Origin of the sequence: Pseudomonas sp. RIT288 (assembly GCF_000631985.1) — a bacterium.
Taxonomy (GTDB): domain Bacteria; phylum Pseudomonadota; class Gammaproteobacteria; order Pseudomonadales; family Pseudomonadaceae; genus Aquipseudomonas.
Genome location: NZ_JFYN01000004.1, coordinates 1 through 56717, shown reverse-complemented (window position 1 = coordinate 56717; position 56717 = coordinate 1). Strand labels below are relative to the sequence as shown.

General features: G+C 59.7%; 56 protein-coding genes (1 of these 56 running past the window's edge). 28 read left to right on the top strand and 28 right to left on the bottom strand.

The genetic code is table 11. The features are described from left to right. Positions 1–605, top strand: the 3' portion of a protein-coding gene (locus BW33_RS05780; RefSeq protein WP_047597684.1) for a PIN-like domain-containing protein. Its footprint begins 814 nt before the window's first position; only the last 605 of its 1419 coding nucleotides appear in the window; its start codon lies beyond the left edge, outside the window; it ends in the stop codon at positions 603–605. Between the two features lie 301 nt (positions 606–906). On the opposite strand, the gene BW33_RS05775 is transcribed toward BW33_RS05780, so the two are convergent. Then, positions 907–1761, bottom strand: coding sequence for an exonuclease domain-containing protein (locus BW33_RS05775; RefSeq protein ID WP_047597681.1), 855 nt, complete (start codon positions 1759–1761; stop codon positions 907–909). Between the two features lie 228 nt (positions 1762–1989). Between BW33_RS05775 and BW33_RS05770 the strand changes: the two genes are divergently transcribed. Further along, the gene (locus tag BW33_RS05770) at positions 1990–3150 is read left to right on the top strand and encodes an IS30 family transposase (protein WP_047597679.1); all 1161 of its coding nucleotides are present in this window, start codon (positions 1990–1992) and stop codon (positions 3148–3150) included. 152 nt (positions 3151–3302) lie between these two features. Further along, on the top strand, positions 3303–3743 hold the full coding sequence (locus BW33_RS05765) for a GNAT family N-acetyltransferase (RefSeq protein ID WP_047597678.1): 441 nt from the start codon (positions 3303–3305) through the stop codon (positions 3741–3743). A 168-nt stretch (positions 3744–3911) separates the two neighbouring features. Here BW33_RS05765 and BW33_RS28980 read toward each other — a convergent pair whose 3' ends face one another. Further along, on the bottom strand, positions 3912–4199 hold the full coding sequence (locus BW33_RS28980) for a hypothetical protein (protein ID WP_152546086.1): 288 nt from the start codon (positions 4197–4199) through the stop codon (positions 3912–3914). Positions 4200–4996: 797 nt separating this feature from the next. On the opposite strand from BW33_RS28980, the gene BW33_RS05760 reads away from it, so the two are divergent. Then, on the top strand, positions 4997–5374 hold the full coding sequence (locus BW33_RS05760) for a hypothetical protein (protein WP_047597675.1): 378 nt from the start codon (positions 4997–4999) through the stop codon (positions 5372–5374). Between the two features lie 158 nt (positions 5375–5532). Here the strand turns inward: BW33_RS05760 and BW33_RS05755 are convergent, their stop codons facing one another. The 4 genes from BW33_RS05755 to BW33_RS05740 form a co-directional block, all read right to left on the bottom strand. Continuing rightward, a complete protein-coding gene (locus BW33_RS05755; RefSeq protein WP_047597674.1) occupies positions 5533–6189 on the bottom strand; it encodes a DUF2931 family protein in 657 nt (218 codons plus the stop codon). Between the two features lie 11 nt (positions 6190–6200). Beyond that, positions 6201–6857 carry a DUF2931 family protein gene (locus BW33_RS05750; RefSeq protein ID WP_047597672.1) on the bottom strand — a complete coding sequence of 219 codons (657 nt, stop codon included), beginning with the start codon at positions 6855–6857 and terminating at the stop codon, positions 6201–6203. Further along, positions 6857–8398 (bottom strand): phospholipase effector Tle1 domain-containing protein, encoded by a 1542-nt coding sequence (locus BW33_RS05745; protein WP_047597670.1) that lies wholly within the window; start codon positions 8396–8398, stop codon positions 6857–6859. Before BW33_RS05745 ends, BW33_RS05750 begins: the two co-directional genes overlap by 1 nt. A gap of 139 nt (positions 8399–8537) precedes the next feature. After that, positions 8538–8900 (bottom strand): DUF6124 family protein, encoded by a 363-nt coding sequence (locus tag BW33_RS05740; RefSeq protein WP_047597667.1) that lies wholly within the window; start codon positions 8898–8900, stop codon positions 8538–8540. 502 nt (positions 8901–9402) lie between these two features. Here BW33_RS05740 and BW33_RS05735 point away from each other — a divergent pair. After that, positions 9403–9942 carry a thioesterase family protein gene (locus tag BW33_RS05735; RefSeq protein WP_047597664.1) on the top strand — a complete coding sequence of 180 codons (540 nt, stop codon included), beginning with the start codon at positions 9403–9405 and terminating at the stop codon, positions 9940–9942. 265 nt (positions 9943–10207) lie between these two features. After that, the gene (locus tag BW33_RS05730) at positions 10208–10600 is read left to right on the top strand and encodes a carbohydrate-binding module family 20 domain-containing protein (RefSeq protein ID WP_047597663.1); all 393 of its coding nucleotides are present in this window, start codon (positions 10208–10210) and stop codon (positions 10598–10600) included. Positions 10601–10620: 20 nt separating this feature from the next. On the opposite strand, the gene BW33_RS05725 is transcribed toward BW33_RS05730, so the two are convergent. From BW33_RS05725 to BW33_RS05715, 3 genes are all read right to left on the bottom strand, one after another. Next, positions 10621–11115: a GNAT family N-acetyltransferase gene (locus tag BW33_RS05725; protein WP_047597661.1), complete on the bottom strand. Its 495-nt coding sequence runs from the start codon at positions 11113–11115 to the stop codon at positions 10621–10623. A gap of 13 nt (positions 11116–11128) precedes the next feature. Further along, positions 11129–11344: a DUF4287 domain-containing protein gene (locus tag BW33_RS05720; RefSeq protein WP_047597659.1), complete on the bottom strand. Its 216-nt coding sequence runs from the start codon at positions 11342–11344 to the stop codon at positions 11129–11131. A 236-nt stretch (positions 11345–11580) separates the two neighbouring features. Beyond that, positions 11581–12129: a cytochrome b gene (locus tag BW33_RS05715; protein ID WP_047597658.1), complete on the bottom strand. Its 549-nt coding sequence runs from the start codon at positions 12127–12129 to the stop codon at positions 11581–11583. A gap of 207 nt (positions 12130–12336) precedes the next feature. On the opposite strand from BW33_RS05715, the gene BW33_RS05710 reads away from it, so the two are divergent. From BW33_RS05710 to BW33_RS05680, 7 genes are read left to right on the top strand one after another with little or no spacing between them, the layout of a single operon-like run. Continuing rightward, on the top strand, positions 12337–13014 hold the full coding sequence (locus tag BW33_RS05710) for a thermostable hemolysin (protein ID WP_047597657.1): 678 nt from the start codon (positions 12337–12339) through the stop codon (positions 13012–13014). Next, a complete protein-coding gene (locus BW33_RS05705) occupies positions 13004–14485 on the top strand; it encodes an AMP-binding protein (protein WP_047597656.1) in 1482 nt (493 codons plus the stop codon). The genes BW33_RS05710 and BW33_RS05705 overlap by 11 nt, the downstream gene beginning before the upstream one ends. Next, on the top strand, positions 14482–15156 hold the full coding sequence (locus BW33_RS05700; protein WP_047597654.1) for a TenA family transcriptional regulator: 675 nt from the start codon (positions 14482–14484) through the stop codon (positions 15154–15156). Before BW33_RS05705 ends, BW33_RS05700 begins: the two co-directional genes overlap by 4 nt. Continuing rightward, entirely contained in the window at positions 15143–15952 is an 810-nt protein-coding gene (locus tag BW33_RS05695; RefSeq protein WP_047597652.1) for an SDR family oxidoreductase, read from the top strand. Before BW33_RS05700 ends, BW33_RS05695 begins: the two co-directional genes overlap by 14 nt. Continuing rightward, positions 15949–16593, top strand: a complete 645-nt coding sequence (locus BW33_RS05690; protein WP_047597649.1) for a tetratricopeptide repeat protein — start codon at positions 15949–15951, stop codon at positions 16591–16593. Before BW33_RS05695 ends, BW33_RS05690 begins: the two co-directional genes overlap by 4 nt. An 11-nt stretch (positions 16594–16604) precedes the next feature. Beyond that, complete coding sequence (locus BW33_RS05685; RefSeq protein ID WP_047597647.1) at positions 16605–17267, top strand: response regulator; 663 nt, start codon at positions 16605–16607, stop codon at positions 17265–17267. After that, positions 17264–18658 carry a sensor histidine kinase gene (locus BW33_RS05680; protein WP_047597645.1) on the top strand — a complete coding sequence of 465 codons (1395 nt, stop codon included), beginning with the start codon at positions 17264–17266 and terminating at the stop codon, positions 18656–18658. The genes BW33_RS05685 and BW33_RS05680 overlap by 4 nt, the downstream gene beginning before the upstream one ends. Here the strand turns inward: BW33_RS05680 and BW33_RS05675 are convergent. From BW33_RS05675 to BW33_RS05650, 6 genes are all read right to left on the bottom strand, one after another. Next, the gene (locus BW33_RS05675; protein WP_047597642.1) at positions 18629–19207 is read right to left on the bottom strand and encodes a LysE family translocator; all 579 of its coding nucleotides are present in this window, start codon (positions 19205–19207) and stop codon (positions 18629–18631) included. The genes BW33_RS05680 and BW33_RS05675 overlap by 30 nt on opposite strands. Positions 19208–19275: 68 nt before the next feature. Next, on the bottom strand, positions 19276–20115 hold the full coding sequence (locus tag BW33_RS05670) for a helix-turn-helix domain-containing protein (protein WP_047597641.1): 840 nt from the start codon (positions 20113–20115) through the stop codon (positions 19276–19278). A gap of 72 nt (positions 20116–20187) precedes the next feature. Then, positions 20188–20886 (bottom strand): arsenical resistance protein ArsH, encoded by a 699-nt coding sequence (gene arsH, locus BW33_RS05665; RefSeq protein WP_047597639.1) that lies wholly within the window; start codon positions 20884–20886, stop codon positions 20188–20190. Positions 20887–20898: 12 nt separating this feature from the next. Beyond that, complete coding sequence (locus BW33_RS05660) at positions 20899–21369, bottom strand: arsenate reductase ArsC (protein WP_047597636.1); 471 nt, start codon at positions 21367–21369, stop codon at positions 20899–20901. 25 nt (positions 21370–21394) lie between these two features. Next, entirely contained in the window at positions 21395–21742 is a 348-nt protein-coding gene (locus BW33_RS05655) for a metalloregulator ArsR/SmtB family transcription factor (protein ID WP_047597635.1), read from the bottom strand. A 185-nt stretch (positions 21743–21927) separates the two neighbouring features. Further along, a complete protein-coding gene (locus BW33_RS05650; protein ID WP_047597633.1) occupies positions 21928–22812 on the bottom strand; it encodes a LysR family transcriptional regulator in 885 nt (294 codons plus the stop codon). A gap of 133 nt (positions 22813–22945) precedes the next feature. Here BW33_RS05650 and BW33_RS05645 point away from each other — a divergent pair, with 133 nt between their 5' ends. Beyond that, positions 22946–24592, top strand: a complete 1647-nt coding sequence (locus BW33_RS05645; RefSeq protein ID WP_047597631.1) for a GMC family oxidoreductase — start codon at positions 22946–22948, stop codon at positions 24590–24592. 267 nt (positions 24593–24859) lie between these two features. Further along, positions 24860–26482, top strand: coding sequence for an MFS transporter (locus BW33_RS05640; RefSeq protein ID WP_047597629.1), 1623 nt, complete (start codon positions 24860–24862; stop codon positions 26480–26482). A 90-nt stretch (positions 26483–26572) separates the two neighbouring features. Here the strand turns inward: BW33_RS05640 and BW33_RS05635 are convergent, their stop codons facing one another. Continuing rightward, a complete protein-coding gene (locus BW33_RS05635; RefSeq protein ID WP_047597627.1) occupies positions 26573–26941 on the bottom strand; it encodes a DUF427 domain-containing protein in 369 nt (122 codons plus the stop codon). A 224-nt stretch (positions 26942–27165) separates the two neighbouring features. Between BW33_RS05635 and BW33_RS05630 the strand changes: the two genes are divergently transcribed. Continuing rightward, positions 27166–28191: a hypothetical protein gene (locus BW33_RS05630; RefSeq protein ID WP_047597625.1), complete on the top strand. Its 1026-nt coding sequence runs from the start codon at positions 27166–27168 to the stop codon at positions 28189–28191. Further along, positions 28184–28522 carry a hypothetical protein gene (locus tag BW33_RS05625; protein ID WP_047597623.1) on the top strand — a complete coding sequence of 113 codons (339 nt, stop codon included), beginning with the start codon at positions 28184–28186 and terminating at the stop codon, positions 28520–28522. Before BW33_RS05630 ends, BW33_RS05625 begins: the two co-directional genes overlap by 8 nt. Before the next feature lie 111 nt (positions 28523–28633). Here the strand turns inward: BW33_RS05625 and BW33_RS05620 are convergent, their stop codons facing one another. After that, positions 28634–30040: a serralysin family metalloprotease gene (locus BW33_RS05620; RefSeq protein ID WP_047597621.1), complete on the bottom strand. Its 1407-nt coding sequence runs from the start codon at positions 30038–30040 to the stop codon at positions 28634–28636. Between the two features lie 277 nt (positions 30041–30317). On the opposite strand from BW33_RS05620, the gene BW33_RS05615 reads away from it, so the two are divergent. The 3 genes from BW33_RS05615 to BW33_RS05605 all read left to right on the top strand — a co-directional run bounded on the left by BW33_RS05615 (position 30318) and on the right by BW33_RS05605 (position 33783). Continuing rightward, positions 30318–32243 carry a DNA topoisomerase III gene (locus tag BW33_RS05615; protein WP_047597620.1) on the top strand — a complete coding sequence of 642 codons (1926 nt, stop codon included), beginning with the start codon at positions 30318–30320 and terminating at the stop codon, positions 32241–32243. A gap of 195 nt (positions 32244–32438) precedes the next feature. Beyond that, positions 32439–32942 (top strand): GNAT family N-acetyltransferase, encoded by a 504-nt coding sequence (locus BW33_RS05610; protein WP_047597618.1) that lies wholly within the window; start codon positions 32439–32441, stop codon positions 32940–32942. A gap of 511 nt (positions 32943–33453) precedes the next feature. Continuing rightward, entirely contained in the window at positions 33454–33783 is a 330-nt protein-coding gene (locus BW33_RS05605; RefSeq protein ID WP_007966852.1) for a hypothetical protein, read from the top strand. Positions 33784–33966: 183 nt separating this feature from the next. On the opposite strand, the gene cynR is transcribed toward BW33_RS05605, so the two are convergent. After that, positions 33967–34851 carry a transcriptional regulator CynR gene (gene cynR / locus BW33_RS05600; protein ID WP_047597617.1) on the bottom strand — a complete coding sequence of 295 codons (885 nt, stop codon included), beginning with the start codon at positions 34849–34851 and terminating at the stop codon, positions 33967–33969. A 120-nt stretch (positions 34852–34971) separates the two neighbouring features. Between cynR and cynS the strand changes: the two genes are divergently transcribed. The 3 genes from cynS to BW33_RS05585 all read left to right on the top strand — a co-directional run bounded on the left by cynS (position 34972) and on the right by BW33_RS05585 (position 36421). Then, on the top strand, positions 34972–35439 hold the full coding sequence (gene cynS, locus BW33_RS05595) for a cyanase (protein ID WP_047597616.1): 468 nt from the start codon (positions 34972–34974) through the stop codon (positions 35437–35439). An 82-nt stretch (positions 35440–35521) separates the two neighbouring features. After that, positions 35522–35758: a DUF2790 domain-containing protein gene (locus BW33_RS05590; RefSeq protein WP_047597614.1), complete on the top strand. Its 237-nt coding sequence runs from the start codon at positions 35522–35524 to the stop codon at positions 35756–35758. Positions 35759–35770: 12 nt separating this feature from the next. After that, the gene (locus tag BW33_RS05585; RefSeq protein ID WP_047597613.1) at positions 35771–36421 is read left to right on the top strand and encodes a carbonic anhydrase; all 651 of its coding nucleotides are present in this window, start codon (positions 35771–35773) and stop codon (positions 36419–36421) included. Between the two features lie 165 nt (positions 36422–36586). On the opposite strand, the gene BW33_RS05580 is transcribed toward BW33_RS05585, so the two are convergent. From BW33_RS05580 to BW33_RS05570, 3 genes are all read right to left on the bottom strand, one after another. Further along, the gene (locus BW33_RS05580; RefSeq protein WP_047597612.1) at positions 36587–38089 is read right to left on the bottom strand and encodes an aldehyde dehydrogenase family protein; all 1503 of its coding nucleotides are present in this window, start codon (positions 38087–38089) and stop codon (positions 36587–36589) included. 190 nt (positions 38090–38279) lie between these two features. After that, positions 38280–39188, bottom strand: a complete 909-nt coding sequence (gene glsB, locus BW33_RS05575) for a glutaminase B (RefSeq protein ID WP_027611723.1) — start codon at positions 39186–39188, stop codon at positions 38280–38282. A 178-nt stretch (positions 39189–39366) separates the two neighbouring features. After that, positions 39367–40983: a L,D-transpeptidase family protein gene (locus BW33_RS05570; protein ID WP_047597610.1), complete on the bottom strand. Its 1617-nt coding sequence runs from the start codon at positions 40981–40983 to the stop codon at positions 39367–39369. Between the two features lie 151 nt (positions 40984–41134). Here BW33_RS05570 and BW33_RS05565 point away from each other — a divergent pair, with 151 nt between their 5' ends. Then, on the top strand, positions 41135–41848 hold the full coding sequence (locus BW33_RS05565; RefSeq protein WP_047597607.1) for a murein L,D-transpeptidase catalytic domain family protein: 714 nt from the start codon (positions 41135–41137) through the stop codon (positions 41846–41848). A 73-nt stretch (positions 41849–41921) separates the two neighbouring features. Here the strand turns inward: BW33_RS05565 and BW33_RS05560 are convergent, their stop codons facing one another. Next, positions 41922–43331: an MFS transporter gene (locus BW33_RS05560; RefSeq protein ID WP_047597605.1), complete on the bottom strand. Its 1410-nt coding sequence runs from the start codon at positions 43329–43331 to the stop codon at positions 41922–41924. Positions 43332–43434: 103 nt separating this feature from the next. On the opposite strand from BW33_RS05560, the gene BW33_RS05555 reads away from it, so the two are divergent. Further along, entirely contained in the window at positions 43435–44322 is an 888-nt protein-coding gene (locus BW33_RS05555; RefSeq protein ID WP_047597603.1) for a LysR family transcriptional regulator, read from the top strand. Here the strand turns inward: BW33_RS05555 and BW33_RS05550 are convergent. Continuing rightward, positions 44319–44939 (bottom strand): cell wall hydrolase, encoded by a 621-nt coding sequence (locus tag BW33_RS05550; RefSeq protein ID WP_047597599.1) that lies wholly within the window; start codon positions 44937–44939, stop codon positions 44319–44321. The two genes, BW33_RS05555 and BW33_RS05550, sit on opposite strands and share 4 nt — an antisense overlap. 199 nt (positions 44940–45138) lie before the next feature. Here BW33_RS05550 and BW33_RS05545 point away from each other — a divergent pair, with 199 nt between their 5' ends. Further along, positions 45139–45990, top strand: coding sequence for a CAP domain-containing protein (locus BW33_RS05545; RefSeq protein WP_047597597.1), 852 nt, complete (start codon positions 45139–45141; stop codon positions 45988–45990). Positions 45991–46041: 51 nt separating this feature from the next. Here the strand turns inward: BW33_RS05545 and BW33_RS05540 are convergent, their stop codons facing one another. The 5 genes from BW33_RS05540 to BW33_RS05520 form a co-directional block, all read right to left on the bottom strand. Next, on the bottom strand, positions 46042–46374 hold the full coding sequence (locus BW33_RS05540; protein WP_047597594.1) for a DUF2790 domain-containing protein: 333 nt from the start codon (positions 46372–46374) through the stop codon (positions 46042–46044). 80 nt (positions 46375–46454) lie between these two features. Further along, positions 46455–46658 carry a co-regulatory protein PtrA N-terminal domain-containing protein gene (locus tag BW33_RS05535; protein WP_047597593.1) on the bottom strand — a complete coding sequence of 68 codons (204 nt, stop codon included), beginning with the start codon at positions 46656–46658 and terminating at the stop codon, positions 46455–46457. Positions 46659–46920: 262 nt separating this feature from the next. Beyond that, complete coding sequence (locus tag BW33_RS05530; protein ID WP_047597592.1) at positions 46921–50067, bottom strand: CusA/CzcA family heavy metal efflux RND transporter; 3147 nt, start codon at positions 50065–50067, stop codon at positions 46921–46923. Positions 50068–50082: 15 nt separating this feature from the next. Next, a complete protein-coding gene (locus BW33_RS05525) occupies positions 50083–51282 on the bottom strand; it encodes an efflux RND transporter periplasmic adaptor subunit (RefSeq protein ID WP_047597590.1) in 1200 nt (399 codons plus the stop codon). Positions 51283–51331: 49 nt separating this feature from the next. Beyond that, positions 51332–52579 (bottom strand): TolC family protein, encoded by a 1248-nt coding sequence (locus tag BW33_RS05520; protein WP_047597588.1) that lies wholly within the window; start codon positions 52577–52579, stop codon positions 51332–51334. A gap of 412 nt (positions 52580–52991) precedes the next feature. Here BW33_RS05520 and BW33_RS05515 point away from each other — a divergent pair, with 412 nt between their 5' ends. Both BW33_RS05515 and BW33_RS05510 read left to right on the top strand, forming a co-directional pair. Beyond that, positions 52992–53666 (top strand): heavy metal response regulator transcription factor, encoded by a 675-nt coding sequence (locus BW33_RS05515; RefSeq protein ID WP_003223767.1) that lies wholly within the window; start codon positions 52992–52994, stop codon positions 53664–53666. Then, positions 53663–55096 carry a heavy metal sensor histidine kinase gene (locus BW33_RS05510; protein ID WP_047597587.1) on the top strand — a complete coding sequence of 478 codons (1434 nt, stop codon included), beginning with the start codon at positions 53663–53665 and terminating at the stop codon, positions 55094–55096. Before BW33_RS05515 ends, BW33_RS05510 begins: the two co-directional genes overlap by 4 nt. Positions 55097–56717: the final 1621 nt, after the last annotated feature.

The following is a 56717-nucleotide window of genomic DNA, read 5'->3' as shown; positions in this document are numbered from 1 at the left end:
CTCGAAAAGAATTGCTAAATGAAATATACACCAACGCTCCGTCCTTAAAAGCATTTCATATGTATGATACTTCTAACTTCTTGAGGCGCATTGGGGAAAGATTTACTTTTAATGTAAGTGAGTCTACTATTTCTGAAACAGAAAATCTTCTAGCATTAGATCGTGATGGCGTGAAATCAGAAGAGCTCGTAGATATTTCAGAAATATTAGCGATAGTGACAATTGATATGGACGATTTTACTGTCGCCGAATCTGATGGCTTTACAAATTTGCCACTTGTAAAAGTCCCCCTCATGTCAATGTACAACGTCCTAAGTGAAATAATTCATAATGCAAAAAATCATTCGAGTACGAAAGCGGTTTATATAGATACACGCCTTGAAAGTCAATATCGCACTCTTCGTTTTAGCAATGCGGCTAATCCAAGCAAAACGACATCTTACGCGTCGCAGGATAATGCGGCTACAGGCTCACTGAGGGAAAGGGCTGTAGGGCTGGATATGGTTCGTAGCACATTAGCTCCCGAAGGAATTCATGTTGAGACCACGCTAGAGAATAATGTTTTTACTATAGAGATATTTATACCGATAACAAAATTTCAATGACATTTTTATGATAGCAGTGTCACGCCGTGTGATAGGCACTGTAAGAACCATTCGGATTGCAACAATCGTTGCAATCTGAATTCACTTAAGCCAGCTCTCATATCGTCGAAATGCCGGAGGTTTCGGGCCCTCAAACTGCTGGCCTGGTCGAATTCCTATGATTAAAACGACCGCTTTTGACCGCAAGCAGTTGCTGCGCACGTCTGCTTTTGGCCGATTTCTGCCTTTCATGAAAGACAAGGCACAAACAAAGAGAGCTGTTACTGCTATCTAACTCAGCAGTTGCGACTCACCACCAAATTTAAATTGGCTGTAGCAAGGCTTGAAAATCGCTCTCGCCCAAGATTCGAATTTTCTGCCCTTTTGCAATGAGCTCTTCAGCTTTTCTATGCTTAGAACTCCGCTCCATGCCTGCCAATCTGCTTATATCTTGGTCCCCCACAACGAGCAGAGTGGTGTGCTTGGTCACGCCTACGCCTACATCGCATCCAGCGGCTGCTGCTAGATCTGCGGCATGCTGCCGAGGAATGGAGAGAGCGCCGGTAAACACAACAACATTTCCCGAGAGTACGCCCTCAAGGCTCGCGACGCGCGCTACAGAAGATATTGAATCTGGGCTCAATGGCTGATTAACCAAAGAGCACCACTCAGTAATCGTTGAACCGGTGTCAGCAATTGCGCGGAGCAATATCTCCCCCGCTGCTCGAGCATCCTCAACAGCGTCGTGATGTTGAAAGGCAATCCCGAAATGGGATGCTAAGTTCTTGAGGCCGTAACCAGACTGGGAAAACTGACTCCAAGCCCTACGTGCAACACGAGAGGTGTCGAGCCAGGAACAATCAAAAATCGGAAGGCCAGCACTCTGATTAGCTCGGAAGGTGGCTGTTCGATCGAAGGGAGTATGGCTAACAACAATTTTTCCGGCGACGAATGGTAAAACTCGCTGGTAGACCTCAGCCCAGTATGGCGCTGCCGAAATCGTATTTTCGTCGATCCCATGAACAGCTATGTTCATGGGATGAAAATAATCATTTGGATTGACCAGTGAGCCCCATGATTCATGGAGCTTTCCGCCCCGAAAAACTGCGACACCTATCTGACAAATGCTCGCCAGGTTAGGGTTTGACGTCTCCACATCAATGACTGTGAAATCCATTTATCCTCCGAAAATGTTTTACGGACTTATCGATTCAGAACCCCTAGCGTCTATTAGCTGGTTTAAAAGGTACGCTACAACACAGCTGACGTTACCCATTTGCCATTACAACGTCCAGCGTCTGCTATTGGCCGGAAGGCGCTGCTCTCAAAGGTCCGCTTTTGGCTGTGGATTCAACGGGTCGATGCAACACAACTAAATTCTGTGTAAGCAGAAGGAGTGTTGCAGATGAAGCAGAGACCTCGGATCTATTACACCGAAAGCCAGAAAAAACTGATGTGGGATCACTGGCAGAAAGGCGACTCTCTCCAGCACATAGCCCAATTATTTGATCGAAACCACTCATCGATACAGCGCATCTTGGCGGAAACAGGCGGTATCAGACCCGCTGTACGCCGCAGGTCCAGATTGGCGCTGACGTTGGCTGAGCGTGAAGAGATTTCGCGTGCAGTGGTGGCAGGTAACTCGATCCGATCCATGGCTGCGCTGCTAGGGCGAGCAGCCTCTACGATCAGTCGTGAGATCAGACGCAACGGTGGCCAAGGATGCTACCGGGCTAATCAAGCTGATCAGGCTGCCTGGGATCGCGCGCATCGACCTAAGGTGTGCAAACTTGTTGAGAACCGAACGGTGGCGCAAATTGTTGCAAACAAGCTTCAATTGCAGTGGTCACCGGAACAAATTGCCGGCTGGCTGAAGCGATCCTACCCGGACGATACGAGCTATCAGGTGTCACACGAGACGATCTATCGCACCCTCTTCATACAGGCTCGCGGGGCTCTGAAGAAGGAGTTGCTTGAGCATTTACGGCGGACGCGAGCCATGCGTCGCTCGCGCCATCACACTCAGAAGAAAGAAAATCATGGTCGCATCACAGACGCGGTATCGATCCGTGAACGCCCGGCCACAGTTAAGGATCGAGCGGTGCCAGGTCACTGGGAAGGCGACCTGCTGTGCGGTAGCAGGAACAGCCAAATTGCCACTCTTGTGGAGCGTCAAACCCGCTTCGTAATGCTGGTGAAATTGGACGGAAAGGATAGCGAGACGGTAATCAGCGCGCTGATCGAAAACGCCCGTAACTTACCCCAAGAACTCTACAAATCGCTGACCTGGGATCGCGGCAAAGAGATGGCTGACCATAAACGCTTTACGGTGGCCACCGACATCAAGGTCTACTTCTGCGATCCTCATCGTCCATGGCAACGAGGATCAAATGAGAACACCAATGGGTTGTTAAGGCAGTACTTCCCGAAAGGAACCGACCTTGCGGAGCACTCGCAAGCCACGCTCAATGAAGTCGCAAGGCAGCTAAATAGCCGCCCTCGGAAAACACTAGGCTACGAAACACCGGCAGAACGATTTAGCCAATCTGTTGCATCGACCGGTTGAATCCACAGCCGGAAGCAGCCCCTCATGACGTACTGCTATAACCATTTGCCGTTTGTGACCTTCCGCAAGTGGTTATAGCAGCCAGCCCAGGGCGCTAGAAACGGCACTCGACTTGCATGTCACTCTGTTTCAACGCGACATAAGGGAATGAAATGAGGAAGGCGTGGCGTACAACCGGCAGCATTCACGAGAAGGATCTGCGTGCTGTATCTGATGGCGTCATACAACACGGGCAGAACTTGTCGCGCGGACATGGCGGAAATGCCGAGCCCATAGCCTGCACGCTGATGGATGATGAGACCTTAGTTGGCGGTGTCACAGGTCGAACTGAGTTTGGCCGTCTTTTTATCAGTTATCTATGGGTAGATGCTCCATGGCGTGGGAAAGGCATCGGAACCGAGCTATTGCACAGGCTTGAGGCACTTGCTCTGGAGCATCGATGCCATGAAGCGCTCATTGAGACCCTCGATGACAGCGTGGCGCACTGGTACAAGCGGTGCGGCTACCGACTTGTCGCACATCTTCCTCAGTACTGCGGACCTTGGAATCGCCATACGCTTTTGAAAGACTTGAAACCGGATCGCGATTACTGACTTTGGGCTTTCAAGATGTATGAGCCGTCTCAAGTCTGCTTTTGGCCGATCTCTGCCAGCTGCTCCCTTGTAGCGAAGGGCTGGAACCCACCATGACTATCATTCAGATAATTGACTGTTGAACCAGATGTACCAATGTTGATCCAGCCTTCGGCGAGCTATTAAGCGTTACAGCCATTGGTAGGAAGCGCCGTTGACAAGCTGCTTTCGTGCTTTGTTCGATAGCCATGGGAATCCCGAAGCAAGACGAGCGTCTGCAAGCGAGCAGCCATCGGCAAAGTCCTTGCTCGCAAGCCAACCTTCTCTCTCTATTGCAGTACCCCAGGCACGCCGCAGTTGTTCGAGGTCATTTGTGTCGAGTGATGGTGCAGATGATACCGACTCATAAAACTCCCATGGCTGCTCCCAGCGATCAAACGCCTCTATTGCTGAAATCAACTTGCGATACGACTTCATTGTGGTACCTAAAGGTTAGCGAAGTGGGCATACGTGGAATCCTCATTGAATGACCCGCTGGCGGCCATTTTCCGTCGGCCTTATCGCAAAAATTACTGTTTTGCCACTAGGCTGTGCAAGTACAGCTTTTGGCCGAAAACGGTAGGCCAGGTACGGCGGTTTCCGGCCACATAGCGGTCAGTCAGAAGTAGGAAGAATGCAGTTCAGAATCTGAAAATTCAGCTCGATAATCGCCTGCGTCAGTGCCACTCCCTAAAACAGTGCATGCATTGACGCGCACGCCAAGTCCTCAACTGCCCTCCGCAGAATGAGCATCGGGCAATTTTTTGCTCGCAAAGAGGCCTCATCCGATGGCGGAAATATTCCCAGACAACATTAGGATCAATATTTTCTCGGAGGACTATCTCATCTACTACCGCCTGATCACCCTTCTCGTGGAAAGCCCCGATGATCGCTAGCGTTTCAATTGATGGACAGTAACCAGTAATTGAATCGCCGCATCGATTACAAACACGTTGACCATAGTCAGTAGTCATAAATTCGTTTCAGTGCGTGGAACTGGAGATGACCTTTCTACTAGACGCCGGGTGCAGTGACAACGTCCGCTCTGGGTCGGAAAGCGACGGTCTGACTATTCGCCCCAGAGCGAAACTTGGTTTGCGGAACTGAGGGGGAATCACCAGGGCGTTAATATCGTGTATCGCGGTGATCGCTTATGTGGATGATCAGGAAGGGAATAATGATTCACAAACGAATGATAGGTAGGATGCATGGCGATGTCTGGCAAAGGAGACGGCATGCCACAGCTCACATGGGATCCCTTTGATCTGGTCGCCGTACTCGGCGTCCTTCCTTCCCACGATGAATTTGGTACGTCGCATCGGTATTTGATCGAACAAGGCTCCCTCAGGCTGGAACTGACAATCTGGCAATACGATTCTGATGTAGAAATTCAGATGTGGGAGACGTCATTATCCAAACCGATTATCAAGTACACGTTGCTCGGATGCCCTGGTATCCGGGTTGTTGACGATAAGCGCGGCACATTTGTGGAGTTCGCCGCATCGAATACCTTCACCGGACGCTATGACGGATATTCGGTAATTCCTTACGGCTTGAGGCTTTGGGTCGATCCACAGTTTTTTCTAGAGCCGTTTAGCTATGGGGCTGCTTAGCGTCATAGGTGGTCATCAACCACGAATGACCGCTTTGGCCAAAGCGGACCTTCGTTGAACACAGCATTGACGCGACAGCTACCGAAGATAATGACTCAACACAACGGCACTGAAGCGTTGCCTTCATCACAAATGTTCCATTCAGGTAAATGCCACGACTACCAACTTCCATATGGAATGCCAAATCTTTCGATATACCGCTTGGACTTTTCGCTGACGGGATACGCATAGCGCCCTTGGTTCTTACCTTGACTAGGCCCTAGCGGTTCAACCTCTGCCTTTGTTCTAGCGACTTTCACTGGCCGATGGCACTCGTCCCGAACGAAAACTTGTACAACGCCCCCTGGGGCCAATCCCGGATAAATAGAGGCGCTGTAGCTGGCCTGTTCCTCGGGTGTTTCCGGGCACCGCTGACTGACCGATTGCACCATCAGTTGCCTCGCCTCTTCAGGCACATCTACCCAAACCTTATAGGTCTGCGGCTCGACAATGGATTGCCAGCGCACGTAAATGCGTTTGGGCAAGCCAGCGCCAATCACTGGTTTCGCAGCTGCGCCTACCGCATGCCAACCGCGCGCGGACTCTTTGCCATTCTCTGGTTCACCACCAGCGGCTGTGCCTCCCCCCGTCCGCGTGAATAGCTTGCCGTTTATGTCTTCGACGGCACTGTCCTCAACCCAAACCTTCATGTAATAGGGTTCGGTGAACGCAAGCTCCCATGAATCGGCTTTCGGGTCGTTTTTTACGGAAAGCGGAGAGGCAGACTGGCAGCCGCTCAGTAACAACACGCATACCGCCACAAAGCATTGCTTCATTGGTTTACCGTTTACCAACTCCCGTAAGGGATGCCGAATTTTTCAATATACCGCTTAGACTCTTCACTGACTGGATAGGCATAGCGCCCGCCATGCTTCCCCTGCTCCGGGCCTAGCGGTTCAAGTTCGCCCTGGGCATGAGCGACTTGGATCGGTCGGTGGCATGAATCTCTGACCCATGCTTGAAGTACCCCCCCCGGGGCCAGCCCCACGTAAAGCGAAGCCATGTATCGAGCGGTCCTTTCAGGAGTTTCCGGGCAGCGCTGGTGCGTTGAATCCACCATCAATTGCCTCGCTGACTCTGGAATTTCAATGAAACCCTTGTAGGTTTTCTGCTCTGATATGGACTGCCAACGAACAAAGATGAGTTTGGGAAGATCGGCACCGGTTACCGGAATACCGGAACCACTGACCGTGCCCCAACCACGGGCTGACTCTGTGCCATCTTCTGGTTCACCTCCGGCGGCGGTGCTTCCGCCCGCCTTGAAAAACGTTCTGTTTTTGATGTCCAGGACTGAGCTGTCTTCTACCCAAACCTTCATGTAGTCCGGCTCTACAAATCCTAACTGCCACCAAGGAGATTTGGGGTCACTTTCGCCACTTTCGGCTGCGCCCGTCTGGCAACCCGCCAACAGAAAAATGCCCAATAGAACAATCAATGCTCTCATTACCAAAGCTTCCAATCAGGTACGTGTGGGTGTTGTACGCGAATTGCGTCTGCCGTCGGAGCGTTGATGTAAACGGCCTCGATGCCACTGCCGTCATTTCTTCCGAGGGGATGATTCCAGTTTGCAGAGGTGTGGATGTATTTGAGCTTAAGCAGTGTTTCTTCCTCATCAGTGGTTTTGTAATCACCGGCAACAAAACGATTACACAAGGCTTGTAGTTCTTCCGGAACCGCGTACTCATCGCTTTCTGGCATGTCGATGAACTGGACACCCTTTTCCTTTGCCAGTTGATACATGACTCTCAAGTAAACCAGTGAAAGCTTACCGCTGACTGGCCTTTTGAGCTGCAGCGCGGCGTACACGCGTTTTTCTCTAGGAGCCAGTCGATCTTGGTTGTCCCTCGGGAGCACGAGCGCGGTGGGTGTCACAACTTCCAGAAGATGCTCAGGCCACCCTTTGGCAACCCACTGACTTTTCAGGCGTGCAGCATCCCGGTAGATCGACGTAGTCGCGACGTCAGTTTGGACAGAGACATCAAGGGCTTGCATGGGGCTGACCAGCACGCACTCCTCGACTTCATCGAGGTAGCTTCCACCAATATCCGAATGAACGCCGGGAAGGGTGTACTCCGGATGGTCGGGCTTAACACGGCTGAGCGCGAAATTCACTCGGCACTCATCGCGAGCAACGAGATGGACAACATCTTTGAAGAACCTGCGGTCCAGGTAAAGCTTCACACCGGGAGCGATAGGACTTGTCACTTGACCAAGATTGGTGAAGCCGGCAATGGATGGCACTGTGTCGAACAGACCAATAAATCCCATCTTGATACCGTTTCCGTACTGGCTATCAAAATTTCGGCAGAAATCTCGGGTGTAAATGCTCAGCAAATTCCCAAGTGGACCCTGCTTGCCTCGCACGATTTCATTGGAAAAGTGACGGGCAGCTGCGGCGCCACGGCTGAAGCCAAACGTGTCAAAAGTCAGAGACACTATTTCACTGCCGGGACTATCTTGCAGAGCCTCATCAATGGTTTGTTTGATTTGCGCGAAAGACGCCTGCACACGCGCTGCAACACCGGTATCACCCCGCCCCGTGCCAGCGCCCACCGTGCTGTCTTTTTTATTACTGACGGTGCCTATTCCGTCAACATAGACAGGACGTGAAATGCATTTGAAGGAGCCTGAGCCCTCCGCTTTTTCAGTCTTTTTATACAGATCATGCAGTTTTTTAACATTCGTGAGGCCGGCCCCATAACTGCTATCCGGATCACTCATGTAAGGCATGCAACTCGCAGGAATATCCTGCGGCGCAATCGGGTGCTGCGCACCACACAGCAATCCTGCCGCCGTGTTATTTGCGTTGTTACCAGTACCATCAAAGAAAACCCCAATCCTCAACGCAATGCCGATTTTCTCAGGCTCGCGCGCAGGCTCTTTCCCATGCTTCTCATACTCAGCCCAACGCTGGGCATGAATGTCGACGGGTTTGGCTTCTTCGTAGCGGTAGTTTTTCGGGGGGTTGGGAACGTAGCCACTCAATCCTTGATTCCTTGTTCTGATCCTTGAAGAACGGGCCGAAGGGTGACAGCCGAGGCTTGGGGGTGCAAGGCGTGGCCGTGTGCCAGCTCGGTTGAAATTGCTGGGTGCGACGAGGGTTTGGCTCGTCGCACTGGGGTGGTTAGTGGGCGATTTCGACGTTGTCGAGGGCCTGGTTTACGGCGAGTTCGCCGAGCATGACGACTTGGGCGATGCCCAGTGCGGTTTTGCGGTGGGAGGTGTCGAGTGTGGCGGCGAAGTTGTTGAGCATTTCGCTGGCGGAGCCGAGGGTTTCGCTGGCGTTGGCGAGCAGGGATTCGGTGTCGCACTTCGGGTTGGCGAGGTACATGGGTTCGGGTTTGTGCGGGCTGGCCATGATTTGGCTGGCCGGGGACAGGTAGTGGTCGAGGGCGCGTTCGGCGGCTTCGTGGAGTTTTTTGGAATCGAGGGATTCGTAGGGAGATACGAGGTCCGTTTCTGGCGGGTTGGGTGTTGGTTTGATCATGGTGAAACTCCTAGTTATTGAAGAGGAGCCTTCACCTTCGCTACCAAACGAAGGGTGGCGGCCACACGCGGGTTGGTAGACCGGTAACTAGGACCCGGCACACCCGAAGGTGTCCTGCGCATGGCCACCATTGAGCAACGACCTGATGAGGTCTGCGAACGGTGCGCGATGCGACTAGTTATGGCGGGCTACCAAACCCGATCACTGTTTTTCAGTGACCGACAGACGATAGAACCCGCGCCCTAGACGCACAAGCCGGCGGATTCTGGCGTACTCGTAGGCGATGGCGCAAGGCGTTGTAGGGCTTCGGTGGTAACGGCAGGCTTCATATAAACATCTCGATTATTTGCTGTTTATCCGCCGGTTCAACGGGCTACCGATCCAGCACCAATCCCGCAATGATCGGAATGCACTGTTCCGTCCAAAAAAGTCATTTACGCACCTACCTCGCCATCGCCCGGCTCGCTAGAGTGCAACGCTCTTTCAACTGGCTGACGTACTTATGAATCTGTGGTTTCGATTGCTCTGCATGCTTTTCCGCCGACCGTGGCGCAAGCCGGTCAATGCGCTGGAATCCACCGTTATCCGCATGCGCGTGTGGCCGCTGGATCTCGATTTGAATCGGCATGTCACCAATGGTCGGTACTTCACCATGGCTGATGTCGGACGCATGGATTTTGTGTTGCGCAGTGGCGCGTTTCGGGTGGCGCTGCGTGCTAAAGCGTTGCCGATCGTTGGCGATACCTGGGGCAAATTTCGGCGTGAGCTGAGGCTGTTTGAAGCGTTTGAAATTCACAGCCGGATGCTTGGCTGGGACGACAAATGGAGCTTCATGGAGCATCGCTTCGTGAGCAAGGGCCGGGTGATCGGCGTGGTGGTCATGCGCGGGCTGTTTCGCTCGGCGAAAGGCACGATTGCGCCGGGTGAATTCGTCAGGGAGTTGGGGCTGCCTGAGCAGTCGCCCGAGATGCCGGAGTGGTTGACGTCGTGGTCGGCGAGTTGCGATCTGATGAGCCTTCAGCTTAGGGGTGAGGAGGTTTGAGTGATTGGGCGGCTGGACGGGCGCCATCGCTAGCAGGCTAGCTCCCACAGGGATTTTTGGCTGGTTTGGGAGTGGGGTTGGCTGGGCGGGTGCCATCGCTAGCAGGTTAGCTCCCACAAGTTCCGCGCACGGTTTGGCTGCCTGGGGAATAAGGCGCTAGTGCCGGTATCGCAAAGGAGTCTGACGGACTGTCAGTTCTTACAGGTCTCTTACAGTTTGCGCGGGGCTAAGCTGGCCCGACTGAAGGAAAACTGAGGAACTGATCATGCGCCGCATTCGATACTTGTTGCCACTGAGTGCTCTGCTCTTGGCGATTCTGCAGGCAAACAGTTATGCCGGCGCCACCTGGACGTATTCGCTCCCGGTAAATTTTCGCTGTGATAATGGCGTCACGACAACGGGCTACAGCGTCTACGTGGTCGGTAATACCAAGGAGTTGGGGAACGGCAAAGCAGCTGACGCCTTTAAACTCAGCCCATCTGCCTACCCTTCCTGGACCGGTACGGTAACCTTCCTGAACTTAAAACCCGATGATGTCGTGAAATGGAAATGCATCATTCGTAATGAGAATAACCCAGGCGATGTAAGAACCGAGGGCCCTGAAAATAATGTCACTCTGTCCTTTAAATCGACGCCTCAGGCCACGGCAAGCTTCTGAGGTCAACACATAGGCAGTGGTTACAGACCTGAAGGTTGGCCTCGACCGCGCGTCATGTTAATCAGCGCCACACGCCTCCCCCCCGGCGCCGCACGCTCTTCGATGGAGAACGGCACGAACCCGAGTTTCGGGTAAAGCAGCAGCCCCGCCGTGTTTTCGTTGAAACACGAAAGCTGCACTTCCCTGGCCTGATATTTTTCGAAGCCGACCGCAGTCATGGTTTCGACAATGTAGCGAGCGACGCCCTGGCCACGGGCGTAAGGGGCGACGATGACGTTGCCGATGCAGCAAATACCGTCGTGCTCGGCACGGTAGAAGTTGGCGAAACCGACGAACTCGCCGTTGGCCAGAAATGCCGTGGAATCAAAGCGCTGGCTGATCGCGGTGTGCATCTGTTCTTCCGTCAGCGGGTACTGCGCTTTCGGGAACATGAAGTACAACTCTTGAACGCCCTGGGGAAAGCTGCACAGGGTTTTGACGTCGTCGGCCGTCACTGGCCGGTGGGAGAAATTCATCGCTGCCCTGCCCTCACTGTTTGCCTGCGGCCAAATGGTGCGCGACCAGCGCGTTGGCATGGCCGTGGCCCATGCCGTGTTCTGCTTTGAGCCACGCCACCAGTTCCATGTGTTTTTTGTCGGTGATGCCGGCGAGCAGGTTCAGCCAGTGTTCGATGGGCTGGCCGTACTTTTTTTCGATGGAGGGAAAGTACGACGCCGGGCCTTTTACCTTGTTGTCTTCGCTCATGCTGCCAGCTCCCTTGGGTCACGACGGAGGGTCGGCGACGCTCCTTGTCGGCATGCCATAGAGTGGACGCGAAGTGTGATTCGGGCAACTGCACCGCTCTTCGAGACACCACAAAAACCTGTGGGAGCGAGCCTGCTCGCGAAGGCGTCGTGTCAGCCGACATCATCAGTGGCTGATACTCCGCCTTCGCGAGCAGGCTCGCTCCCACAGGGATTGAGGGTTGAAGGAGGTCAGGGTTATTCCGTGCGGCCCGGCAACATCCGCACCAGCGTGTTATCCCGCACCCAGTAGTGGTGAAAAAGCCCCGCCGCCGCGTGCAAGCCGATCAGCCAGTAGCCGGCGCTGCCCAGCGTTTCATGCCAGTACTTGAGCTGTTTGGCGAAGTCCGGGTCGATGGCGACCGGTGCCGGGACGTGGAAGCCGAAGTACGGGAACGGTTTATCGGCGGCGGCGAGCATCAGCCAGGCGAGGATCGGCGTGGCGATCATCAGCACGTACAGCGCCAGGTGCATCAGGTGCGAGATGCCGGTCTGCCAGGCTGGCGGCTTGGGGGTGATCGGCGGGCGTGGGCTCAGGCGGCCGAACAGGCGCACCCAGACCAGCACGAAAATGCTCGCGCCGAACAGGCCGTGGAAGCCCATCAGCAGGCCACGCGCTTCGCTGCCCTTGGGCATGAAACCCTTGATTTCGACACAGGCATAGACGCCGACGAACAGCGCCAGCATCAGCCAGTGCAGCGTAATTGACAGTTTTCCATAACGGGTGACGGCGGTGTCGCGGGTCATAAGAAGCGCCTCGTGATTGTCGTGAGTGACGGTCGATTCGTTCGACAGTCTCGATCCGGTTGCAGGGCGAACCGACGGTGCCACCCTGCCCTTGCAGTCTTAAGACAATCTGAAGATTGCCCGTTGCTTAACCTTTTTTCACCTTCAGACTTCGTTAAGAAATGCCTCCGATACTGCGCTCAAACCATTGAGGGAGGCGTTCTGCCCATGCCCGATTTCGACTGGAACATTCCCCTGCCCCTGCGCTTCGGTCAAGCCGAAACGCAGCTGATGACGTTGACCGGCGCCTTGCCCGACGACGCGCTGCGAGAGACTTTCGAAGCCTTCATCCAGCAGCGTTTTCGCAAAGCCCATGGCGCCGACATTCGACACTTTATGCCCGAGCTGTTCGGCATGCACAACGGCGGCGGTGAGCTGTGTGCGGTGGCCGGTGTACGTCGTGCACATCAAGAGCCGCTGTTTCTCGAGCGCTATCTGGATGAACCGATCGAACCGTTGATCAGCGCTGCAGCCGATCGCCCGGTGGATCGCACCGGCATCGTCGAAGTCGGCAACCTCGCCGCCAGCGACACCGGCAGCGCCCGCATGAGCATCATCGCCATCACTTACCTGCTGGCCATGGGCGGCCTGGAATGGGTGACGTTCACCGGCAACATCGGACTGGTCAACAGCTTCCATCGGCTCGGTCTGAAGCCAGTGACATTATGCGCCGCCGACCCGGAACGCCTGGGTGACGAGCGTCAACACTGGGGCAGTTATTACGAAAGCAAGCCTTGGGTGCACGTCGGCAACATCCGCGCCGGCTTCATCCATTTGCGCAATATCGGCCTGTTCACTCGATTGGGACTGCCGACCTCGATTGAAGGAGCCTGCCATGTCGCTTGAACTGCATCGCTTCCAGGAAACCCTGCGCGACCATGCCCGGCGCAATGACAACAGCACCGCGCTGTGGGGCGATACGCTGAAACTCGATTACGCCACTGTTTACGCCGAGGTGCTGTATCGCCAGGAGCGCCTGCGCGACGAACAGGCGCAGGTGATCGCCTTGGCCCTGGATAACGGCGTCGATGCGATGCTGTGGGATTTGGCCGTGCTGTTCGAGGGCCTGACCTGCGTGACGCTGCCACCGTTTTTCAGCCCCGCGCAACGGGCCCATTGCCTGGAACAGAGCCAGGCCGAACGAGTGATTGCCGAACCGGAGCTGGACGCCGAACTACTCGCCGCCGGTTACGAGCAGCACGGTGAGTTCTGGTGCTGCACGTTCGATGGCCCGAGTCGCCTGCCTGCCGGCACCGCCAAACTGACCTTCACCTCCGGCACCACCGGCACACCGAAAGGCGTGTGTCTGAGCGCCGAGAGTCTGCTGCGTGTGGCGCGGGAGCTGGACCAAGCGAGCAAACCCACTGATCCGCAGCATCATCTGGCGTTGTTGCCGCTGGCGATTCTGCTGGAAAACCTCGGCTGCTACGCCGCGCTGTACGCCGGTGCGACACTGAGTCTGCCGAGCCAGAAAACCCTGGGCATTCAGGGCGCCAGCGGCGTCGATGTACCGCACCTGTTGGGCTATCTGGCTAGCCGTGCGCCGGAGAGTCTGATTCTGGTGCCGCAGCTGTTGCTGATGCTGGTCAGCGCCGCCGAACAGAAAGCCTTCGATCCACAAAAACTGCGTTTCGCCGCCGTCGGCGGTGCGCGGGTCTCGGAGGATTTGCTGCACCGCGCACAGCGTGTCGGCCTGCCGGTTTTCGAAGGTTATGGCTTGTCCGAATGCGCCTCGGTGGTGTGCCTCAATCGCCCCGGCGCGCGGCGTCCGGGCAGCGTCGGCCAGCCGCTGCCGCACGTTGAAGTGCGCTTGGCCGAAGACGGCGAAGTACTGATCAAGGGCTCGGCGCTGCTCGGTTATCTGGGGGACGCGCCATACGCCGATGAGTGGTGGCCGAGCGGTGATCTGGGCGAGTTCGACCCCGAAGGTTTCCTCTACCTCAAGGGCCGCAAGAAGCACCAGTTCGTCACCAGTTTCGGACGCAACGTCAACCCGGAATGGGTCGAGTCGGAACTGACCCAGCGCCGCCATATTGCCCAGGCCTTCGTCTACGGCGAGGCCCTGCCGCACAACCACGCCTTGCTCTGGCCGCACCGTGCCGATTGCAGCGACGCGGAGCTGGCGGCAGCGGTCGCCGAGGCCAACAAAGCCTTGCCCGATTACGCCCAGGTGCACCGCTGGACGCGCCTGCCGCAACCCTTCACCGCCGCCAATGGCCTGCTGACCGCCAATGGTCGGCCACGCCGCGAGGCGATTGTCGCGCTGTACCACGCCCAATTGACTGAATCCGCTGTTTCCGAGGAGTCCGCATCATGAGTTTTTTCGACACCCTGCAAGAAGCCACGCAGCAGGAGCGCCACGAGCTGTTCAACCTGCCCATCATCCTTGACGCCTTGCAAGGCAAGGTCAGCCTGCAAAGCTATCGGGCATTTCTGGCTCAGGCGTATTACCACGTGCGCCACACCGTGCCGTTGATGATGGCCTGCGGCGCGCGCCTGCCGACACGGCTGGAGTGGCTGCGCAAAGCCGTCTGCGAATACATCGAAGACGAATACGGCCATGAACAGTGGGTGCTCAACGATATTGCCGCGTGTGGCGGTGATCGCGACGCCGTGCGCGATGGTCAACCGTCGCTGCCGATCGAATTGATGGTCAGTTTCCTCTACGACTTGATCGCCCGGGGTAATCCGGTGGGCCTGTTCGGCATGGTCAACGTGCTTGAAGGCACCAGCATTGCCCTGGCCACTCATGCGGCGGGCAGCATTCGCGAGCGTCTGGCGTTGCCGGAAACCGCGTTCAGCTACCTCAGCTCGCACGGCTCGCTGGACATCGAGCACATGCAAACCTATCGCCGCTTGATGAATCAGCTGGAAGATCCAGAGGATCAGGCAGCGGTGATCCACGCCTCGAAGGTCGTCTATCGCTTGTACACCGACATGTTCCGAGGTCTGCCGCGTGACGCGGAGGCACACCATGCAGCTGCGTGATGCGCGGGTGGTGTTGACCGGTGCCAGTGGCGGCATCGGCATGGCGATTGCCGAGGCCTTGTGCGCCGCCGGCGCCCAGGTGTTGGCGGTGGCGCGGCATGAGCAGGCGCTGGCGCCGTTGCTTGAGCGCTACCCGAATTCGCTGTGCTGGGTCGCCGCCGACCTGACCTTCCTCAGCGACCGGCGCAAGGTACTGGCCGCTGCCGAAGCCATTGGCGGCATCAACCTGCTGATCAACGCGGCCGGGGTCAATCACTTCGCCATGCTTGAACAGCTGGATGACAGCGACATCAACGCGATGCTCGCGGTGAACATCAGCGCACCGATGTGCCTGACCAAACTGCTGCTGCCACTGCTCAAGCGGGCTGACAGTGCGATGGTGGTCAACGTCGGTTCGACCTACGGCTCGATCGGCTACCCCGGTTACGCCAGTTATTGCGCGACCAAGTTCGCCCTGCGCGGATTCTCCGAAGCGCTGCGCCGCGAGCTGGCCGACACCCGGGTCAACGTGCTGTACGTCGCGCCCCGGGCCACGCGCACCTCGATGAACAGCGCCGCGGCGCAAGCCTTGAACGATGCGCTCAAGGCGAACGTCGATGACCCGCAAACCGTCGCCTCGGCGGTGATCCACGCGATCGCCGGCGACCGCCGCGACCTGTATCTGGGCTGGCCGGAGCGATTCTTCGTACGCCTGAACAATCTGCTGCCACATCTGGTGGATCGAGGCCTGCGCAAGCAGTTGCCGCTGATTCGCCGCCTCAGTGAAAAACCTGACCACGAGCCGCCAAAACCATGAAAAGACTTTCCGTATGCCTGTTGCTCGCCGCCCTCAGCCAAAGCGTCTGGGCGCTGGAGCCTGCCGATCAGCAACGCCTCAATGGCATCCAGCAGAGCTGGGCGCACATCCAATATGAAGTGGCAGAAAAACAGCGCGTCGCCGCGTTCGAACAGTTGTCGTCCGAAGCCACTGCCTTTACCACCCAGCGTCCGGCAGTGGCCGAAGCGTGGATCTGGAAAGGTATCGTCACCAGCAGTTGGGCCGGCGCTCAGGGCGGACTCGGTGCCTTGGGCAAGGCCAAGGACGCCAAGGCCGATCTGGAAAAAGCCCTGACGCTCGACCCCAAAGCCCTGCAAGGCTCGGCCTACACCAGCCTTGCGGCGTTGTATGATCGTGTCCCCGGCTGGCCGATCGGTTTCGGCGACAGCGACAAGGCCGAGCAACTGCTCAAGCAAGCGCTGCAACTGAATCCGGAGGGCATCGACAGTCTGTACTTCTGGGGCGATCACCTCTACCGTCAGAAGCGCTACGCTGAAGCCAGGGTCGCGCTGCTCAAGGCCCAGCAGGCCGCCCCGCGCCCGGGCCGGGAAACCGCTGACGCCGGGCGCCGCAAAGAGATCGCCGCCCTGCTGGTGGACGTGAACAAGAAACTCGACTGACAGGAGTTCGCGTGCGTTTATTACTGATTGAGGATGACGTAGCCCTCGGTGAAGGCATTCATCAGGCATTGGGTCGCGAGGGCTACACCGTCGATTGGTTGAAGGATGGCAGCAGCGCGTTGCATGCGCTGCTCAGTGAAACCTTTGACGTTGCCGTACTCGATCTGGGCCTGCCGCGCATGGACGGCCTCGAAGTGCTGCGTCGTCTGCGCGACAGCGGTTCGAACCTGCCGGTGCTGATCCTCACCGCGCGCGATGCCACTGAAGACCGCATCGCCGGGCTGGACGCCGGTGCCGACGACTATCTGGTCAAACCGTTCGATCTCGCCGAACTCAAGGCACGCCTGCGCGCCTTGTTGCGTCGCAGTGCCGGGCGCGCCCAGGCGCTGATCGAACACGCCGGGATCAGCCTCAACCCCGGCACCCAGCAGGTCAGCTATCAGGGTCAACCCGTGGCGCTGACGCCAAAGGAATATCAGTTGTTGCACGAATTGCTCTCGCCACCGGGCCGGGTGATGACCCGCGACCAATTGATCCAGTTGCTTTACGGCTGGAACGAAGAAGCCGAGAGCAACACCCTGGAAGTACACATCCATCACCTGCGCAAAAAATTCTCCACCGACCTGATCCGCACCATTCGCGGTGTGGGTTATCTGGTGGAGGAGCGTGGATGACCTCGATTCGTCGCCGTACGCTGACGCTGATCATCGGGCTGTTGCTCGCTGGTCTTGCGGTGCTCAGCTTGTTCAACCTGCACGACAGCAACCACGAAATCGCCGAAGTCTACGACGCGCAACTGGCGCAGAACGCGCGCCTGTTGCAAGGCGTGATGCGCATGCCGATGGCGAGCAAGGATCACTCGCAGTTGTATCAGGCGTTCAATCAGGCGCTCAGCGAAGCCAAGCCACGCGTCGACGGCCATCCTTACGAAAGCAAGATTGCCTTCCAGGTGTGGAACCCGAAAAACGAGGTACTGGTGCACACCGCCAGTGCCCCGTCGTTCACCGCCCCGCCGACGAAGCCGGGCTTCAGCGATGTGGTCGACTTGAACAACCGTCACTGGCGCGCCTTCATGCTCGAAGACCCGCAGAACAGTCTGCGCATCTGGGTCGGCGAACGCGATGATGTGCGCGCCGATCTGGTTGATCGCATCGTGCGCCACACGCTGTGGCCGAACGTGCTCGGCAGCCTGATACTCGCGGCGATGGTCTGGCTGGCGATCGGCTGGGGGCTCAGGCCGCTGGCGAACATGGCAGAAACTCTGCGCGCCCGACACAGCGGCTCGCTGGAGCCGCTGCAACTGACGCCGTTGCCGAGCGAACTGGAACCGATGCAGGCGGCGCTCAACCGCATGCTGGCGCAGATTCAGGAGGTGCTTGGCCGCGAACGGCGCTTTATCGCCGACGCCGCCCACGAGATGCGCACGCCATTGGCGGTGCTGCGGGTGCATGCGCAAAACCTGCTGGAGGCCGGTACCGAACAGGAGCGCCGCGAGTCGTTGCAGTTTCTGATTTCCGGCGTCGACCGCACCAGCCGTCTGGTCAACCAGTTGCTGACCATGGCCCGCCTCGAACCCAAATCCAACCCGCCGCCGTTGCAGCGCATCGACCTCAGCGAAACCGTGCGCAACAGCCTCGTGCAACTGACGCCGTGGCTGTTGAGCAAACACCTGGAACTGGCCTTCGAGGATGGCGAACAACCGTTCCACGTCATGGCCAGCACCGCTGCGATCGACATTGCCTTGAGCAACCTGATCACCAACGCCGCCAACTTCTCGCCGGAGCACGGCGTGATCACGGTCAAACTGAGCCAGGCCGAGGGCTGGTGCCTGCTGAGCGTCGAGGATCAGGGCCCGGGGATTGACGAAGCGGATCGGGCGCGCCTGTTCGAACGTTTTTACAGCCGCGGCAATACGCAAGGTGCGGGCCTCGGGCTGACCATCGTCAACACCATCGCGTTGCGTCTGGGCGGACGGATTACCTTGGTCAATCGGCCCGAGGGTGGCTTGCGCGCCACCTTGTCGATGCCTCTTAGCTCAGTTGTGCAGCAAAGCAGCGGCGGATGAGACCACCAACAGCACCGCCAGAATCCGGTTCAGCCACTGCAACTGCGCCGGATTGTTCAACCAGCGTGCAGCACCGCGACCGAGCAGCGCCCACAGCGCCAGACACGGCAACGACACCAGAAAGAACGCCAGGCACAACGCGTTCAAGCCCTGCCCTTGCGCGGTAAACACGCTGATCACGGCGATCGCCATCATCCACGACTTGGGATTGACCCACTGCAACAGCGCGGCGCCGAGCAGGCCCAATTCGGGTTTTTCCTCGCCGACGGCGGGATCGATGGCAGTGGCCGGCGCCGTGAAGATCTGCCACGCCAGCCACAGCATCCAGCCCATCCCCAGCGCACTGATCACCGGGCGCACGCCGGGCAACATCAGCGTACTGGCGCCCGCACCGGCCACCCACACCAACGAAGCGGCGCCCGCCCCCGCACCGAGGATGATCGGCAGGCACGGCCGCCAACCGCGTCGGGCGCTGGTGCTGAGGACGATCAGGTTGGTCGGCCCCGGGGTGATCGAGGCAACGAAGGCAAAGAGGATGAACGCAAGCATGGCACGGCCCTGTAGAAAGTCAGGACCTACTGTGATGGCTGAGCAGCGTGGTGGTCTTGAACGTTTGTTCAGCGTTCAAACGTGCCAATGGCGCGTTGCTGATAGGCGCCCGGGGTGATGCCGTAGGCACGCACGAACCAGCGCCCCAGATGGCTCTGGTCGGCGAAGCCGAGGCGGCTGGCGACATCCACTGGCTGCATGCCGGCGGCGAGCATCTGCCGGCCACGACTGAGGCGCAGCTGGATCAGCCACGCGTGCGGCGCCAGGCCGTAGGCTGCCTTGAACGCGCGAGTCAGGCGAAAGCGGTCGGTGCCGCAGACGTCGGCCAGGGTTTGCAGGCTGATGTCTTGCTCGTGGTAGGCCACCAGGTAATCGCGCGCCTGACGGGCGATCAGTGGCGCGCGGGACATGGCGGTCGGTTGCGGTCGGTGGTACAGATGAATCGCCAGTCGTTCGAGCAACGCATCCAGCGCCACATCGCGCACCATGCGCACGTCCTGCTTATGCAGCGCATTGAAGGCAAACAAGGTGGCGCGGGCCAGTTCGGGATCATCATTAAGCACACTGCCGATCCCCGGCAAGCCGCTGCCGTAACTGCCCAGATGCAAACCGTCCAGCGCCTGCTCCAGCCATGAGGGCTGCAGATAGAGCATGCGATAGGTGAAGCCGTCCGGGCTCGGTGCATCGCCGTCATGAATGTCGCCGGGCTCAAGCATGAAGACCTTGCCCGGCGTGCTGTCATGCCGCGCGCGACGGCTGTTGAAACGCTGCACACCTTGCTCGGTGAAGCCGATCAGGTAGGTTTCGTGCCAATGCGGATCGTAGGCGTGCGCATGCCCGGCGAAATGCGCGTGCAGGGTTTCGATGCCGGTTTCCCGGTCGCGGGCAAGGTCGATCCAGTTGCTCATGGCGTGCGTACAGTGGTGGGCTGGGGCCAGTAATCCACAATTGGCGCGTTGAGGCTAGAACGTTTGTGCATTTCAGATCGAGCGCTGATTGACCCGCGCCATCAACTGCTCGGCGCTTTCCTTGCGTTCGGAATAGCGATCCACCAGAAAGTCCTGACGGTCGCGCAGCAGCACGGTGAACTTCACCAGCTCTTCCATCACATCGACCACGCGATCATAAAACGGCGAAGGTTTCATCCGCCCCGCCTCGTCAAACTCCGTGAACGCCTTGGGCACCGAGGACTGATTGGGGATGGTGAACATGCGCATCCAGCGCCCCAGCACGCGCAGTTGATTGACCACGTTGAACGACTGCGAACCGCCGCAGACCTGCATCACCGCGAGGGTTTTGCCCTGGGTCGGACGCACCGCGCCGAGCTCCAGCGGAATCCAGTCGATCTGCGCCTTGAACACCGCCGACATCGCGCCGTGGCGTTCCGGCGAACACCAGACCTGACCTTCCGACCACAACACCAGCTCGCGCAGTTCCTGGACTTTGGGATGGTCGACCGGGACGTCATCCGGCAACGGCAAACCGGACGGATTGAAGATGCGCGTTTCGGCGCCGAAGTGCTCCAGCAAGCGCGCGGCCTCCTCCACCAGCAGACGGCTGAAGGAGCGTTCGCGGGTCGAGCCGTAGAGCAGCAGGATGCGTGGTTTGTGTTCGTGCGAAGGTGATGTGATCCGGCCTTCGAACAGGGTCTGATCAAGATTGGGCAGGTGCTCTGACATACGTCCTCCGGCTCAGAGGGAGCCGATGCGATCCAGTTCGCGCTGAAGCTCAACGCGGCTGAGTGATTTGAAAGGAAGACCGAGGAAAGTTGCGCAGCGGCGCTCGATGATCGCCAGCGTGGCACGGAACGCGGCATCCACTGCGGCCTCGTCACCCGTCACATCGGAGGGATCTTCCAGCCCCCAATGGCATTTGATCGCCGGGCCGAAGTACACCGGACAGGTCTCGCCCGCTGCCTTGTCGCAGACAGTGATGACGATGTCCGGCGGGTTGCCTTCAAAGGCGTCGTTGCCTTTGCTGTACAAACCGTCGATAGCGATACCGGCCTGTTGCAGCGTCGTCAGGCTGCGTGGCAACACCTGGCCCTTGGGGAAACTGCCGGCGCTCACCGCCTCGAAACCCTCGCGCGCCAGATGATTGAACATGGCTTCGGAAAGGATGCTGCGGCAACTGTTGGCCGTGCACATGAACAGGACACGCATGGATAGCTCCGGGGATAGTTGAAGTTCAGCAGCACGCGGTTTCGCGGGCAGGACGGCCATCCATGTTGTGCAGGCGACAGGCATTGTCCTTGAGCCAAGCGGCGTTGGCCGTGGCCGTGACCTTGAGGATCTGCCGAACCCAATCCGGCAGATCCGGGTTGAGCCGGTAATACACCCACTGGCCCTGACGGCGATCGAGCAACAACCCATTGCTGCGCAATTGCGCGAGGTGGCGGCTGATTTTCGGCTGACTGTCGTCGAGGGCGCACATCAGCTCGCAGACACACAGCTCACCCTGCTCGGCAATCAGCAAGGTGGCGCGGACGCGGGTTTCATCGGCCAGGCTTTTGAACAGTTCGGTGGGGGTGAGCATGGGGTGCGGGCTCAAACATATGGAAAACCGAATATACGGATATCCATATATTATTCAACCCCGGATTCGGTTCCTTGCAGGAGTGAGCCTGCTCGCGATAGCGATATGCCTGTGAAGTAGAAGTCGCCTGATACACCGCTATCGCGAGCAGGCTCAGTCCTACAAGGGATTTTTGCGGGGCAGAACTATCCGCGCAACAACCCTTGCTCCGCCTCGCAAAGGCCGACGACATAATCCCAGACCACCCGCAGTCGCACCGACTTGTGCAGCTCGCGTCGGGTGCTGATCCAGTAACTGCGCTCGATGCTTTCATCCGGCAACAACGGCACCAGATCCGGATCCGACGCGGCCATGTAGCAAGGCAACACGGCAATGCCCAATCCCGAGCGCGCCGCTTCCTGCTGGGCGATGACGCTGGTGCTATGGAACACCACGCGCGGGCTGCGGCAGAAGCTGTTGAGGAACATCAGTTCCTGACTGAACAGCAGATCATCGACATAACCGATCCACGCATGCCGCCCGAGGTCTTCGCGACTGCGCAACGGCGGTGCGTTGTCGAGGTAGCGTTGGCTGGCATAGAGCGCCAACCGATAGTCGGTGAGCTTGCGCGTGACCAGCATGTCGGCCGCCGGGCGCTCCAGATGAATGCTGATTTCCGCCTCGCGGTTGAGGATGCTGACGAAACGGGGCACGGCGACCAGTTCCACTTCCAGCCCCGGATAGCGTTCGAACAGGCCGATCATCCGACTGGCGAGAAACTTGATGCCCAGCCCTTCGGTGACGCCCACGCGGATCTTGCCCAGCGGTGCGGTGGATTGGGTGATTTCTTCCTGGGCCAGCAGCGCGACATTTTCCATGGCTTCGGCGTGCTTGAGCAGCGCCTCCCCTGCCGGGGTCATTTCGTAGCCCTGGGCGTGCTGGACGAACAGCGCGGTGCCGAGGCTCTTTTCGATGGCCTCGATGTGCCGGGCGACCGTGGCGTGAGTGGTATTGAGACGCCGGGCAGCGGTGAGCAGGCGGCCGCTGCGTTGCAACTCCAGAAAGAACCGCAGGTCATTCCAGTCGAACATGGGGTGTCCTTGTCAGCTATCGTCAGTCCAGGCTGTTTGAAAACGCACAGCGGCTGCGCAAAAACTAACATTCTTTTAACGAAAGCTAACAACTAGAGTGTCCGACAATAAAAACAAAAAGCGAGGTCAGGGAATGCAGACTTCCCTTGAAGAATACGACTACATCGTGGTCGGCGCCGGCCCTGCCGGGTGCCTGCTGGCCAATCGACTGTCGGCAGACAAGCAGCAGCGGGTGTTGCTGCTCGAAGCGGGCGGGCGCGACAACTACGCATGGATTCACATCCCCGTGGGTTACCTGTTCTGCATCGGCAACCCGCGCACCGACTGGTGCTTCAAGACCGAAGCGCAACCCGGTCTGCAAGGCCGCAGCCTGAGCTACCCACGCGGCAAAGTGCTCGGTGGCTGCTCCTCGATCAACGGCATGATCTACATGCGCGGTCAGGCCGGCGACTACGACGGCTGGGCAGCCGAGGGCAATCCGGGTTGGGCCTGGAACGACGTGCTGCCGCTGTTCAAACAAAGCGAAAACCACTTTGCCGGCGCCGCTGAATTTCACGGTGCCAAGGGTGAATGGCGGGTCGAGCAACAGCGGCTGTCATGGCCGATTCTCGACGCGTTTCGCAGCGCTGCCGAGCAGAGCGGCATCGCCAGCATCGACGACTTCAATCAGGGTGACAACGAGGGTTGCGGCTACTTTCAGGTCAACCAGAAGGCCGGGGTGCGCTGGAACGCGGCCAAGGCGTTTCTCAAGCCGATTCGCCAGCGGGCCAATCTGACGGTGCTGACCGGAGTTGAAGTGGATCGGGTACTGCTGGAAAACGGTCGTGCTTCAAAAGTCAGCGCGCGTCACGAAGGCCAGGTGAAAAGCTTCAAGGCGCGCAAGGAAATCATCCTCTGCGCCGGCGCCGTGGGTTCGCCGAGCATTCTGCAGCGCTCCGGGATCGGCCCGCGCCCGTTGCTGGAACGTCTTGGCATCGGGGTGATTCATGAGCTGCCGGGGGTCGGCGGCAACCTGCAGGATCACCTGCAACTGCGCCTGATCTACAAACTGCAGAACGCCCGCACCCTGAATCAGATCGCCGGCAGCGTGTGGGGCAAGATGGGCATGGGTCTGCGTTATCTGTATGACCGCAGTGGGCCGTTGTCGATGGCGCCGAGTCAACTCGGGGCGTTTGCCAGATCCGGGCCGGAACAGACGTCGGCGAACCTCGAATACCACGTGCAGCCGCTGTCGCTGGAGCGTTTTGGCGAGCCGCTGCACAGCTTTCCGGCGTTCACCGCGTCGATCTGTGATCTGCGTCCGCAGAGCCGTGGACGCATCGACATCCGTTCGGCAGACCCGCAGGAAGCGCCGCTGATTCAACCGAATTACCTCAGCCATCCTGAAGACCTGCGCGTGGCCGCCGACGCGATCCGCCTGACCCGGCGCATCGTCAGCGCCCCGGCGCTGCAAGCGTTCAACCCGGTGGAATATTTGCCCGGCGACAGCCTGCAAAGCGAGGAACAACTGCATGAGGCAGCGGCGCGCATCGGCACGACGATTTTTCACCCGGTCGGCACCTGTCGCATGGGCAATGACGCTGAAGCGGTGGTCGATGCGCAACTGCGCGTGCATGGCGTGCCCGGCCTGCGCATCGCCGACGCCTCGATCATGCCGCGCATCACCTCGGGCAACACCTGTTCGCCTACGCTGATGATTGCCGAGAAGGCGGCACAGATGATCCTCAACCCACCGATCAGGACCTGCACACCAACCCCTGAACTGGCCCAAACCCTGTAGGAGCTGCCGCAGGCTGCAATCTTTTGCCCTTGGCTTTTTCAGATCAGGCACAAGATCAAAAGATCGCAGCCTGCGGCAGCTCCTACACGATGGCTCTCTGCGGGAGCGAGCCTGCTAGCGATGACGGACTGACCTCTTTTATCTCTTTGGCTGATACACCGCCATCGCGAGCAGGCTCACTCCTACAGGAACTGCGTCAATTCAAGACTTACCCGGACACGCAACACCAGTGGAACAACAAAAACAATCACTGTGAGGGATACCGATATGTCAGAACACGCTCAGCCGCTGGACGCCGCGAGCGGCGCCAGCACCAGCAATGCCACGCAGAAAGTCATCTTCGCCTCGTCCCTGGGGACGGTGTTCGAGTGGTATGACTTCTTTCTCTACGGCGCCCTCGCGGCGGTGATCAGCAAGCAGTTTTTCGCCGGGGTCAACGACACCACGGCGTTCATCTTCGCGCTGATGGCCTTCGCCGCCGGGTTTATCGTGCGGCCGTTCGGGGCGCTGGTGTTCGGTCGTTTAGGGGACATGATCGGACGCAAATACACCTTCCTCGCGACCATCATCCTGATGGGTATCGCCACGTTCTGCGTCGGCCTGCTGCCAACCTACGCCAGCATCGGCATCGCTGCGCCGATCATTCTGGTGGTCCTGCGCATGCTTCAGGGCCTGGCGCTGGGCGGTGAATACGGCGGCGCTGCGACCTATGTGGCGGAACACGCGCCGATCGGCAAACGCGGTTTCCACACCAGCTGGATTCAATCCACCGCGACCCTCGGCCTGCTGCTGTCGCTGCTGGTGGTGCTCGGTTGCCGCTACTTCACTGGCGATCAGTTTGAAGTCTGGGGCTGGCGCATTCCGTTTCTGCTGTCGATCGTGCTGCTGGGCATTTCCACCTGGATCCGCCTGAGCCTGCACGAGTCGCCGGCGTACCTGAAAATGAAAGAGGAAGGCAAAGCCTCGAAAGCGCCGATCCGCGAATCCTTCGGCAAATGGGAGAACCTCAAGGTTGTGCTCATCGCGCTGTTCAGCATCAACGCCGGGCAAGCGGTGACCTTCTACGCCGCGCAGTTCTACGTGCTGTTCTTCCTCACCCAGTTCCTGAAAATGGACCCGGCGGTGGCCAACAGTCTGCTGATCATCAGCGTGGTAATCGGCGCGCCGTTCTTCATCATTTTCGGCTGGCTGTCGGACAAGGTCGGGCGCAAACCGGTGCTGATGCTCGGCCTGCTGCTGGCGACGGCGCTGTACTTCCCGATCTTCAAATCCCTGGCACATTACGCCAACCCGGCAATCGATCTGGCCAGCCGTCAGGCGCCGATCACCGTATTGGCCGATCCGGCCACCTGCACCTTCCAGTTCGACCCGGTGGGCAAGGCCAAATTCGACAGCCCATGCGACAAGGTCAAGACCTTCCTGGTCAAGCAAGGCCTGCCCTACTCCAGCGTCGCCGCCCCGGCCGGCAGTGGCGTGCAGGTGAGCATCGGCGACGTGAAGATCGACGGTTACGATGAGTCCGCACTGCGCGGCGCGGTGACCCTCGCCGGCTACCCGCAACAGGCCGACCTGCAGCAGATCAACAAACCGATGATCGTGGCGCTGATCGTCGCGCTGATCATCATCTCGGCCATGTGCTACGGCCCGCTGGCGGCGCTGATGGTCGAACTGTTTCCGACCCGCATCCGCTACACCTCGATGTCCCTGCCGTATCACATCGGCAATGGCTGGTTCGGCGGTTTCCTGCCAACGGTGTCGTTCGCGCTGGTGGTGTACACCGGGGATATTTTCTATGGGCTGTGGTACCCGGTGCTGATTACCGGGGTGAGCCTGGTGGTGGGGATGATCTGTTTGCGGGAGACGAAGAATATCGATCTGGACAAGAACTGAATCTGAACCTGCACACATGATCCTTTGGTGAAAAAACCTGTGGCGAGGGGATAAATCCCCTCGCCACAATCAAATCTCTTCACGCAGGAACTAAGCGTCAGCCTTGATCACCTCGAACTTCACCTGATCCGGATAAAACGCGACATAGTTCTTGATCGCATCAACCGAGATCTTCGGTTTCTCGTAAGTCCACACCGCATTCGCCCCCTCATGCCCCGGCACCTGCAGGCTGAAGTAATTGGCATCGCCCTTGTACGGGCAATAACTGGTGTGGTCGGTGCGGGCGAAATATTTTTCGTCGATGTCCTCGCGGGGCACGTAGTACACCGGCGGGTAATTGGCCTCATGGAGGACCAGCACATGCGAGGACGCCGCGACCTGGATGCCGTGGAATTTCACCAGCAGGCAACCGGAGAGTTCTTGAAGTTTAATGACCGGGTTCAGATCTGTGCTTTTCATCTTGACCTAATGCCTATTCGGGGAGCCGACGCACGCTTCGTGAAAACGATCCTTCAGGTATAACTCAAGTTTCGCCCTAAAGACGAATTCACAGCCCAATGGTACCGCCATGGTGTCACACGACATTAACCTGCTTGGTCAAACGGCGTTCCTGTAGTAGCTTTGCGCCACATATCCGAGTCGCCAAGCCGGCATGCCTCACACTACACAAGGAAGTTCGACTTTTGACTACTCGTCACGCCACCGCCGCGGACTATCTGGAATACATTCGGTTTGTTCACGAAGACCCGATTTCCGCCATCCAATCCGAACCGAACCAAGCTTTTCAGGCAATTTTCGATCAGAAGCTCGCGAACCTAGCCAAAGAGGGCGCCATTTTTGACCTGAAAGGGCAAACGCCACATGCCCGTATCGTGTCGGACTTATGGGAAGATCTGCGCAGCGGGTTGAGCGACTTTTTTGGAGACAGCCTGGAACTGGCCATCGGCGAACTGGACAACATGAGCGTCAATGCATTTTGCTCCAGAAGTGAAGAAGGTCATTTCGCAATTGTCATCAACAGCGGCCTGATGACATTGTTCAACAAGCTTTCAAAAATCTCCATCGCAGTCACTGATCCCGAGTCTATCGAATACTGCAGCCGGGAACTGGATACCCAAAACGCCCAAGCCATGCTTATTGGGTTTCAGAAAGAAGTTTGCCAACACTATCGTGAAACACGAAAGCCGCTCGGACCTCAAATTCTGCTCAAAGGTGACGCCGATAAACGTCACGGCATGCAACTACACATATGGGAAATGTTCGTTCTGTGCCACGAGGTCGGCCATGTCCTGTGCGGCCATTTGACGGACAAAGAGTTGATGATCAGCGACGTGATTACCGAAACGCCGCCCAATGCTGCCGATCACAGTGCTCGTGAAATGGAGGTCGAAGCCGATTGCATCGGTTTGCTATTACTCAAGGAGTATGTAGCCAAAGTAATGCCGAATGCCTTTCCACTCGGTGACGACCGTCTTTTATTGAGTCATTTGATAACGCTGTTCAATCACCTGTCTGAACTCGGTATCCGCGAGTCTGCAAGTCATCCGCCTTCATTAACCAGGCTGTGCAACATGGTTGAATTTGTTTACGGTGAAGCACTTGCTCAAACCCTTCAAGACTCCTATCGCGACAACAGTCTGATACGCAAAATATTTGGAACTCCACTCATCCCGGGCCGGACCTTAAAGGGACTCTTTTCTTATGCCTGAAAAAAACGAAGTACAAATTTTATTCGAAGAACACGCACCGGGTGTGAGCGCCGACTTTGTCCGACAACGCGGCTTGATAGACCCTCTGTCCTCACCCGTGGTGATCGCCGCTGAAGTCGCTGTCGCGGCATTCCCTTTTTTGTGGAAGGTATTCATGGCTTGGCTGGAGCGCCACACTAACGGCAAAGTCACCATCAAATACAAGGCAGATGAGAACGTCGAGATCACCGTCGAGCATACGAAACTGAGCCAAAAACAAGTTCAAGCAATCGTCGAGCAAGCGAAAGAGAAGGCCAAACCCGCGCTTATAAAGCTCGACTTTCACCAATAAAGCTGATGGCGGCGAGCAAGTCTGCGGATCCCGTGCCTGACGGAGCGTAAGTCAGGCATCGCTGCGGCAAAAAAACCGCAGCGGATGATCGCTGCGGTTTTTTGTTTCAGATCAAGCAACAATATCAGTCGCCAGCGCCTGCCCCACCACACCTACGGCAAAGTCCACCTCACCCTGCCCTGTCAGATCAATCAGCAGCCCGGTCTGACCACTCTGCGCGTAATAGGTCAGGATTGCATCGCCCGCATGGCCGGTGAAACTGCTGACGAAGTTCAGCGTGGCCGCACCCGTGGCGAAACCGGCGATGCCCGAGAGGTCGATCTTGTCCACGCCGCTTTTGAAATCCATGATCCAGTCCGGCTGGTTGTCGGTCGAGTCGCTGGCTGCGCCGAAGACGAAGGTGTCTGCGCCCTCACCGCCCCACAACGTATCACCGCCGCCGCCACCGTAGAGTATGTCGTTGCCGGCACCGCCATGCAGAACGTTGACTGCCGAGTTGCCGATCAACAGATCATTGCCTGAACCGCCAACCGCGTTCTCCACGGTTACGCCGTAGGCAATCGACACGTTACCGACCAGACCGCCGACGTCAGAGAACGAACCTTCATTGAGGTTGATCTTCTGGTTCTGGGTGAAACCGGAGAAGTTCAGGGTGTCATTGCCGCCACCGTCCCATACCGAGAACACCAGTTTCGACGCCGCCGACGTAGCGCTGTAGAAATCGCGGCCGGCGTTGGAGCCGAAACCGTAGGTGGTGTCATCGGCGCGGGTTGCATAGTTGGCGCCGTAGAGTTTCTGCACCGCCACGATATCGTCCAGCAACGGCGCCGAGGCGTAGGCGCCGCTGCCGTCCTTGCTGAAGTTCTGGTCGGTGTTGGCTTCGCTCCAGTAGCTCATCAGGCTGTAGCCACGGGTGTCTTCGGCGTACTTGGCGTCGTTGTAGGTCGGGCTGCCGTTGCCGGCGTTGTAGGCGCCCGGGTGCGACAGGCCGAGGGTGTGGCCGATTTCGTGGGTCAGGGTCTGACGCCCGTAGTTGTTGGTGTCCGGGGTCTTGTTGACCTGATATTGATTGTTGATCAGGTACCACGACTGACCGTCGTAGCTGCCACCGCTCGGCAGGTAGGCGAACGCCGCGCCGCCGGTGCTGACATCGTAGTTGCCGAAGGTCATGTGACCGTCGCCGCCCTTGCCTTCGGTGAACGTCACCTTGGCCACGTCGGCCCAGGATTGCATGGCCAGCACGGCTTGAGCCTTTTGCTGCGCGCTGAACTGGCTGAAGTTGCCGAGGTTCGGGTTGTAGTTCGCCGGTTTTTCGGTCAGGAAGGTGTAGGTCAGGGAGATCTTGCCGTCACCGTTCTTGTCGTGCCACGACAGGTTTTTGCGCAGGATTTCATCAGCCGCCTGGTCGGCGGTGAACGACGGCTTGCCGTTCACCAGGCCGACGCCACGGTCGTACAAGTGGCTGAAAGCGTTCACTTCGTCATAGGCGCTGCTGGATTTTGCTTTGGCTTGAGCCATGGTGGGACTTCCTTGTTTCAGAGTAGTCAGTGCGTTCGGACCTTGGCGATCTCTGGCGAAATCGTCCTGTCTCTCGCGTTTCTTGAAGGCCCGACGAACCTGACATGCCCGGCAAGCGCGGCACCATTCGATTTCTCGATAGTGGCGCGCGACGTCCCGGTAATACCGGTCATTCCCGGCAATGTTTTATCTGTATATCCATACAGATAAAAGTTGCCCCGGACGCCAACTGCGGCCATTCTGTGCACCTTCAGTGAACTGATCGACGACGGTGGTTATGCGGCTGTACCTCTGTGAAAAACCTTCCCAGGCCAAAGACATTGCGGCCGTGCTCGGCGCCAGGCGTCGGGGCGACGGCTGCTGGCTGGGAACGGACGTCACAGTGACCTGGTGCATCGGCCATCTGCTTGAAACCGCACCGCCGGATGCCTACGACGCGCGCTACAAGCGCTGGGTGCTGGCGGATCTGCCGATCATTCCCGACAAGTGGAAAATGACCGTCAAGCCGCGCACCGCCAGCCAGTACAAGGCGGTCAAGCGCCTGCTCGGCGAGGCCAGCGAGCTGATCATCGCCACCGACGCCGACCGTGAGGGCGAGATGATTGCCCGAGAACTGGTCGAGCACTGCCGCTATCGCGGGCCGATCCATAGGTTGTGGCTGTCGGCGCTGGATGAAGCGTCGATTCGCAAGGCTTTGGCCGCGCTGAAGCCAGGCGCGGAAACCTTCAGCCTGTACCACTCGGCTTTGGGGCGCTCGCGGGCCGACTGGCTGATCGGCATGAACATGAGCCGCCTGTTCACCTTGCTGGGCCGGCAGTCCGGCTATCAGGGCGTGCTGCCGGTTGGCCGGGTGCAGACGCCGACCTTGCGGCTGGTGGTGGATCGCGACCGCAGCATCGCCGACTTCGTGCCGGTGCCGTATTGGGCGATTGATGTGCAACTGCTGCACGCCGGCACGCCGTTCACCGCACAATGGCGTGCGCCCTCCGACGTTTGCGACGATCAGGAACGCTGCCTGAATCAGGCGCTGGCGCAACAAGCGGCGGCGGCGATCAGCAATGCCGCCAGTGCGCGGGTGGTGAAACTGCGCACCGAACGCATGCGTGAAGTGGCACCGCTGCCGTTCGATCTGGGCACCCTGCAGGAAGTCTGTTCGAAGAAACTCGGTCTCGGCGCCCAGGAAACCCTCGACATCGCCCAGGCCCTCTACGAAACCTACAAGGTCATCACCTACCCGCGCAGCGATTGCGGCTTCCTGCCGCTGAGCCAGCACAGCGAAGCGCCGGGGATACTTGCAGCGCTGCGTCAGGCCGACCCGAGCCTTGACGCGCTGAACGGTCACCTCGACCCGCAGCGCCGCTCACGGGCGTGGAACGACGCCAAGGTCAGCGCCCACCACGGCATCATCCCCACGGCGGCGGCGAAAAATCTCGAGCGTCTGAGCGGTAAACACCGGGCGGTCTATACCCTGATTCGCGCGCGCTATCTGGCGCAATTTCTGCCCAACCATGAATACGATCGCACCCAGGCCGACTTCGACTGCGCCGGTGAAGCGTTGCGCGCCGTCGGCAAGCAGATCATCGAGCCGGGCTGGAAGCGCGCCTTGCCCGAAGCCCTCGCCCCGGCCAAGGGTCGTGAAGCGCCAGCTCCGCAAACCCTGCCGGCGCTGAGCCAGGGTATCGATTGCGCCGTGGCCGGCGTGAACCTCAAGGATCTATGGACCCAGCCGCCGAAGCCCTACACCGAGGGCGATCTGATCAAGGCGATGAAGAACGTCGCCAGACTGGTGGAAGATCCGCTGCTCAAACAGAAACTCAAGGACACCACCGGCATCGGCACCGAAGCGACGCGCGCCTCGATCATTCAGGGTCTGCTGGATCGCGGCTATCTGGTGAAGAACGGCAAGGCGCTGGCCGCGACGCCGGCGGCCTTCAGCCTGATCGACGCCGTGCCCCGGGCGATTGCCGATCCCGGCACCACCGCCATCTGGGAACAGGCGCTGGACATGGTGCAGAGCGGCGAGATGAGTCTGGAAGAGTTCGTCACCAAACAGGCGGCGTGGATGAGCAAGCAGGTCACCCGTTGTTCCGCGCTGAGCCTGACCATCAGCGGCCCGCCACCGGCCGGCAAGGCTGCGGCACCGTGGAAACGCAAATCGACGCGCAGTAAAACCGCTGTCACGACCAAACGCGCAGCCAAATAGCACAAGCATTCCCTGTGGCGAGGGAGCTTGCTCCCGCTCGGCTGCGCAGCAGTCGCAAAACCTGCAACCCAAGTGTGTCTGATGCACTGTAATTGCATTGTTCAGGGTCGCTTCGCAACCCAGCGGGAGCAAGTTCTCTCGCCACAAATGTGTCGGGACCACACTATTGGTCATCACCGCAGGGAGTTCCCCCCAATGCCCACCATCGAACTGCACCCCGCCCACCGCGACGAACTGCAAACCATCGAAAACCTCATGCAGTTCTACATGTATGACTTCAGCCAATGGCTACCACTGAAGCTCGGCGAACACGGCTTCTTCAGCATTCAGCAGAAGGACGAATATTGGCGCAATCCAGCCACCCGAGCGTTCCTGATCCGCGTCGACGGTGAACTCGCCGGCTTCGTGACCGTGGATGACGAAACCCACATCGACGGCGCCGAACACAACATCGGCTACTTCTTTCTCACCCGGCGCTTTCGTGGCCAAGGCGTCGCGCAGTTTGTCGTCTCTGCCCTCTTGAGCCGTCTGCGCGGTCAATGGCAGATTTTCCACATCGACGCCAACCTGCCTGCGCAGCGCTTCTGGGCCAGGTTGATCCCCGAATTGACTGGCGGCGCATTCACTTGCCAGCAGCGCGCCGTGGACGGTTACCCCTGCACCTTCTACGTCCTGCGCGTCCCCACATCCGTTGCCTGAACGGAACTTTTCTCATTCCAAAACAGCTTTGTCCGACAATATGTAGTGAGCAAAAATAATCACTACAAAACCGTTGACGGCACCGTTTTGCTTTTGCATGATGAAGACGTTCCCCGATCGGGAACATCGGTAACACGCTTGAGCAAACTCGTCTGACCGCCGAGTTGTTTTTTCCGGATACACGCTGCCCACAAGGCAGATTGAAGAAGCTGACCTGGCCTGAACGTCCAGTACAAGGACGAGAAGCGCTGGCGAAAATTCTCAAGACGCTTGTGGCCGACCCTGAAAACGTCGTCAAGGAGCCTCCCGGTTTTCGCTGCTTCTCCTCGTTGTGACGCTATTGCGTAGCAGTTATTCAACACGACTACATGCAACAGATGCATGACCCCGTACTTCACACGGGCGACCGCTGACGTCCTGGTTTCGGTGCCAGGGATCAACTAACCGATGGGCTACCTGTATTAGCGAATCAACTTTGAAAGATCACCAGACTGGTCAAGGGGCAAACATCATGAATCTGAACAATCAACCTACTATCGAAGAACTGGCTCGTATGTTCGCTGCACAAAAAGACAGCCACGACAGCCATATTCTCTGGATCAGCAAGTCGGGTCAGGTGCATATCGACTGCCTGTCGCCCCACGCCGGTGAAGAAGAATTCGACCGCAGCAACCAGAACTTGCTGGCCCGCCTGAAGATGTACCGCCGCGGCCACGGTTATGTCGGCAAGAAAGCGGCGGCCGACAAGGACTTCATCGGCAATGTGCTGCAGACGCTGAAACAGGCGTGGGATTCGATGCAGAACAAGAATGAAGTTCGGGTGATTGACCGGTTCTACTGATTTACAACTTCAATAACAAGCAGGGCCTGTTTCCTACTGGAAACAGGCCCTTTTTATTGCTCCCTAAAGCTCCCCTGTAGGAGCTGCCGAAGGCTCGGGCCGCGATCGGACGATCTTTTGATCTTGATCTTAAAAAACAAGATCAAAAGATCGTCCGATCGCGGCCCGAGCCTTCGGTAGCTCCTACAGGGGGATATTGAGTTCCAGCACCAGATTCATGAACGCCAGCGCCGCTGCACTGTGATAATTATTCCGGCGCCGCAACAACGCCGCCCCACGCTGCGGCGCTTCGTTCTCGACGCTCAAGCGACGCAACGCCCGGTCTTCGCTGGCAATCGCTTCGGGCAACATCGTGACCATCGGCGAATGGCGCACCACTTCCAGCAGCGTACTCACCGAGTTCACCTCGATCCGCACCCGTGGCGTGATCCTGTGCTGACGGAAGTATTCATCGATCGATAACCGTGTGATGAAGTCCGGCGCCAGCAAGGCGAAATCCAGTTGTGCAAGATCGCTCGCCGTCAGCACCGCCCGACTCTCGTACAACGGATGCTCGCGCCCGATCATGATTCCCAGGGTTTCGGTAAACGCCGGAATGCACTCGATGTCCGGGTGGCGCACCGGGGTAAAGGCAATCGCGATGTCCAGCGAGTCATCCGCCAGCCCCGCCTCGATGTCGTCCATCGACAGTTCGAAAATCTGCAGATGAATACCCGGATAACGCGCCGCAAAGTCGCGCACCAATGGCCCGACCAGATAGGCCATGAACGTCGGGGTCATGGCCAGGCGCAGGCTGCCACGGGACAGATCCTTCACGTCATGCAACGCCCGCTTGCCCGCCTCCAGTTCAACCAGTACGCGCCGTGCGCATTCGATGTAGGCCTCGCCGGCATCGGTAGGTTTAACGGTGCGCGAGGTGCGGTCGAACAGGTTCACCCCAAGGGATTCTTCCAATTGGCGGATCTGTTGCGACAGGGTCGGCTGTGACACGTGCAACGCCTCCGCCGCCCGGGTGAAACCGCCGTGATCGGCCACGGCCAGCAAATATCGCAAATGTCGCAGCAACATGGGGTTCACCATCTATAGGCAGGGCTTATGCGAAGCATTGTATATCGGTCTTGGACGCTATGGATCAATCGGCAGAAGATTGCTCCCACACAGCAAGCCAACCTTGAAAGGAGTGACACCATGCAACAGTCCCACGCCTACAACGATGCCAGCCTGGCCCTGACCACCCGCATTCTCGACATCAAGGCCCGCAAGAATTTGTCATGGCAGGATCTCGCCGATGGCACCGGCCTGAGCCTGGCCTACGTCACCGCTGCCCTGCTCGGCCAGCACCCGTTGCCGCAAAACGCCGCGCAAGTGGTTGGCGACAAACTCGAGCTGGACGCCGACGCCGTTGCCGCCCTGCAGATCATCCCGCTGCGTGGCAGCCTCAGCGGCGTGCCGACCGACCCGACCATCTACCGCTTCCACGAGATGATCCAGATTTACGGCACCACCCTCAAAGCCCTGGTGCACGAGCAGTTCGGCGACGGCATCATCAGCGCCATCAACTTCAAGCTCGACATCAAGAAAGTCGAAGACCCGGAAGGCGGCTCCCGCGCCGTGGTCACCCTCGACGGCAAGTTCCTGCCGCTGCGTCCGTTCTGATCCGACCGGCCCGCACCTGGGGTGTGGGCCCATCCAACCCCGAATTGCCAAGTCGTCACCACATCTGCCTGGAGGCTGCCCCATGCACAAAATTCTGTTGACCCTGGCCCTGCTCGCCGGCCTTGCCGCCCAGGTCCAGGCTGATGAAGAGGCCATTGCCTACCGCTACGGCATGACTCTGGATATTGCTGAAATCGTGAGCATCACCCCGGTTGCCGACGTCTGCGGCGTTGTACCGGTCGAGATGACCTACCTCGACAGCCACGGCGCAAAACACATTCTTCAATACAGCGAATTCGGCACCGGTTGTTCGAACTGAGAGGAAAACACCATGAAAAACCTGATCGAAGGCTTCCTGAAGTTCCAGAATGAGGCGTTTCCGCAACGCACCGAGCTGTTCAAACACTTGGCGACCACTCAAACCCCGGGCACTTTGTTCATCACCTGTTCCGACAGCCGTGTGGTGCCGGAACTGCTGACCCAGCAAGAACCCGGCGAGCTGTTCGTGATTCGCAACGCAGGCAATATCGTGCCGTCCTACAGCCCGCATCCGGGCGGGGTTTCGGCGACGGTGGAATACGCGGTGGCGGTGCTTGGGGTGACGGACATCGTGATCTGCGGCCATTCGGATTGCGGCGCGATGACCGCGATTGCCCAGTGCAAATGCATGGATCACCTGCCCGCCGTCAGCGGTTGGCTGCAACATGCCGAGTCGGCAAAAGTGGTAAACGAAGCACGCCCGCATGCCAATGACGCGGCGAAATTGAGTTCGATGGTGCGGGAAAATGTGATCGCGCAACTGGCGAACATTCAGACCCACCCGAGCGTACGCCTGGCCCAGGAGAAAGGCCTGCTGAACCTGCATGGCTGGGTGTATGACATCGAGACCGGCTCGATCGATGCGCTGGCGGCGGACCGCCGTACGTTTGTACCGCTGGCTGAGCAGCCAGCGACTTGTGCCATAGCCGCTAAAGCAGCCTGAAACCAGCCTGGTGTAGGAGCTGCCGAAGGCTGCGATCTTTTGATTTTGCTTTTAACAAACAAGATCAAAAGATCGCAGCCTTCGGCAGCTCCTACAAGGACAGGGTCAAGTTCAGGATCAGCGTCAGCGTCAGCGTCAGCGTCAGCGTCAGCGTCAGCGTCAGCGTCAGCGTTTTACGGTGAGGTCGATCTGGGTCATGCGGCTACGCACCGTAAACACCCCATCCCCCGAAAGAATCGCACTGCGCGCAAACAAGCGCCCGCTCTCCCAGTTCGAAAGACCCAGTTCGGGCTTGTTCAGCGCGTACTGCCCATCGACCCAACGGGTAATCCCGTTGCCCACAAACGGCGCGTTCACCGCGTTGTAAAAACGCTCTTGCGCAGCAGCATCCACGCTGATCAGCGACACCGTGAACTGCGGGCTGTAGCGGTTGAACAGCGCGATCGCCCGATCCAGATCGTCGACGATCATCAGGCTGACTTCCGGGGTTTCTTCCCATTCCCACTCGCGGCCCAGTTCGGATTCCGCCAGCGTTTCGGCCAGGGCTTCGGTCTGATAACCCTCGGCGCGATAGACCTCGACCGTCGCGTTCTGCCACTCGGCCGGCAGGTAACTTTCGCTGCCTGCGACGATGTGCAATTTGCAGCCCTGACCGCGTGCGGTACCGGCCTGCTGCAGCGCATCGAGGAACAGCGGAACCAGTTCGGCTGCACGCTCGCGTTGAATCAGGCAAACGTTCAGGGTGTTGCAGACTTTGCGATCCAGTGAGTTGCGCACCACGGCGGCGAAGCGCGTGGCATCAGCATCACGGTCAGCAATCAGCCACGCGCCACCGGTGCCGTGCAGGCTGACCGCCGTGCCTGCCTGCTGGGCGATGCTGCCCAACTGACTGACCGCGCGACCCGAACCCCGGGCCACCGCCAGCGACAGACGCCGGTCGGCGAACATCGCCCACCCCGCGGCGTGATTGACGCTTTCCCCCAGCGACACCGCACCCGCCGGCAAACCGGCATCGGCCAGCGCCGGGTTCAGGGCGTGAGTGACGATTGCTTGCGCGGTACCCAACGCATCGCTGCCGATGCGCAGCACCGCGGTGTTGCCGGTGCGCAGTACGCCGGCGGCATCGGCGAACACGTTCGGCCGTCCTTCAAACACGAACGCCACGATGCCCAGCGGCGACACCACTTGCTCGACCTTCCAGCCGTCGTGTTCGACGCTGCTGATGACCTTGCCGCGCGTGGCCGACGCATCCCGCCAGGCGCGCAGACCGGCGATCATGTCGCGGCGCATGCGTTCGTCGGCGAGCAGTCGGGTTGTGGAACGACCACGGGCCTTGGCGCGTTCGATGTCGGCCAGGTTCGCTGCTTCGATCAGGGTCCAGCACTCCGGGTTTTCCAGGCGTTGCGCGAACAGATCGAAGAAACGGCTGATGGCTTCGTCGGAGACTGTCGACAGCGCAGCGAATGCCGCTTGCGCACGCTCGATCGCCACCGCAGCCGCTTGTTGATCGACCACCGGAATCAGCAACAGCTCGCCACTCACCTGCTCGACCAGCAGGTGATCACCGGGCTGAAACCGCGCCGCCAGTTCGGGGCTGACCACGGTCACGCGGTTACCAGCGAAAGGGATCGGCGTGCCAGCGACTAGACGTTCGAGCGCAAGAGACATGAAGCGGATTCACCATATGAGGGGCGGCCGGAAAATGTATAGGAACAGCGCTCTCCCAGGCAACACAAAACCCTTGTGGGGGCGAGCCTGCTCGCGAATGCGGTGGGTCAGCGAGAGATGCATCGACAGGCACGACGCTTTCGCGAGCAGGCTCGCTCCCACAGGGTCTCGCAGTGTTTGGAAGATCGGGTCAGAACACCGACCAGCCAATCCGCGAACTGAGCATCTCCAGCGCCGCCATCCCCGCCAGCGAGTTGCCGGCAGCGTTGAGTTCCGGCGACCACACGCACACGCTGAACTGCCCCGGCACCACCGCGACGATCCCGCCGCCGACCCCGCTCTTGCCCGGCAGGCCGACGCGATAGGCGAAGTTACCGGCCTCGTCGTACAGCCCGCTGGTGGCCATGATCGAGTTGACCTGTTGAGTCTGGCGCCGGGTCAGGATCTGTTCGCCGCTGTGTTTGCAGAAACCGTCGTTGGCAAGGAAGCAGAACGCCCGGGCCAGATCGATGCAGTTCATGCGCAGCGCGCAGTGGCTGAAGTAGCTGCGCAGCACCGCTTCGACGTCGTTGTGGAAGTTGCCGAACGATTGCATCAGGTACGCCATGGCCGCGTTGCGGGCGCGATGCTGGTATTCGGATTCGGCGACCTTGCCGTCGACGATCACCTGCGGATTGCCCGACAGGCGCCGTACGAAGTCACGCATCGACAGCGCCGGTGCGGCAAATCGCGACTGGTTGATGTCGCAGATCACCAGCGCCCCGGCGTTGATGAACGGATTGCGCGGACGCCCGCGTTCGAACTCCAATTGCACCAGCGAGTTGAACGGCTGGCCGGACGGCTCGTGACCCAGACGCTCCCAGATCGCCTCGCCGGAATGCTCGATCGCCTGCACCAGGCTGAACACCTTGGAAATACTCTGCACCGAGAACGGCGTTTCGGCATCGCCGGCGCAATACATTTCGCCGTCGTTGCCATACACGGCGATGCCCAGCTGATTGGCCGGCACGGTGCCGAGGGCGGGAATGTAGTCAGCCACTTTGCCCTGCCCGATCAGGGGCCGGACAGCGTCAAGAATCTCGTTCAACAGCGCTTGCATGCCGGGTTCCGAAGTCTCGCCCCATGGGATTGCGGGGACACTGGGGCTAGACGCTGCGCAAGCTTGCGGAATCACACAACCCCCTGTAGGAGCTGCCGCAGGCTGCGGTCTTTTGATCTTGCCTTTCAAAATCAAGATCAAAAGATCGCAGCCTGCGGCAGCTCCTACAGGGTGTCGGTCAGTGGGCGCCGTCGAGGCCGGCGAGCAGTGCGCTGTCGCGGCTGTAGATATCCGGCGCATAACGCACCTGCCCATCCTTGCCGACCTGCGCCGTCCAATAGGTCATCAGGATTGGCACCGGTGCCGACAGGCGGAATTCGTGGGTGCTGCCGGTGGCGAGCAAGGTCTCGGTGCGCGTGCGTTCCGCCGGGGTCAGCAACAGGTCGCGCAGTTGCATCGGGTGCTCGACCCGCACACAGCCGGAGCTGAACGCCCGCGGGCCTTTGTCGAACAGAGCCTTGCTCGGCGTATCGTGCAAGTACACCGCGAACGGGTTGGGGAACCGGATCACCAGTTGCCCCAGCGGATTACGTGGCCCGGCATCCTGGCGCAGCATGATGTTGCCGGGGTTGTCCCAGTCGATATCCGCTGCGGCCAACGGCTGGCCATGGGCGTCGAGCACTTGCAGGTTTTGCCGGCTGAGGAAAGTCTGATCCTTGCGGATCGCCGGCAGCTTGTCTTCTTTCCAGATGGTCGGCGGCACAGTCCAGGTCGGGTTCAGGGTCAGGCGCGTGACCCGGGATTTCAGCAGCGGGGTCTGCCGTTCGGCGCGACCGACCTGGGTACGGGTCTGCCAGACTGGCACGCCACCCTGATACAGGGTCAGCTCGGCGGCGGCGACGTTGACCAGCAAACCGTCGGGCTCCATGTCCTGCGCCAGCCAGCGGAAGCGCTCAAGGTTGACCCGCAACTGCTCGCGGCGCGTCAGCGGGCTGATGTTGAGCTCGGCAATCGTCCCCGGCCCGACTACCCCGTCGGCCTGCAACGAATGGTTGGCCTGAAAGCTCTTCACCGCTTCCACCAGTACGCCCTCATAGGCATTGCCGGGCGTGCCGATAGCGTGAGTCAGGTAGCCTTCGTTGAACAGGCGCTGGGCCAGTTCCGGCACGCGTTTGTCTTCCATCGCCGGGCGCAGCAGCGGGCCGTTGCCCACCGACTGCCAGTGCGGCAAGGCCTGCAGCCGCTGGCTGGCGTAGAGGTGGCGCAGGCTTTGGTATTGCGCCAGACGCGGACGCGCCAGATCGAACGCGGCCTTGATGTCGTGCAGACCGGGCACGGCGATCGCCAGCAATTCAGCCTGACGATCACGCGGGGTGTCATCGGAATGCCACAGCGGCTCGAAATGCGACTGCAACAGGCGCCCGTAATGCAAGTCCTGCAGGGCTTGCAGGTAATAGCGGCTGATGTCGATATCGGCGCACAACTCACCGTCCTGCGGCGGATTGGCCGCCACCGGGTAGCGCTGGGGATTGAGGCCATCATCGGCCAACAGCTGCAACTGCGCGTGCAAGGCCGGCAAACGCCCGGACTCACTGGCCCACACCGGCAGCCAGTCCTGCTGCTGGTAGAACGCTTGTAATTGCGTCAGCGCCGCGCCGCTCAGGTGCGCGGCAATCGCCGGACACGCCTGCGGTAAACCGATCAGCACCGCTTGCAGCGGACTTTGCGGTTCGACCGGCATTTCCGCCGGCGGCGTCGGCAGGGTCTGCAAGGGCGGCAGCGGTTCATCGGCACAAGCGACAAACGGCGCAGCGAGCAAACAAATGCTCAAGTAGCATGCGTACTTTTTGAACAACTGCTTTACTCCAATCCGTGGCCGTCTGAATGACGGTCAACCTTACATCAGGTGCGCTGAACAGTCAGGCCCGAATCAGGGGGTCTGTCGGGTATGACTGGGAGTCAGGAGCCAAAGTGCCAAATAAGTAGCAAGTGAGGACACTTCATAAATGTTGACGTTTTTGCGCCGACTTCTGCTGACCACCGCGACCCTTGTCGCCGTGAGCAGCCCAGCTTTCGCCGCCGGCAAGCCATCGCCGGTTCTCTTCACCAGCCTCGCGCACGCCGCGCCGGAACTCAATCCCCAAGCGCTCAAAGGTGCCTTGAGCGCCATGCAATGTGCGGTCAACAATGGCGCGAGACCCTCACGCCACCTGGCGATCATCGATTATTCGCAACCCTCCACCGCCCGCCGGCTGTGGATCTTCGACTTGAACAGAAAGAAACTGGTGCTGCGCGACCTGGTCGCCCATGGTTCGAATTCCGGGGAAAACTTCGCCACCCAGTTCTCCAACCGCGAAGGCAGTTACCAGTCCAGCCTCGGTCTGTTCCGCACCCAGGAAAGCTACGAGGGGACCCATGGTTATTCGCTGCGCATGGACGGTCTGGAGCCCGGCTTCAATGACCTGGCCCGCGACCGCGCCATCGTGATCCACGCCGCCGATTACGTGAATCCGTTGTGGAGCAAGCGTCAGGGCCGAATCGGTCGCAGCCAGGGTTGCCCGGCGGTGCGTCCGCAAGTGGCAAAGCAGGTGATCGACAAACTCAAGGACGGCCAGTTCATGTTCTCCTGGTACCCGGATCAGCGCTGGCTGAAGTCCTCGCCGTACCTCAACTGCCAGCCACAGCAGGTGGCGAGCATCTTGAGCACTCACGCCAGCTAAGGATCCTGCAGGAGCTGCGGCACGCTGCGATCTTTTGATGTTGCCTTTAAAAGATCGCAGCGTGCCGCAGCTCCTACAGGGATTTGTTTCCGTCAGCAGCGCTTTGGCTGGGCTGGCCGCTTCCACGGGTGAGCCGGGTTCGGCTGATGATCAGGGCCATGACCATCAGCGCCGCCGCAACCCCGAACGTGCTGTGCAAGCCGCTGCCGATGACTTCGGCCGGAGCTTGCGTCGGGTTTCCTGTAGCGAAGGCAAACACCGCGCCCATGACCGCCGCGCCGGTGATCAAGCCCAGATTGCGCGACAGCCCGAGCAAGGCCGACACCACGCCGCGCTGATCCTGACTGACCGTCGCCATCAACCCGGTATTGTTCGCCGCCTGGAACAACGCGTAACTGCTGGCAACCACAGCCATCGGCAGCAGATATGCCGGAAGACCAAAGCCCATCGGCAACAAGGCCAACAAACTGCAACCACCGGCCAACCCAAGCAACGCCCCCGGCACCACCCGCTGTGCGCCGAAGCGATCCACCAGACGCCCGGCCGGCACTCCGCCGCACGCCGCCAGCAGCGGCCCGACCGACAACGCCAGACCGACCACGGTGCTGCCCAGTCCCAACCCCCGGCTCAGGTAAAACGGCCCGACCACCAGCGTGGTCATCATCACCGTCGTCACCAGCAACGTCAGGGCCAGGCTGCTGCTCAGACGCGCGTCGGCGAACAATGACAGACGAATCAGCGGCACTCTGGCTTTTAGCTCGACCGCGATAAACACCCCTGCGCCGCACAGGCTGACCAGCAGCAACATCAGGGTGAATCCATCAACCGTCATCGCCAGCGCGTAGGCCGCCAGCGTCAACACCAGTACCCCGCTGCCGAGGTAATCAAACGCGACCCTCGACTTCGCTGGCCGATCCGCCGGCAGAAAGCGATAAACCAGCCACGCATTGAGCAGGCCCAACGGTACGTTGAGGACAAAGATCGACGGCCAGCCGACATGCGCGATCAGCAGACCACCCAGCGATGGCCCGAGGCTGGTGCCGGTGGCCGACATGGTTGCCAGCAACCCCATCGCGCTGCCCGCACGCGCCTTGGGCACCGCATCCGCCACCAGCGCGACCGTCAAGGCGAACATGATCGCCGCGCCAAGGCCTTGCACTGCGCGTGCGCCGATCAACCAGCCCAACCCCGGAGCCAGTGCGCAACACAACGAAGCACTGGTAAAAATGCCGATGCCGATCAGCAGCAGTCGCCGCCGCCCGAACACATCGCCCAGACGCCCGACACTGACAATCAACGTGGTGACCGCCAGCAGGTACGCCAGCACGATCCACTGCACCTGTTGAAATGTCGCATTGAACGCTGCCGCCAGCGTCGGTAATCCGGCATTGGCGATGCTGGTGTCCAGCGACGGCATCAACATCGACAGGGCCAGACTGGTCAGCGCCCAGCGGGCTTGAGGGGGCAAGGGGGATCCGGGCATCGGGCGCTCCTGGTGCAAAGGTCAGACGGCATAGCCTGAGTCTCGACAAGGCAAGGCGCAAGACGCATGATTTGCACTTGATACCTGCATGGAACGCCATGTCATGAGCACACCGGATCTGAACCTGTTGATCACCCTCGACGTGTTGTTGCGCGAAGGCAGCGTCGCCCGCGCCGCGCACATTCTGCGGTTGAGCCCGTCAGCGATGAGCCGCGCCCTGGCCCGGCTGCGCGAGACCACCGGCGATCCGTTGCTGGTGCGCGCCGGCCGAGGTCTGGTGCCGACCCCGCGTGCGCTGGAGTTGCGCGAACGGGTCAGCGCTCTGGTGCAGGAATCCGAGGCGGTGTTGCGCCCTGCCGAAGTGCTCGATCCCGGCCAGTTGCAGCGCACCTTCACCCTGCGCAACACCGACGGCTTTGTCGAAACCTTCGCCGCCGCGCTGCTCGCACGAATCGCTGAAGAAGCACCCGGCGTGCGCCTGCGCTTTGTGCAGAAAGCCGACAAGGACAGCACGCCGCTGCGCGAAGGCCGGGTCGATCTGGAGACCGGCGTGGTCGACGACAGCACCGACCCGACGCTGCACAGTCGCATCCTGTTTGAGGATCACTGGATCGGTGTAGTGCGCGAAGGTCATCCGTTGAGTGCGGGCAAAATCAGCAGCAAACGCTTTGCCGGTGGCCAGCACATTCTCATCTCACGGCGCGGGCGCAGCAGCGGCCCGGTCGACGAAGCGTTGCTCGCCACGGGGCTGACGCGGGACATCGTTACATCATTCGGCGGCTTTTCGGCAGCGCTGACGCTGGTCCGCGAATCGGACCTGATCGCCACGGTTCCGGAGCGTCACACCAGCAAGCTGCGCATGGGCCTGCACAGCTTCGCCCTGCCCTTCAGGATGCCGCCGATCAGCGTTTCGATGCTCTGGCACCCGCGCATGGATGCCGACCCAGCGCACCGCTGGCTGCGCAACTGTGTGCGGGAGGTCTGCCTCTAGCGCGCATCGCCGCCGGCCGGTTTATAGAACAGGAATTTGCCGACCTCAGCGGTCTTTCGGTATTCCCTGGCCCAGCTCGGATGCACCTTGCGATCATGGAAGTACAGTGCGCCATGGGTGCGATCCGGCAACTGGCGGTTGAGTGCCTTGCCGGCGATGTCCTTGGCCAGAGTGTATTCGGCATCTTCCTTGACCTGATCCGCCTTGCCATCGCACCACCAGGAAAACTGGCAGCTCTTGGTTTCCGAACCCTGCTTGACCACTTCGCACACTGTACCGGGGAAACCGTCGTGCCCCAGGCGATTCATCACCACATTGGCCACCGCTTGCATTTCCGGGGTGTCGCGACCCTTGGCTTCCCAGTAGATACTGCGCGCCAGGCAGGTGATCGGATCGTCCAGCGGCGCGGTGCCGGCAGGGTCCACGGCTTGTACTTCAGTGGGGGTGATCGCTTCTGATTTGGGCGCCGGCGCCGCGCTGACGTTGTCGGCGGCCTTTTCTTCCAGCACCTGGGCTTTCTCTTCAGCCTTGGCCTTGATCGGCGCCTGTTCAGTGGCGCTCACAACGCCGGCCATCAGGGTTAATGCGAAACAGCCAGCCAACCATTTCAATCCCATGTCAGTTCTTCCGGCAGCGCCCGTTCCGGGCAAGGTGTTTCGTGGGGGAGACGCCCGGTTCCCGGGGCCTTGGGAGAGTGTAGACGGCAAATACCGGGGTAACGTTCCGCAGAAAAAGCCGCTCGATGAAGAAAAAGACATTGCACTCCCCCGGGCCATTTCGCGCATCATGAGCGCACTCAGCTCAAGGGAGATTTCCATGCGCTTCATGCCATCCGTCTTGCGTTTTGCCGCGCTGTCCGTGGGCCTGGTCGTAGCCGCCTCGGCCATGGCTGCCGACGAGTCGCAACTGATCGAGTCGATCAACGCCTACCGCAGCCAACCGCAGCGTTGCGGCAGCCAGGCGTCCAGTGAACTGCCACCGCTGTCGGCCGACCCACGGCTGAGACTGCCAGCCAGCGGTGCGGTCGATCTGCAACAGGCCATGGCCAGCGCCAGCTACCCGATGGTCAACGTGCAGGCGATCACCCTCAACGGTCCACGGGATGCGGCGTCGGCGATGCAGGCGATTGAGGAAAGTTTCTGTCAGGTGGTGCTGGATCCGCAGTTCGTCGATGTCGGCGTCAGCCGCGCCGATCGCGACTGGCGCATTGTGCTGGCGCGCCCCTTGCTCTCGGCGAAGCTGGGCGATGCGCAGACCGAAGGCCAGAAGTTGCTCGAACAACTCAACGCTGCCCGCGCCCAACCGCGTCAGTGCGGCAGCCAGGCCTTTGCCGCTGCCGGGCCACTGGCCTGGAACGCGAGCCTGGGCACGATCTCCCAGGATCACAGCCGCGACATGGCCAACAACAACTACTTCGATCACAAGGACCGCGACGGCCGCACACCCGGTGACCGCGCCGAACTGGCCGGCTACAGCGGCCAACTGGTCGGCGAAAACATCGCCGCCGGGCAAGACACTGTGCGCAAGGTCGTCGACGGCTGGCTCGCCAGCCCCGGCCACTGCGCCAACCTGATGAACCCGCAATACAAGGAACTCGGCGCCGCCTACGCGACCGATCCGAAAAGCAGCGCCGGGATCTACTGGACGGCGATGTTTGGTGCACAGTAACCCGCTAGCTGATGCACCACTTCCTCTGCGGGGAGGCTGCGCCTGCGGTGGTTAGCCACCGCTATTGCGGCACACGCCCGCCACGCTGTACTTGAGCGTATTGAGCTGCCCACGCGAATCTTCGTAAGTCATGGCCGTAGGCACCACCGAGCACGCTGGCTGCGGTTTCACCACGCTGACGATTTTCACCACATCCAGCTTCATTCCGTATGCGTATTCGGTGACCACCGGCGCCGCTTTGCCGCGTTCAGCCGCGTATTGCTCCATGGCTTTGGCGTTGGCACTGAACGCGCGCTCGAAGGTGCGATCACCGCCGCCCTCGGCCAGTGCATTCACGGACATCGCCATGACGCCAGCGAACACCATCGACTTAAGCATATTCATCTTCATTTCCTTCCCAGCCAGGCTCAAAAAAAGCCCGGCGTCGATGCGCGATGACGGGCTTGTTTCAGGTTCAAGCAGCGTTAAAGATCCTGAGTTTTCTGCTCTTTCTTTTCATTGACGACCACCGGGTTGGCAGCGGCTTTTTCCTTGGCCACGAACAGCTCCACGGCGCGATCATTGGCGCTCATCATCCGGTCGAACGTGCGGTCACCACCGCCTTCGGCCATGGCCAGGGACGACAGCATCAGGGCGGTTGCAAAGGCACTCAGTCGGGCGAATTTCATGGTTGATTCCTCGTTTAAGTAACTGACGGGATCAAGGTAACAAGGCGCACCTTTCGTGACGGTGGCGTGGGGATTACAGATTCGTAATGTGCCAAGCGCGGCAGCCACGCCGAGAATTTCCGGCCAGAGAAATACCTTGTGGCGAGGGAGCTTGCTCCCGCTGGGGCGCGCAGCGGCCCTCGCTCTTCCTTTGAAAAAGCGCGGCCTGCTGCGCAGTCCAGCGGGAGCAAGCTCCCTCGCCACAGGGTTTGTGGTTGTTCTATCAGGCAGGTGTTGTGTCCTCATCCCGGCGATGGGCGATCTGGTACAGCGCGGGCAAGATCAGCAACGTGAGGATCGTCGAGGACAGAATCCCGCCAATCACCACCGTCGCCAGCGGCCGCTGCACTTCCGCGCCGGTGCCCGTCGCCAGCGCCATCGGAATAAACCCCAGCGACGCCACCAACGCGGTCATCAATACCGGCCGCAAGCGCGTCAGCGCGCCGACGTTGATCGCCTCCGTCAGCGACCGTCCCTCCTCACGCAAATTGCGAATGAACGCGATCATCACCAGTCCGTTGAGCACCGCTACCCCGGACAACGCGATAAACCCCACGCCTGCGGAAATCGACAGCGGAATATCCCGCAACCACAGCGCCATCACCCCGCCGGTCAACGCAAACGGAATCCCGGTAAACACCAGCAAGCCGTCCTTGAGGTTGTTGAACATCATGAACAACAACCCGAACACCAGCAGCAACGCCACCGGCACCACAATCTGCAGGCGCTTGGCCGCTGATTGCAGTTGCTCGAACTGCCCGCCCCAACGGGTCCAGTAACCGGCCGGGACCTGCACCTCACGCTCGATCACCGCACCGGCCTCGCTGACGAACGAGCCGATATCCCGCCCGCGCACGTTGGCGCTGACGATCACCAGACGCTTGCCGTTTTCGCGGCTGACCTGGTTCGGCCCGAGCACCAGATCGAGGCTGGCGACGTCCTTCAGCGCGATAAAACCGATCTGGTTCGCCGCACCGCTCAGCGCCGGTACCGGAATCAGCAACGCCGACAAGCCGTCGATGTCCTTGCGCATGGCATCGGACAACCGCACCACCATGTCGAAGCGCCGATCGCCCTCGTACAAGGTGCCGGCCTGACGCCCGCCCACCGCGACGGCGATGGTGTCCTGCACATCACCGACGTTGAGCCCATAACGCGCCGCTTTGTCGCGGTCGATGTTGATGGTCAGCACCGGTAGCCCGGTGGTCTGCTCGACTTTCACTTCAGAGGCGCCGTTGACCTTTTGCATTGCCGCCGCGATCTTCGCTGCCGTGGCGTTGAGCACGTCCATGTCATCGCCGAACACCTTGACCGCGACATCGCTACGCACGCCGGAGATCAGTTCGTTGAAGCGCAACTGGATCGGCTGCGACAGTTCATAGTTGCTGCCCGGCAGCGTCGCGGCAGCGGCTTGCAGTTCGGCCATCAGGGTTTCGCGGGACTTCTTCGGGTCGGGCCACTGGTCCTTCGGTTTGAGCATCACGTAGCTGTCGGAGATGTTCGGCGGCATCGGATCGGAGGCGATTTCCGCCGTGCCGGTACGGGCGAACACCCGTTCAACTTCCGGCACTTTGGCCAGGATCAGCGTTTCCAGGCGCTGCTGCATGTCCACCGATTGCGTCAGGCTGGTGCCCGGCACGCGCAGCGCTTGCAGAGCGAAATCGCCTTCACTGAGACTCGGTACAAACTCGCTGCCCATGCGGCTGGTGAGCACGCCGCTGAACACGATCACCCCCAACGCCGCGCCCACCGCCACCGTGCGATGCGCCATGACCCAGGCCAGCGCCGGCGCATACACCCGACGTGCGCCGCGCATCACCGCGCCCTCTTCCTCCTTGACCTTGCCGGTGACGAACAGCGCAATCGCTGCCGGCACGAAGGTCACCGACAGCAGCATCGCACCGAGCAGCGCGATGACCACGGTGAACGCCATCGGGTGGAACATTTTCCCTTCGACGCCGCTCAGGGCGAAGATCGGCAGGTACACCACCATGATGATCAACTGGCCGAAAATCAGCGGTCGTCGCGCCTCTTTCGCCGCGGCGAACACTTCCTTGAAACGCTCGACGCGGGTCAGCAAGCGCCCATGATGCTGCTGCGCGTGAGCCAGGCGGCGCAGGGTGTTTTCGACGATCACCACCGCGCCGTCGACGATGATCCCGAAGTCCAGCGCGCCGAGGCTCATCAGGTTGGCGCTGACCTTGTTGCTGAACATGCCGGTGAAGGTGAACAGCATCGACAGCGGAATCACCATCGCCGTGATCAGCGCGGCGCGGATGTTGCCGAGGAACAGGAACAGAATCGCGATCACCAGAATCGCGCCTTCGATCAGGTTCTTTTTCACTGTGGCGATGGCTTTGTCGACCAGGTGCGTGCGGTCGTACACCGGCACGGCAATCACGCCTTGCGGCAGGGATTTATTGATCTGTTCGAGCTTGCTGGCCACCGCTTGCGAGACCGTGCGGCTGTTCTCGCCGATCAGCATGAACACCGTGCCGAGCACCACTTCGCGGCCATTTTCGGTGGCCGCACCGCTGCGCAATTCACGGCCGATTTCCACGGTGGCGACGTTCTTCACCCGGATCGGCGTGCCGTCGACATTGGCCATGACGATGTTGGCGATGTCTTCGGTACTCGCCACTTGCCCCGGCGCGCGGATCAGCAACTGCTCGCCGCTGCGCTCGATATAACCGGCGCCGACGTTGGCGTTGTTGCGCTCCAGCGCGGTGATCAGATCGGTGAGGGTGAGCTTGTACGCGGCAAGGCGTTTCGGATCCGGCGCGATCTGATATTCCTTGGCAAACCCACCGATGGTGTTGATCTCGGCAACACCCGGTACGTTGCGCAATTGCGGCTTGATGATCCAGTCCTGAATCACCCGCAAATCGGTCGGCGTGTAGGTTGTGCCGTCGTCCTTCAACGCGCCCTCCTTCGCCTCGACCGTCCACAGAAAGATCTCGCCGAGGCCGGTGGAGATCGGTCCCATCAGCGCTTCGGAGCCTTCCGGTAATTGCTCCTTGGCGATCTGCAGACGCTCGTTGACCAGTTGGCGAGCGAAGAACAGGTCGGTGCCGTCCTTGAAGATCACCGTGACCTGCGACAGCCCGGAGCGTGACAGCGAACGGGTCTGCTCCAGCGCCGGCAAACCGGCCATCGCGGTTTCAATCGGGAAAGTGATGCGCTGCTCGGTTTCCAGCGGCGAGAACCCGGCGGCGCCGGTATTGATCTGCACCTGGACGTTGGTGATGTCGGGCACAGCGTCGATCGGCAGCTTTTGATAACTGGCGATGCCGAGGCCGGCCATGAGCAGAACGGCGAGCAGCACGATGATGCGCTGCTCGATGGCAAACTGGATCAGGCGTTCGAACATGGGGACCTTCCAGAATTAATGACTGTGCTCGGCTGAGGCTTTGCCCAGCTCCGACTTGAGGACGAAGCTGCCGGCGCTGGCGACTTGCACGCCCGGTTCCAGCCCTTGGGTGACTTCCACGTGGCCGGCGGCGCGGCTGCCCAGTTCCACCGCCTGCGCCTTGAAACCGTCGTCGGTTCGGACGAATACCGTGGGTTTGTCCTCGACGGTCTGGACCGCGGTTTCCGGCACGGCGACTTTGGCCTGGCGGCTCTCGGTGGCGACCCGCGCGGTGACGAACAGCCCCGGACGCCATGAGCCCTGCGGGTTTTCCAGGGTCACGCGCACGGTCGCGGTGCGGGTTTGTTCGACGAGCAGGCTGCCGACGTAAGCCACGCGGCCGTCTACTTCGGCTTTCAGTTCCGGCGCGCTGACGGTGACCGGTTTGCCCACCTGCACCTGGGTCAGATCCTTCGGTGAAACACCGAAGGTCACCCACACGCGGGACAAGTCCGAAAGGGTGAACGCGGCCGTGGTTTCATCGACCACCTCGCCCGGTGTCAGGTGTTTTTCCACCACCACGCCGTCGAATGGCGCGCGCAGTTCGTAGCGATTGCCGCCAGTGGCGACCATGCTGCCGCTGAGCACGCTGATTTTTTGCCGGGCGTTGTTCATGGCGATTTCCGCCTCTTCCAGCGCCTGCCTGGCCTGAAGGAAATCCTGTTCGGCGGAAATCTTGTCCTGCCAGAGCCTTTTCTCGCGCTCGTAGGTGGTCCGCGCCAAGGCCAGACGCCGTTGTGTGGCGGCCTGTTCGCTGCGCTGATCGGAGATCTGCTGACTGGCGATCACTGCCAGCAACTGGCCCTTCTTCACCGGCTGCCCGAGGTTGACCGCGACCGACTCGACCACCCCCGGCACGCGCGGCACGACGTGCGCAGTGCGATCCTCATCGAAGCGCACTTCGCCGGGGAACGACAGGCCGAGACTGATGTTTTGCGCCCGCGCCTCGGCCAGTTGAATGCCTGCGGCGGCGATCTGCTCGGCGCTCAATTCGATGTGGCCTTCTTCGGCATGTTCGCCTTCGGCGGCAGCGCCCTCCTCGGCGTGATCGGCATGTTCGGAAGCCTCATCGGCGTGAGCGCCGATATTGCTCGTGGCCGGCCACATCGCGCCGATGCCAATGCCAATGCCCAACGCCAAGGTCGCCACCGCGACCACCATCAGTTTTTTATCCATGGAAACTCCTCTGCGCCGTGCCATCGCGCAGTTGTCTGAAAAGTGAAATTCAAGGGCTGACGCTGAGGTCGCCGAAGATCCGTTCGAGGCGCACGCGGGCGTCGGTCGCCTCGCTGACGGCCTGGAGGTATTGGCTGCGCGCAGCGATCAGGGTGCGCTGGGCGTCGAGTACGTCGAGGAAACCGAACTTGCCCATTTCGAAACCGCGTGTGGCGCTGTCCACTGCGCTTTGTGCGGCGGGCAGGATGGTCTGGTTGAACGCGTTGACTTCGCCGTTGGCGGTCTGCCATTGCTCAAGGCTGGTCTGGACTTCGGTGCGCAAACGCAACTCGGTGGCGTTGCGCAGATCCCGCGCCTGATCGCTGCGCCGTGCGGCGGCGAGTACGTTGCCCTGATTGCGGTTGAACAGCGGAATCGGCATCGACAGCCCGACCACGTTGACCCGCTCGCGCTCGGTTTCGCTGTACTGGCTGCCGATGCTCACGGTCAGATCGGGAATGCGCTGGGACTTTTCCAGGCCCAACGAGGCTTCGCGCTGATCGATCTGCAGTTTCGCCAGACGCAGCTCGGCGGTCTGGTTCAGACGCTCGAGCAAACGGCTGGGCGGCGGCAGCGTGGCGAGGGTTTGCGTGGCGGCTTGCACGTTGGTCGAGGTCGGCAACGGTGCGCCCATGACCTGCGCCAGTTGCTGATAGGCGTTGGCCTGATCGCGCTCGGCGCGGCTCACCTCCAGGCGCACTTCCGAGAGCTGCACTTGCGCTCGGGTGCCTTCGACCGGCGACGATTTACCGGCCTCGATCCGTCCTTGGGCCACGCGCAAACCGTGCTCGGCCAGTTGCAGCGACTGGCGCGCCAGCTGCAAGCGTTGCTGCGCGGTTTGCGTGCTGTTGAACGCCTGGATCACATCGGCGCGCAAGGCATTGCGCTTGCGTTCCAGTTCGATGCCGGCGGCGTCCTGCGCACGGCTGGCGACATCGATGCGCGCACCGCGTTTGCCGCCCAGTTCAATCGGCTGGCTGAGCATCACCGTAGTGGTGCGCGAGTTGCGCCGGGTGTCTTCAGCCTCCCACGACACCTCGGGATTGGGGATCAGGCCAGCCTGCTGGCGATCGCTCTCGGCAATGCCGATTTCCCACTGCGCGGCGGCGAGATCGGGATTGCCGGCGAAGGCGCTTTGCAGCGCCTGATCCAGAGTCAGGGTCGAGGCGCCGGCAAGGCTGCTGCCGACCAGCAACAAGAAGCCGCTGACAGTTTTTTTCAGGCGTGATCGCGCCGTCAGTTCGATTAAACCGGGCAATGGAGGACTTCCTTTAATTCAGGATTTTTCGATGCCGCCACGTTAGGGTTTTGAACTTATCGACAAGGTGACTGGAACATTACAAATCCGTTATCCACGGTTTGGCAAAGTTGTTTTGCTCTAGGATGCGAAGTGCAAACGGTTTTGCCGCAATACATGGAAACAAATACTCGGTAGTTATCTGCCGAACAGCACTTGTCTGAATGCAATAGATGTCTGCTGACGCTTCCAGGCTGCGACAGGCTGTCGCGGATGGCCGTTTTAAAGGCCTCCCGAGATTGACCCTGTAGCCACTACAGCCTTTACCGTGTTCGTCATTCGTTATTGAACAGCGTCCGGAAGACCTAACAAAAACCACAACTTTCCCGGCCCCCTTAATTAAATATCCCTTAAATAAAAGTGGTGATAGATCATGCGAATCCTTGTCGTCGAGGACGAGCTTAAAGCTGCCGAATACTTGCATCAGGGTTTGACCGAAAGTGGTTATATCGTTGACCACGCCGCCACCGGTGCCGATGGATTGCATCTGGCGCAACAGCAGGCGTATGACCTGATCATTCTCGATGTGAACTTGCCGGAACTGGACGGCTGGGGTGTGCTGGAGCAACTGCGCCGCACCCACTCAACGCGGGTGATGATGCTCACCGCGCGCGGGCGGCTGGCGGACAAGATTCGCGGTCTGGACCTGGGCGCCGACGACTATCTGGTCAAGCCGTTCGAGTTTCCCGAGTTGCTGGCGCGGGTGCGCACCTTGATGCGCCGTAGCGAAAACATCCCGGTGCCGCAGGTGTTGAAAGTCGCTGATCTGGAGCTTGATCCGGGCCGGCATCGGGCGTTTCGTGGCGAGCAGCGCATCGACCTGACCACCAAGGAGTTCGCCCTGCTGCATTTGCTGATGCGCCAGTCCGGCGAGGTGCTGACCCGTACGCAGATCATCTCGCTGGTGTGGGACATGAATTTCGACTGCGACACCAATGTGGTCGAAGTCTCGATCCGCCGCTTGCGGGCGAAGATCGATGATCCGTTCGACAACAAGCTGATCCACACCCTGCGCGGTGTCGGCTACGTGCTGGAGGCGCGGGAATGAAGCCGACCAGCCTGTCGATGCGCCTCGGGTTGACGGTGAGTATTCTCGGCGCGCTGTTGGTGGTATTTCTGGCGATCCTTGCCTATTTCGCCCTGACCCATGAGTTGAATGCGCTGTCCCGCGACAGCCTGCAAAAGAAGATGGCGCAGGTGGAGCACAGTCTGTCGCTGTACGTCGACGCCAACGAAGTCAGTGGCAAGCCGCACATTCTGCTCGATCAGGTCATGGGGCATGACAACCTGACGCTGACGATTTATGACCGCTCGAACCTGCGTTCGCCGCTGCTCAAGTCCGGCTCAGGACTGAAGGATCCACGCGCCGAATTACGCGCGGTGCGAGGCACCACCGAGCGGTTGGCCTATAGCGAAAGCATCGATGACGAGGGCGCGAAGTTCCTCACCGCGTCGAAGCTTATTCCGCTCAAGGATGGCAGCAGCGTGCCGGTGCTGCTGTCGATGGACAACGCGCATGATCAGGCGCTGCTCAGCGCCTATCTGCGCTCGACGCTGATTGCCTTGCCGCTGTTGCTGGTGTTCATCGGCCTCACCGCGTGGGGCGCGGTGCAGCGTGGACTGGCGCCGCTGCGCGAGTTTCGCAAAGTGGCGGCGATGGTCTCGACGCAGGATCTGGATCATCGGCTGTCGGTGGTGAACATGCCGCAAGAGCTGAGCGAGCTGGCGCAGGGCATCAACTTCATGCTGCATCGGCTGGATGCCGGGGTGCAGCAGTTGTCGCAGTTCTCCGATGACCTGGCGCACGAGCTGCGTACGCCGATCAACAACCTGATGGGCAAGGCCCAGGTGACGCTGTCTCGCGAGCGCACGAGCGAGGAATACCAGGACGTGCTGGTGTCTTGCACCGAGGAGCTGGAGCGCGTGGCACGGATTGTTTCCGACATGCTGTTTTTGGCGCAGGTCAGTCATCCGTCGGCGCTGGCGCCGTTTGAATCGGTGGCGCTGGAGGAGGAAGCGGCGAAGGTCGCGGAGATGTTTTCGCTGTCGGCGCAGGACAAGCAGATTCATTTGAATGTCATTGGCAGCGCATCGGTGTTGGGCGATCGGCTGATGATTCAGCGGGCGATTTCCAATCTGCTGTCCAACGCGCTGCGCCACTGCCCGAACGGCAAAACCATCACCTTGCTGATCGAGCAAGGTGCGACGCAGGCTTCACTGCTGGTGAGCAATCCCGGCGCCGGCATCGAGGCGCAACACCTGCCGCACCTGTTCGACCGTTTCTACCGCGTCGACAGTGCCCGCTCACGCTCACAGGGCAGCACCGGGCTGGGGCTGGCGATCGTGCGCTCGATCATGAGCCTGCATCAGGGGGTAGCGGAGGTGAAGAGTTTGCCGGGCGTCATGACCGTATTCCGCCTCGGTTTTCCTGCGGTGACATCCACGGCCCCATCGCTTGCAGGCAAGCTCCTACAGTGAATTGCGGTGACCCGGGTCCGACGCCATGCTTGATACCTTTGAAGCAATTCAAACATGAAGCCGGCATTGACCGATGTCCTGTAGGAGCTGCCGCAGGCTGCGATCTTTTGCCTTGGCCTTGGAAGATCAGGAGCAAAAGATCGCAGCCTTCGGCAGCTCCTACAGGGATCGGGGTGATTTTGAGTTTTGTGGACACAACCGAAACTGTGGGAGCTTGCCTGCAAGCGATGGCGGTGGGTCAGTCGACATCTTTGTTGCCTGACACTCCGCTATCGCGAGCAGGCTCACCCCTACAGTGAATTGCGGTGAACCCGGGCCCGACGCCATGCTTGATCCCTTTGAAGAGATTCAAACATGAAGCCGGCATTGACCGATGTCCTGTAGGAGCTGCCGCAGGCTGCGATCTTTTGCCTTGGCCTTTGAAGATCAGGATCAAAAGATCGCAGCCTGCGGCAGCTCCTACAGGGATCGGGTGTTTTTGAGTTTTGTGGACACCACTGAAACCTGTGGGAGCTTGCCTGCAAGCGATGGCGGTGGGTCAGTCGACATCTTTGTTGCCTGACACTCCGCTATCGCGAGCAGGCTCACCCCTACAGTGAATTGCGGTGAACCCGGGCCCGACGCCATGCTTGATCCCTTTGAAGAGATTCAAACATGAAGCCGGCATTGACCGATGTCCTGTAGGAGCTGCCGCAGGCTGCGATCTTTTGCCTTGGCCTTTGAAGATCAGGATCAAAAGATCGCAGCCTGCGGCAGCTCCTACAGGGATCGGGTGTTTTTGAGTTTTGTGGACACCACTGAAACCTGTGGGAGCTTGCCTGCAAGCGATGGCGGTGGGTCAGTCGACATCTTTGTTGCCTGACACTCCGCTATCGCGAGCAGGCTCACTCCTACAGTGAATTGCGGTGAACCTGGGCCCGACGCCATGCTTGATACCTTTGAAGAGATTCAAACATGAAGCTGGCATTGACCGATGTCCTGTAGGAGCTGCCGCAGGCTGCGATCTTTTGCCTTGGCCTTGGAAGATCAGGATCAAAAGATCGCAGCCTGCGGCAGCTCCTACAGGGATCGGGGTGTTTTTGAGTTTTTTGGACACCACTGAAACCTGTGGGAGCTTGCCTGCAAGCGATGGCGGTGGGTCAGTCGACATCTTTATTGCCTGACACTCCGCTATCGCGAGCAGGCTCACTCCTACAGTGAATTGCGGTGACCCGGGCCCGACGCCATGCTTGATACCTTTGAAGCAATTCAAACATGAAGCCGGCATTGACCGATGCCCTGTAGGAGCTGCCGCAGGCTGCGATCTTTTGCCTTGGCCTTTGAAGATCAGGAGCAAAAGATCGCAGCCTGCGGCAGCTCCTACAGGGATCGGGTGTTTTTGAGCTTTGTGGACACCACTGAAACCTGTGGGAGCTTGCCCACCGCTACCGCGAGCAGGCTCACTCCTACAGTGAATTGCGGTGACCCCGGGCCCGACGCCATGCTTGATACCTTTGAAGAAATTCAAACATGAAGCCGGCATTGACCGATGTCCTGTAGGAGCTGCCGCAGGCTGCGATCTTTTGCCTTGGCCTTGGAAGATCAGGAGCAAAAGATCGCAGCCTGCGGCAGCTCCTACAGG

Bases quoted from the DNA above. Each gene is read 5' to 3' on its own strand.
- BW33_RS05775 (WP_047597681.1), bottom strand. From the start codon at position 1,761: ATGGATTTCACAGTCATTGATGTGGAGACGTCAAACCCTAACCTGGCG.
- BW33_RS05770 (WP_047597679.1), top strand. From the start codon at position 1,990: ATGAAGCAGAGACCTCGGATCTATTACACCGAAAGCCAGAAAAAACTG.
- BW33_RS05765 (WP_047597678.1), top strand. From the start codon at position 3,303: ATGAGGAAGGCGTGGCGTACAACCGGCAGCATTCACGAGAAGGATCTG.
- BW33_RS28980 (WP_152546086.1), bottom strand. From the start codon at position 4,199: ATGAAGTCGTATCGCAAGTTGATTTCAGCAATAGAGGCGTTTGATCGC.
- BW33_RS05760 (WP_047597675.1), top strand. From the start codon at position 4,997: ATGCCACAGCTCACATGGGATCCCTTTGATCTGGTCGCCGTACTCGGC.
- BW33_RS05755 (WP_047597674.1), bottom strand. From the start codon at position 6,189: ATGAAGCAATGCTTTGTGGCGGTATGCGTGTTGTTACTGAGCGGCTGC.
- BW33_RS05750 (WP_047597672.1), bottom strand. From the start codon at position 6,857: ATGAGAGCATTGATTGTTCTATTGGGCATTTTTCTGTTGGCGGGTTGC.
- BW33_RS05740 (WP_047597667.1), bottom strand. From the start codon at position 8,900: ATGATCAAACCAACACCCAACCCGCCAGAAACGGACCTCGTATCTCCC.
- BW33_RS05735 (WP_047597664.1), top strand. From the start codon at position 9,403: ATGAATCTGTGGTTTCGATTGCTCTGCATGCTTTTCCGCCGACCGTGG.
- BW33_RS05730 (WP_047597663.1), top strand. From the start codon at position 10,208: ATGCGCCGCATTCGATACTTGTTGCCACTGAGTGCTCTGCTCTTGGCG.
- BW33_RS05725 (WP_047597661.1), bottom strand. From the start codon at position 11,115: ATGAATTTCTCCCACCGGCCAGTGACGGCCGACGACGTCAAAACCCTG.
- BW33_RS05720 (WP_047597659.1), bottom strand. From the start codon at position 11,344: ATGAGCGAAGACAACAAGGTAAAAGGCCCGGCGTCGTACTTTCCCTCC.
- BW33_RS05715 (WP_047597658.1), bottom strand. From the start codon at position 12,129: ATGACCCGCGACACCGCCGTCACCCGTTATGGAAAACTGTCAATTACG.
- BW33_RS05710 (WP_047597657.1), top strand. From the start codon at position 12,337: ATGCCCGATTTCGACTGGAACATTCCCCTGCCCCTGCGCTTCGGTCAA.
- BW33_RS05705 (WP_047597656.1), top strand. From the start codon at position 13,004: ATGTCGCTTGAACTGCATCGCTTCCAGGAAACCCTGCGCGACCATGCC.
- BW33_RS05700 (WP_047597654.1), top strand. From the start codon at position 14,482: ATGAGTTTTTTCGACACCCTGCAAGAAGCCACGCAGCAGGAGCGCCAC.
- BW33_RS05695 (WP_047597652.1), top strand. From the start codon at position 15,143: ATGCAGCTGCGTGATGCGCGGGTGGTGTTGACCGGTGCCAGTGGCGGC.
- BW33_RS05690 (WP_047597649.1), top strand. From the start codon at position 15,949: ATGAAAAGACTTTCCGTATGCCTGTTGCTCGCCGCCCTCAGCCAAAGC.
- BW33_RS05680 (WP_047597645.1), top strand. From the start codon at position 17,264: ATGACCTCGATTCGTCGCCGTACGCTGACGCTGATCATCGGGCTGTTG.
- BW33_RS05675 (WP_047597642.1), bottom strand. From the start codon at position 19,207: ATGCTTGCGTTCATCCTCTTTGCCTTCGTTGCCTCGATCACCCCGGGG.
- BW33_RS05670 (WP_047597641.1), bottom strand. From the start codon at position 20,115: ATGAGCAACTGGATCGACCTTGCCCGCGACCGGGAAACCGGCATCGAA.
- arsH (WP_047597639.1), bottom strand. From the start codon at position 20,886: ATGTCAGAGCACCTGCCCAATCTTGATCAGACCCTGTTCGAAGGCCGG.
- BW33_RS05660 (WP_047597636.1), bottom strand. From the start codon at position 21,369: ATGCGTGTCCTGTTCATGTGCACGGCCAACAGTTGCCGCAGCATCCTT.
- BW33_RS05655 (WP_047597635.1), bottom strand. From the start codon at position 21,742: ATGCTCACCCCCACCGAACTGTTCAAAAGCCTGGCCGATGAAACCCGC.
- BW33_RS05650 (WP_047597633.1), bottom strand. From the start codon at position 22,812: ATGTTCGACTGGAATGACCTGCGGTTCTTTCTGGAGTTGCAACGCAGC.
- BW33_RS05645 (WP_047597631.1), top strand. From the start codon at position 22,946: ATGCAGACTTCCCTTGAAGAATACGACTACATCGTGGTCGGCGCCGGC.
- BW33_RS05640 (WP_047597629.1), top strand. From the start codon at position 24,860: ATGTCAGAACACGCTCAGCCGCTGGACGCCGCGAGCGGCGCCAGCACC.
- BW33_RS05635 (WP_047597627.1), bottom strand. From the start codon at position 26,941: ATGAAAAGCACAGATCTGAACCCGGTCATTAAACTTCAAGAACTCTCC.
- BW33_RS05625 (WP_047597623.1), top strand. From the start codon at position 28,184: ATGCCTGAAAAAAACGAAGTACAAATTTTATTCGAAGAACACGCACCG.
- BW33_RS05620 (WP_047597621.1), bottom strand. From the start codon at position 30,040: ATGGCTCAAGCCAAAGCAAAATCCAGCAGCGCCTATGACGAAGTGAAC.
- BW33_RS05615 (WP_047597620.1), top strand. From the start codon at position 30,318: ATGCGGCTGTACCTCTGTGAAAAACCTTCCCAGGCCAAAGACATTGCG.
- BW33_RS05610 (WP_047597618.1), top strand. From the start codon at position 32,439: ATGCCCACCATCGAACTGCACCCCGCCCACCGCGACGAACTGCAAACC.
- BW33_RS05605 (WP_007966852.1), top strand. From the start codon at position 33,454: ATGAATCTGAACAATCAACCTACTATCGAAGAACTGGCTCGTATGTTC.
- cynR (WP_047597617.1), bottom strand. From the start codon at position 34,851: ATGTTGCTGCGACATTTGCGATATTTGCTGGCCGTGGCCGATCACGGC.
- cynS (WP_047597616.1), top strand. From the start codon at position 34,972: ATGCAACAGTCCCACGCCTACAACGATGCCAGCCTGGCCCTGACCACC.
- BW33_RS05590 (WP_047597614.1), top strand. From the start codon at position 35,522: ATGCACAAAATTCTGTTGACCCTGGCCCTGCTCGCCGGCCTTGCCGCC.
- BW33_RS05585 (WP_047597613.1), top strand. From the start codon at position 35,771: ATGAAAAACCTGATCGAAGGCTTCCTGAAGTTCCAGAATGAGGCGTTT.
- BW33_RS05580 (WP_047597612.1), bottom strand. From the start codon at position 38,089: ATGTCTCTTGCGCTCGAACGTCTAGTCGCTGGCACGCCGATCCCTTTC.
- glsB (WP_027611723.1), bottom strand. From the start codon at position 39,188: ATGCAAGCGCTGTTGAACGAGATTCTTGACGCTGTCCGGCCCCTGATC.
- BW33_RS05565 (WP_047597607.1), top strand. From the start codon at position 41,135: ATGTTGACGTTTTTGCGCCGACTTCTGCTGACCACCGCGACCCTTGTC.
- BW33_RS05560 (WP_047597605.1), bottom strand. From the start codon at position 43,331: ATGCCCGGATCCCCCTTGCCCCCTCAAGCCCGCTGGGCGCTGACCAGT.
- BW33_RS05555 (WP_047597603.1), top strand. From the start codon at position 43,435: ATGAGCACACCGGATCTGAACCTGTTGATCACCCTCGACGTGTTGTTG.
- BW33_RS05550 (WP_047597599.1), bottom strand. From the start codon at position 44,939: ATGGGATTGAAATGGTTGGCTGGCTGTTTCGCATTAACCCTGATGGCC.
- BW33_RS05545 (WP_047597597.1), top strand. From the start codon at position 45,139: ATGCGCTTCATGCCATCCGTCTTGCGTTTTGCCGCGCTGTCCGTGGGC.
- BW33_RS05540 (WP_047597594.1), bottom strand. From the start codon at position 46,374: ATGAATATGCTTAAGTCGATGGTGTTCGCTGGCGTCATGGCGATGTCC.
- BW33_RS05535 (WP_047597593.1), bottom strand. From the start codon at position 46,658: ATGAAATTCGCCCGACTGAGTGCCTTTGCAACCGCCCTGATGCTGTCG.
- BW33_RS05530 (WP_047597592.1), bottom strand. From the start codon at position 50,067: ATGTTCGAACGCCTGATCCAGTTTGCCATCGAGCAGCGCATCATCGTG.
- BW33_RS05525 (WP_047597590.1), bottom strand. From the start codon at position 51,282: ATGGATAAAAAACTGATGGTGGTCGCGGTGGCGACCTTGGCGTTGGGC.
- BW33_RS05515 (WP_003223767.1), top strand. From the start codon at position 52,992: ATGCGAATCCTTGTCGTCGAGGACGAGCTTAAAGCTGCCGAATACTTG.
- BW33_RS05510 (WP_047597587.1), top strand. From the start codon at position 53,663: ATGAAGCCGACCAGCCTGTCGATGCGCCTCGGGTTGACGGTGAGTATT.